This is a genomic window from Micromonospora eburnea (assembly GCF_900090225.1).
GTDB lineage: Bacteria > Actinomycetota > Actinomycetes > Mycobacteriales > Micromonosporaceae > Micromonospora > Micromonospora eburnea.
In genome coordinates, this window is the sequence record NZ_FMHY01000002.1 from 848290 (window position 1) to 905449 (window position 57160).

General features: G+C 72.0%; 51 protein-coding genes (2 of these 51 running past the window's edge). 36 read left to right on the forward strand and 15 right to left on the reverse strand.

Annotated elements, in window-relative coordinates:
• Window positions 1-373, reverse strand: the start of a protein-coding gene (locus GA0070604_RS04265) for a UDP-glucose dehydrogenase family protein (protein ID WP_091114502.1). 1055 nt of this gene lie to the left of the window's left edge; 373 of the gene's 1428 nt are visible here — the first part of the coding sequence; its start codon is at window positions 371-373; the stop codon falls past the left edge of the window.
• A gap of 247 nt (window positions 374-620) precedes the next feature.
• On the opposite strand from GA0070604_RS04265, the gene GA0070604_RS04270 reads away from it, so the two are divergent.
• Window positions 621-1784: an acyl-CoA dehydrogenase family protein gene (locus GA0070604_RS04270; RefSeq protein ID WP_091114505.1), complete on the forward strand. Its 1164-nt coding sequence runs from the start codon at window positions 621-623 to the stop codon at window positions 1782-1784.
• A gap of 58 nt (window positions 1785-1842) precedes the next feature.
• Here the strand turns inward: GA0070604_RS04270 and GA0070604_RS04275 are convergent, their stop codons facing one another.
• Window positions 1843-2502 carry a phospholipase D-like domain-containing protein gene (locus GA0070604_RS04275; RefSeq protein ID WP_091114508.1) on the reverse strand — a complete coding sequence of 220 codons (660 nt, stop codon included), beginning with the start codon at window positions 2500-2502 and terminating at the stop codon, window positions 1843-1845.
• Window positions 2503-2525: 23 nt separating this feature from the next.
• Between GA0070604_RS04275 and GA0070604_RS04280 the strand changes: the two genes are divergently transcribed.
• Together GA0070604_RS04280 and GA0070604_RS04285 are read left to right on the forward strand one after the other, a co-directional pair.
• Window positions 2526-3044 carry an acyl-CoA thioesterase gene (locus GA0070604_RS04280; RefSeq protein ID WP_091114512.1) on the forward strand — a complete coding sequence of 173 codons (519 nt, stop codon included), beginning with the start codon at window positions 2526-2528 and terminating at the stop codon, window positions 3042-3044.
• A gap of 296 nt (window positions 3045-3340) precedes the next feature.
• The gene (locus GA0070604_RS04285) at window positions 3341-5329 is read left to right on the forward strand and encodes an acetoacetate--CoA ligase (RefSeq protein ID WP_091114517.1); all 1989 of its coding nucleotides are present in this window, start codon (window positions 3341-3343) and stop codon (window positions 5327-5329) included.
• Between the two features lie 18 nt (window positions 5330-5347).
• Here GA0070604_RS04285 and GA0070604_RS04290 read toward each other — a convergent pair whose 3' ends face one another.
• Window positions 5348-6037 (reverse strand): TIGR03089 family protein, encoded by a 690-nt coding sequence (locus GA0070604_RS04290; protein ID WP_091114520.1) that lies wholly within the window; start codon window positions 6035-6037, stop codon window positions 5348-5350.
• A gap of 148 nt (window positions 6038-6185) precedes the next feature.
• Here GA0070604_RS04290 and GA0070604_RS04295 point away from each other — a divergent pair, with 148 nt between their 5' ends.
• Both GA0070604_RS04295 and GA0070604_RS04300 read left to right on the forward strand, forming a co-directional pair.
• The gene (locus tag GA0070604_RS04295; RefSeq protein WP_091114523.1) at window positions 6186-7331 is read left to right on the forward strand and encodes a glycosyltransferase family 4 protein; all 1146 of its coding nucleotides are present in this window, start codon (window positions 6186-6188) and stop codon (window positions 7329-7331) included.
• A 64-nt stretch (window positions 7332-7395) separates the two neighbouring features.
• Window positions 7396-8487 (forward strand): mannose-1-phosphate guanylyltransferase, encoded by a 1092-nt coding sequence (locus GA0070604_RS04300; protein ID WP_091114526.1) that lies wholly within the window; start codon window positions 7396-7398, stop codon window positions 8485-8487.
• A gap of 23 nt (window positions 8488-8510) precedes the next feature.
• On the opposite strand, the gene GA0070604_RS04305 is transcribed toward GA0070604_RS04300, so the two are convergent.
• Complete coding sequence (locus tag GA0070604_RS04305) at window positions 8511-9095, reverse strand: NUDIX hydrolase (RefSeq protein WP_091114529.1); 585 nt, start codon at window positions 9093-9095, stop codon at window positions 8511-8513.
• Between the two features lie 279 nt (window positions 9096-9374).
• Between GA0070604_RS04305 and GA0070604_RS04310 the strand changes: the two genes are divergently transcribed.
• Window positions 9375-10376 (forward strand): ArsR/SmtB family transcription factor, encoded by a 1002-nt coding sequence (locus tag GA0070604_RS04310; protein WP_091114532.1) that lies wholly within the window; start codon window positions 9375-9377, stop codon window positions 10374-10376.
• Window positions 10377-10402: 26 nt separating this feature from the next.
• On the opposite strand, the gene GA0070604_RS04315 is transcribed toward GA0070604_RS04310, so the two are convergent.
• Together GA0070604_RS04315 and cofD are read right to left on the reverse strand one after the other, a co-directional pair.
• The gene (locus GA0070604_RS04315; RefSeq protein ID WP_091114534.1) at window positions 10403-11491 is read right to left on the reverse strand and encodes a coenzyme F420-0:L-glutamate ligase; all 1089 of its coding nucleotides are present in this window, start codon (window positions 11489-11491) and stop codon (window positions 10403-10405) included.
• Window positions 11488-12435 (reverse strand): 2-phospho-L-lactate transferase, encoded by a 948-nt coding sequence (cofD, locus tag GA0070604_RS04320; protein WP_091126893.1) that lies wholly within the window; start codon window positions 12433-12435, stop codon window positions 11488-11490. Before cofD ends, GA0070604_RS04315 begins: the two co-directional genes overlap by 4 nt.
• 100 nt (window positions 12436-12535) lie before the next feature.
• On the opposite strand from cofD, the gene GA0070604_RS04325 reads away from it, so the two are divergent.
• From GA0070604_RS04325 to GA0070604_RS04335, 3 genes are all read left to right on the forward strand, one after another.
• Window positions 12536-13507 (forward strand): hypothetical protein, encoded by a 972-nt coding sequence (locus GA0070604_RS04325; RefSeq protein ID WP_091114538.1) that lies wholly within the window; start codon window positions 12536-12538, stop codon window positions 13505-13507.
• Between the two features lie 223 nt (window positions 13508-13730).
• Window positions 13731-16238 (forward strand): bifunctional FO biosynthesis protein CofGH, encoded by a 2508-nt coding sequence (locus GA0070604_RS04330; protein ID WP_091114541.1) that lies wholly within the window; start codon window positions 13731-13733, stop codon window positions 16236-16238.
• 769 nt (window positions 16239-17007) lie between these two features.
• Window positions 17008-17268, forward strand: a complete 261-nt coding sequence (locus tag GA0070604_RS04335) for a WhiB family transcriptional regulator (RefSeq protein WP_013284161.1) — start codon at window positions 17008-17010, stop codon at window positions 17266-17268.
• 89 nt (window positions 17269-17357) lie between these two features.
• Here GA0070604_RS04335 and GA0070604_RS04340 read toward each other — a convergent pair whose 3' ends face one another.
• The gene (locus tag GA0070604_RS04340) at window positions 17358-17807 is read right to left on the reverse strand and encodes a metallopeptidase family protein (RefSeq protein ID WP_088963879.1); all 450 of its coding nucleotides are present in this window, start codon (window positions 17805-17807) and stop codon (window positions 17358-17360) included.
• Between the two features lie 154 nt (window positions 17808-17961).
• Here GA0070604_RS04340 and GA0070604_RS04345 point away from each other — a divergent pair, with 154 nt between their 5' ends.
• Window positions 17962-18336, forward strand: a complete 375-nt coding sequence (locus GA0070604_RS04345; protein ID WP_091114544.1) for a DUF3499 domain-containing protein — start codon at window positions 17962-17964, stop codon at window positions 18334-18336.
• A gap of 99 nt (window positions 18337-18435) precedes the next feature.
• Here the strand turns inward: GA0070604_RS04345 and GA0070604_RS04350 are convergent, their stop codons facing one another.
• Both GA0070604_RS04350 and GA0070604_RS04355 read right to left on the reverse strand, forming a co-directional pair.
• Window positions 18436-19812 carry an NAD(P)/FAD-dependent oxidoreductase gene (locus tag GA0070604_RS04350; protein WP_091114547.1) on the reverse strand — a complete coding sequence of 459 codons (1377 nt, stop codon included), beginning with the start codon at window positions 19810-19812 and terminating at the stop codon, window positions 18436-18438.
• 20 nt (window positions 19813-19832) lie between these two features.
• Window positions 19833-21179 carry an aspartate aminotransferase family protein gene (locus GA0070604_RS04355; RefSeq protein ID WP_091114551.1) on the reverse strand — a complete coding sequence of 449 codons (1347 nt, stop codon included), beginning with the start codon at window positions 21177-21179 and terminating at the stop codon, window positions 19833-19835.
• 431 nt (window positions 21180-21610) lie between these two features.
• Here GA0070604_RS04355 and GA0070604_RS04360 point away from each other — a divergent pair, with 431 nt between their 5' ends.
• Both GA0070604_RS04360 and GA0070604_RS04365 read left to right on the forward strand, forming a co-directional pair.
• Window positions 21611-22381: a helix-turn-helix domain-containing protein gene (locus GA0070604_RS04360; protein WP_091114555.1), complete on the forward strand. Its 771-nt coding sequence runs from the start codon at window positions 21611-21613 to the stop codon at window positions 22379-22381.
• Window positions 22372-22563 carry a DUF397 domain-containing protein gene (locus GA0070604_RS04365; RefSeq protein ID WP_091114560.1) on the forward strand — a complete coding sequence of 64 codons (192 nt, stop codon included), beginning with the start codon at window positions 22372-22374 and terminating at the stop codon, window positions 22561-22563. The genes GA0070604_RS04360 and GA0070604_RS04365 overlap by 10 nt, the downstream gene beginning before the upstream one ends.
• A gap of 102 nt (window positions 22564-22665) precedes the next feature.
• Here GA0070604_RS04365 and GA0070604_RS04370 read toward each other — a convergent pair whose 3' ends face one another.
• Window positions 22666-23178, reverse strand: a complete 513-nt coding sequence (locus GA0070604_RS04370; RefSeq protein WP_091114563.1) for an Lrp/AsnC family transcriptional regulator — start codon at window positions 23176-23178, stop codon at window positions 22666-22668.
• A 464-nt stretch (window positions 23179-23642) separates the two neighbouring features.
• Here GA0070604_RS04370 and GA0070604_RS04375 point away from each other — a divergent pair, with 464 nt between their 5' ends.
• The 8 genes from GA0070604_RS04375 to GA0070604_RS04410 all read left to right on the forward strand — a co-directional run bounded on the left by GA0070604_RS04375 (window position 23643) and on the right by GA0070604_RS04410 (window position 32250).
• The gene (locus GA0070604_RS04375; RefSeq protein WP_244162154.1) at window positions 23643-24566 is read left to right on the forward strand and encodes a polyamine ABC transporter substrate-binding protein; all 924 of its coding nucleotides are present in this window, start codon (window positions 23643-23645) and stop codon (window positions 24564-24566) included.
• 5 nt (window positions 24567-24571) lie between these two features.
• Complete coding sequence (locus tag GA0070604_RS04380) at window positions 24572-25726, forward strand: ABC transporter ATP-binding protein (protein WP_091114566.1); 1155 nt, start codon at window positions 24572-24574, stop codon at window positions 25724-25726.
• Window positions 25727-25787: 61 nt separating this feature from the next.
• Window positions 25788-26699, forward strand: a complete 912-nt coding sequence (locus GA0070604_RS04385) for an ABC transporter permease (protein ID WP_091114567.1) — start codon at window positions 25788-25790, stop codon at window positions 26697-26699.
• Window positions 26696-27532, forward strand: a complete 837-nt coding sequence (locus GA0070604_RS04390; RefSeq protein ID WP_244161737.1) for an ABC transporter permease — start codon at window positions 26696-26698, stop codon at window positions 27530-27532. Before GA0070604_RS04385 ends, GA0070604_RS04390 begins: the two co-directional genes overlap by 4 nt.
• Window positions 27529-28950: an NAD(P)/FAD-dependent oxidoreductase gene (locus tag GA0070604_RS04395; RefSeq protein ID WP_091114570.1), complete on the forward strand. Its 1422-nt coding sequence runs from the start codon at window positions 27529-27531 to the stop codon at window positions 28948-28950. Before GA0070604_RS04390 ends, GA0070604_RS04395 begins: the two co-directional genes overlap by 4 nt.
• Window positions 28950-30152, forward strand: coding sequence for a saccharopine dehydrogenase family protein (locus GA0070604_RS04400; protein WP_091114574.1), 1203 nt, complete (start codon window positions 28950-28952; stop codon window positions 30150-30152). The genes GA0070604_RS04395 and GA0070604_RS04400 overlap by 1 nt, the downstream gene beginning before the upstream one ends.
• Window positions 30149-31162: an agmatinase gene (gene speB / locus GA0070604_RS04405; RefSeq protein WP_091114577.1), complete on the forward strand. Its 1014-nt coding sequence runs from the start codon at window positions 30149-30151 to the stop codon at window positions 31160-31162. Before GA0070604_RS04400 ends, speB begins: the two co-directional genes overlap by 4 nt.
• A 242-nt stretch (window positions 31163-31404) precedes the next feature.
• Window positions 31405-32250 carry a hypothetical protein gene (locus GA0070604_RS04410; RefSeq protein WP_244161738.1) on the forward strand — a complete coding sequence of 282 codons (846 nt, stop codon included), beginning with the start codon at window positions 31405-31407 and terminating at the stop codon, window positions 32248-32250.
• A 109-nt stretch (window positions 32251-32359) separates the two neighbouring features.
• Here GA0070604_RS04410 and gabT read toward each other — a convergent pair whose 3' ends face one another.
• Window positions 32360-33631, reverse strand: a complete 1272-nt coding sequence (gene gabT, locus GA0070604_RS04415) for a 4-aminobutyrate--2-oxoglutarate transaminase (RefSeq protein WP_091114580.1) — start codon at window positions 33629-33631, stop codon at window positions 32360-32362.
• Between the two features lie 5 nt (window positions 33632-33636).
• Window positions 33637-35073 (reverse strand): gamma-aminobutyraldehyde dehydrogenase, encoded by a 1437-nt coding sequence (locus tag GA0070604_RS04420; RefSeq protein WP_091114584.1) that lies wholly within the window; start codon window positions 35071-35073, stop codon window positions 33637-33639.
• 139 nt (window positions 35074-35212) lie between these two features.
• Between GA0070604_RS04420 and GA0070604_RS04425 the strand changes: the two genes are divergently transcribed.
• A complete protein-coding gene (locus GA0070604_RS04425) occupies window positions 35213-36652 on the forward strand; it encodes an aldehyde dehydrogenase family protein (RefSeq protein ID WP_091114588.1) in 1440 nt (479 codons plus the stop codon).
• 121 nt (window positions 36653-36773) lie between these two features.
• Here GA0070604_RS04425 and GA0070604_RS04430 read toward each other — a convergent pair whose 3' ends face one another.
• Complete coding sequence (locus GA0070604_RS04430) at window positions 36774-38006, reverse strand: SUKH-3 domain-containing protein (RefSeq protein ID WP_091114592.1); 1233 nt, start codon at window positions 38004-38006, stop codon at window positions 36774-36776.
• Between the two features lie 79 nt (window positions 38007-38085).
• Here GA0070604_RS04430 and GA0070604_RS04435 point away from each other — a divergent pair, with 79 nt between their 5' ends.
• The 14 genes from GA0070604_RS04435 (at window position 38086) to efeB (ending at window position 54778) form a co-directional block, all read left to right on the forward strand.
• A complete protein-coding gene (locus GA0070604_RS04435) occupies window positions 38086-38499 on the forward strand; it encodes a YbaB/EbfC family nucleoid-associated protein (RefSeq protein ID WP_091126896.1) in 414 nt (137 codons plus the stop codon).
• A gap of 5 nt (window positions 38500-38504) precedes the next feature.
• Window positions 38505-38861: a hypothetical protein gene (locus tag GA0070604_RS04440; RefSeq protein WP_091126897.1), complete on the forward strand. Its 357-nt coding sequence runs from the start codon at window positions 38505-38507 to the stop codon at window positions 38859-38861.
• 24 nt (window positions 38862-38885) lie between these two features.
• Entirely contained in the window at window positions 38886-43220 is a 4335-nt protein-coding gene (locus GA0070604_RS04445) for a toxin glutamine deamidase domain-containing protein (protein WP_244162155.1), read from the forward strand.
• On the forward strand, window positions 43217-43657 hold the full coding sequence (locus GA0070604_RS04450; RefSeq protein WP_244161739.1) for a hypothetical protein: 441 nt from the start codon (window positions 43217-43219) through the stop codon (window positions 43655-43657). Before GA0070604_RS04445 ends, GA0070604_RS04450 begins: the two co-directional genes overlap by 4 nt.
• Window positions 43658-43672: 15 nt before the next feature.
• A complete protein-coding gene (gene nfi, locus GA0070604_RS04455) occupies window positions 43673-44344 on the forward strand; it encodes a deoxyribonuclease V (RefSeq protein ID WP_091114598.1) in 672 nt (223 codons plus the stop codon).
• Window positions 44345-44474: 130 nt separating this feature from the next.
• A complete protein-coding gene (locus tag GA0070604_RS04460; protein WP_091126899.1) occupies window positions 44475-45461 on the forward strand; it encodes a hypothetical protein in 987 nt (328 codons plus the stop codon).
• Window positions 45462-45670: 209 nt separating this feature from the next.
• Entirely contained in the window at window positions 45671-45883 is a 213-nt protein-coding gene (locus GA0070604_RS04465) for a Trm112 family protein (protein WP_091114600.1), read from the forward strand.
• Entirely contained in the window at window positions 45880-47076 is a 1197-nt protein-coding gene (locus GA0070604_RS04470; protein WP_091114603.1) for an SIS domain-containing protein, read from the forward strand. Before GA0070604_RS04465 ends, GA0070604_RS04470 begins: the two co-directional genes overlap by 4 nt.
• Before the next feature lie 28 nt (window positions 47077-47104).
• Complete coding sequence (locus tag GA0070604_RS04475) at window positions 47105-48097, forward strand: cation diffusion facilitator family transporter (RefSeq protein ID WP_091114606.1); 993 nt, start codon at window positions 47105-47107, stop codon at window positions 48095-48097.
• 2 nt (window positions 48098-48099) lie between these two features.
• Complete coding sequence (manA, locus tag GA0070604_RS04480; protein ID WP_091114609.1) at window positions 48100-49251, forward strand: mannose-6-phosphate isomerase, class I; 1152 nt, start codon at window positions 48100-48102, stop codon at window positions 49249-49251.
• Window positions 49252-49556: 305 nt separating this feature from the next.
• Window positions 49557-51056: an adenosylhomocysteinase gene (ahcY, locus tag GA0070604_RS04485; RefSeq protein ID WP_091114613.1), complete on the forward strand. Its 1500-nt coding sequence runs from the start codon at window positions 49557-49559 to the stop codon at window positions 51054-51056.
• A gap of 267 nt (window positions 51057-51323) precedes the next feature.
• On the forward strand, window positions 51324-52196 hold the full coding sequence (efeU, locus tag GA0070604_RS04490; protein ID WP_091114617.1) for an iron uptake transporter permease EfeU: 873 nt from the start codon (window positions 51324-51326) through the stop codon (window positions 52194-52196).
• Between the two features lie 37 nt (window positions 52197-52233).
• On the forward strand, window positions 52234-53361 hold the full coding sequence (gene efeO / locus GA0070604_RS04495) for an iron uptake system protein EfeO (protein WP_091114620.1): 1128 nt from the start codon (window positions 52234-52236) through the stop codon (window positions 53359-53361).
• Window positions 53362-53455: 94 nt separating this feature from the next.
• Complete coding sequence (gene efeB, locus GA0070604_RS04500) at window positions 53456-54778, forward strand: iron uptake transporter deferrochelatase/peroxidase subunit (protein WP_091114624.1); 1323 nt, start codon at window positions 53456-53458, stop codon at window positions 54776-54778.
• Window positions 54779-54863: 85 nt separating this feature from the next.
• Here the strand turns inward: efeB and GA0070604_RS04505 are convergent, their stop codons facing one another.
• Window positions 54864-55874, reverse strand: a complete 1011-nt coding sequence (locus tag GA0070604_RS04505) for an RDD family protein (RefSeq protein WP_244161740.1) — start codon at window positions 55872-55874, stop codon at window positions 54864-54866.
• Window positions 55875-55915: 41 nt separating this feature from the next.
• Here GA0070604_RS04505 and GA0070604_RS04510 point away from each other — a divergent pair, with 41 nt between their 5' ends.
• Complete coding sequence (locus GA0070604_RS04510; protein ID WP_091114634.1) at window positions 55916-56917, forward strand: stage II sporulation protein M; 1002 nt, start codon at window positions 55916-55918, stop codon at window positions 56915-56917.
• Here GA0070604_RS04510 and GA0070604_RS04515 read toward each other — a convergent pair.
• Window positions 56895-57160: the end of a DUF58 domain-containing protein gene (locus tag GA0070604_RS04515; RefSeq protein WP_091114638.1), read on the reverse strand. The gene runs 1045 nt beyond the window's last position; the window shows 266 of its 1311 coding nt (coding positions 1046-1311); its start codon lies off the right edge, out of view; it ends in the stop codon at window positions 56895-56897. The two genes, GA0070604_RS04510 and GA0070604_RS04515, sit on opposite strands and share 23 nt — an antisense overlap.

A 57160-nucleotide genomic window follows, 5' to 3' on the forward strand; every position in this document is an offset into this window, starting at 1 on the left:
CGTACGACAGGTCGGCGCCCATGCCGTCGGCCCGCTGCGGGGTGCCGACGCAGATGAAGTGCACGTCGCCGAAGTCGGCGGTTTCCTTGATGTCGGTGCTGAACCGCAGCCGGCCGGCGGCCAGGTTGCGCCGGAGCAGCTCGTCCAGGCCGGGTTCGTGGATCGGGACCTCGCCGGCGTTCAGCTTGGCGATCTTGTCCGCGTCGACGTCGAAGCCGAGTACCTCATAGCCCAGCTCGGCGTAGCAGATGGCGTACGTCGCGCCGAGGTAGCCGGTGCCGAGGAAGGTCACCCGGGGCCGGGCCGCGCCCGAGGGCGGGGTCACCGCGGCGATGGCTGGCATCGGCTGGGTGTTCGGATACGGGATGGTCACGCCTGTTTTCTCCGCTCGCACTGGCGGCGCTTCCTTGCGTCGCATTCGGCTGCGGCGCCTGGCCGGGCACCGGTGGGGGATGTTTCGCTGTGATTCTGTGGCCGCCGGTCGGCGTCGACGCCCATCGTGCACGAGCCTACGCGGCGGTAAGGAGCACCAGTTCCTAGGTCGCTATCCTTCACCTTGCGCGGTCGTGGTGGTAAGGCGCTCGGACTGCGCATTTTAGCGGTGAAGGGGAGGGGCCGACATGGCCGCAGAGCAGTCGTTCGACGTCTACCGGTTGCCGGAGGAGCACGAGGCGGTCCGGGAAGCGGTTCGTGAGGTCTGTACGGCGAAGGTGGCCCCACACGCCGCCGAGGCGGACGAGACCGGTGAGTTCCCCAAGTCGTCGTACGACGCGCTGCGCGCGGCCGACTTCCACGCCCCGCACATCCCCGTCGAGTACGGCGGCGCCGGCGCGGACGCCCTGGCGACGGCCATCGTGATCGAGGAGGTCGCTCGCGCCTGCGCCGCGTCCTCGCTGATCCCGGCGGTGAACAAGCTGGGCACCATGCCGCTGATCCTGGCCGGCTCGGAGGAGCTGAAGCGGAAGTACCTCCCCGCGGTCGCCACCGGTGACGCGATGTTCTCGTACTGCCTCTCGGAGCCGGAGGCGGGCAGTGACGCCGCCTCGATGACCACGAAGGCGGTCCGGGACGGCGACCACTGGGTGCTCAACGGCGTGAAGCGGTGGATCACCAACGCGGGCGTCTCCGAGTACTACACCGTCTTCGCTGTGACCGATCCCACTGCCCGATCGAAGGGCATCTCGGCCTTCGTGGTGGAGAAGTCCGACCCCGGGGTCAGCTTCGGCGCGCCGGAGAAGAAGCTCGGCATCAAGGGCTCGCCCACCCGCGAGGTTTACTTCGACAATGTCCGGATCCCGGCGGACCGCATGATCGGCGCCGAGGGCACCGGCTTCGCCACCGCGATGCGCACCCTGGACCACACCCGGGTCACCATCGCCGCCCAGGCGCTCGGCATCGCGCAGGGCGCGCTGGACTACGCCAAGGGGTACGTCCAGGAGCGCAAGCAGTTCGGCAAGCCCGTGGCCGACTTCCAGGGTGTCCAGTTCATGCTCGCCGACATGGGCATGAAGCTGGAGGCGGCCCGGCAGCTCACGTACGCCGCCGCGGCCAAGTCCGAGCGGGGCGACGCCGACCTGACCTACTTCGGCGCCGCCGCCAAGTGCTTCGCCTCGGACGCCGCCATGGAGATCACCACCGACGCCGTCCAGTTGCTCGGCGGTTACGGCTACACCCGCGACTACCCGGTCGAGCGGATGATGCGGGATGCCAAGATCACCCAGATCTACGAGGGCACCAACCAGGTGCAGCGCATCGTCATGGCGCGCCAGCTCCTCAAGGGCTGACCGGCCGAGCTGCCACGATCAGGCGGGCGGGCCGGGATCTCCGGCCCGCCCGCGGTCGTCATCGGGTTTCGGCGGTGCTGTCCGGCCGAGACGCCGTACGCGGGGGCGCGGACCACGGCGACTCGCCGCCGACGCGGCGGGGCAGGGGTTCGGTGGGGGTGCTGTCGGGGTAGCCCAGCGTGAGCGGGGCGGTGTCCGTGTCCTTCAGGTCGGCCGGCGGCCAGTCGCCGAGCGACCGGGTGTCCTCGGCCGGCTTGTCGGCCGGGGGCAACTCCGTACCGGCCACCGGCCGCCCGGGCTGCTTCCGCCACCGCTGTCCGCTGAACACGGCCATCAGCAGCAGCATGCCGATCAGGAACAGCGTGCCGTTCTCCAGCGGCTCGCGCAGCGGCAGCGGGTCCCCGAGCAGCTTCCAGCCGGCAGGGATCTGGTCACGGACGGTGAATGGCGCGACGAACAGGCCGAGGTAGGGCACGACCAGCAGCAGCCCGGCCACGAGCGGACCGAGCGGCGAGAAGCGCAGCGTGCCGAGCAGGCCGAGCAGGATTCCGGCGACGCCGAGGTAAACGGCCGGCTCGATCAGGTTCGGCGTGCTGTACGTACCGATCTCCACCCAGCGGTGCACGGTGCGTCCAGACCCGTCCTGACCGAGGGTGACGAGCACCCAGGTGACGGGCGCCACCACCAACCCGGCGAGGAAGCTCCAGAGATGTCGCATCCGCGCACCGTACCGTTTTCGGCATGACAGATCACCCCTCCACCGGGTCGGCCGGCAAGCCGACCTCGTACTCCCGGGTCACGTTGAGTCGGATCATGACCGCGGTCGATGTCAATCTGTACGGGACCGTGCACGGTGGGGTACTGATGAAGTTCGTCGACGACGTCGCCGGGGCGGCCGCGGCCCGGCACAGCGGCGGCACCGCGGTCACCGCCTCGATCGATGAGATCGTCTTCTCCGAGCCGGTCCGGGTGGGCGACCTGGTGCACGCCCACGCCCAGGTCAACTGGACCGGGCACACCTCGATGGAGGTGGGCGTGCGGGTGGTCGCCGAGCGCTGGGACTCGGCCGAGGACGAGCCGGTCCGGGTCGTCACGGCGTACCTGGTCTTCGTGGGTGTGGACGTCGGCGGCACGCCGCGCCCGGTCCGTCCGGTGCTGCCGGAGACCGCGGAGGACGAGCGGCGCTACCGGGAGGCGGAGATCCGCCGCGCCCACCGGCTGGCCCGCCGCCGTGCCATCCAGGCCCACCGCGCCGGCTGAGATGCAAGGAGGGGCCCCCTGTTAACGCCTCCGGTGGAGGAGGGGCCCCCTGTTAACACCACGAGCCAGGCGGCCGGTCACCGCGTGGAGTTGTTAAGAAGGGGCCCTTCACCCGCACCAGGCGTTAACAGGGGGCCCCTCCTTCCACCGCACCCACATTGTTGGGGGGTGCGGGGTGTGGGGTGGGCACGCCCCGTCGGCGGCACCCGGTGCGGACAATGGCCTGGCGAGGTAGGGCAAGATGGCGCCACGGCCCATGCACAGTGTCGTGACCGGGGCCTGAGGAGGGTGGAGCAGTGGGTGACGTGCTGTGGACGCCGCCGGCCGACGTGCGCGAGCGGTCCCGGATCGGCGACTACCTGCGCTGGCTGGCCGAGCACCGGGGATTGGAGTTCGCCGACTACGACGCGCTGTGGCGCTGGTCGGTGACCGACCTCGACGCCTTCTGGCGCTCGATCTGGGACTACTTCGAGGTGGTCGCGCACACCCCACCGGCCGGCACACTGGGTGAGCGGACCATGCCCGGCACCAGCTGGTTCCCCGGCGCGACGCTCAACTACGCGGAGAACGTGCTGCGGATGCCCGGCCGGGCCGACGACGACCCGGTGGTGATCGCGCACGGGCAGACCCGGGCGCCGGAGACGCTCACCGCGGCGGAGCTGCGCGAGCGGGTACGCCGGGTGGCGGCCGGGCTGCGCCGGCTCGGCGTCGGCCCGGGCGACCGGGTGGCGGCGTACGCGCCGAACATCCCGGAGACGTTCGTGCTGCTGCTCGCCACCGCCAGCCTCGGCGCGATCTTCTCCTCCTGCGCGCCCGAGTTCGGCACCCGCAGCGTCACCGACCGGTGGCAGCAGATCGAGCCCAAGGTCCTGGTGGCCGTCGACGGCTACCGGTACGGCGACAAGCCGATCGACCGGAGCGGCGAGGTGGCCGCCATCCGGGCCGCCCTGCCGTCGGTGCGGCACACGGTCAGCATCGCCTACCTCGACCCGGCGGGGCCGGCCCCCACGGGCGCGATCTCCTGGGGAGAGCTGGCGGCGGAGACCGGCGAGCCGTTGACCTTCGCCCCGGTGCCGTTCGACCATCCGCTCTACGTGCTCTACTCCTCGGGCACCACCGGCCTGCCCAAGCCGATCGTGCACGGCCACGGCGGCATCCTGCTGGAGCACCTCAAGATGCTGGCCCTGCACCACGACCTGGGCCCGGCGGACCGGTTCTTCTGGTTCACCACCACCGGCTGGATGATGTGGAACTTCCTGGTCTCCGGGCCGGCGGTGGGCGCGACCATCGTGCTCTTCGATGGCAACCCGGGCCACCCGGACCTGGGCGCGCTCTGGCGGCTGGCGGAGGAGACCGGCACCACGTACTTCGGCACCTCCGCGCCGTTCCTGCTGGCCTGCCGCAAGGCCGGCCTGGTCCCGAAGGAGATCGCCGACCTGTCCGCGCTGCGCGGCCTCGGCTCGACCGGCGCGCCGCTGCCCACCGAGGGCTTCGCCTGGGTGTACGAGAACGTCAGCGACCGCCTCCAGCTTCAGTCGCTCTCCGGCGGCACGGATGTCTGCACCGGCTTCGTCGGCGGGGTGGCGCTGTTGCCGGTGCACGCCGGGGAGATCGCCTGCCGGGCGCTCGGCGCGAAGGTGGAGGCCCGTTCCGCCGACGGCACCCCGGTCATCGGGCAGCTCGGCGAGCTGGTCATCACCGAGCCGATGCCGAGCATGCCGGTGGGCTTCTGGAACGACCCGGACGGCGCGCGCTACCGCGAGGCGTACTTCGAGGTCTATCCCGGCGTGTGGCGGCACGGCGACTGGATCACGATCAACGAGCGGGGCGGCTGCGTGATCACCGGGCGGTCGGACGCCACCCTGAACCGCGGCGGCGTACGCCTCGGCACCGCCGAGTTCTACTCGGTGGTTGAGGGGCTGGACGAGGTGGTCGACTCGGTGGTGGTGCATCTGGAGGACGACCAGGGCGGCGCGGGTGAACTGCTGCTCTTCGTGGTCCTCGCCGAGGGGCTGGAGCTGGACGACGAGCTGCGGAAGAAGATCTGCCGCGAGCTGCGCAACGCCCTGTCGCCCCGGCACATCCCCGACGAGATCCATCAGGTCCGCGCGGTCCCGCGTACCCTTTCGGCGAAGAAGCTGGAGGTGCCGGTCAAGAAGATCCTGACCGGCACCCCCGTCGACACCGCCGCCGCCAAGGGCGCCCTGGCCAACCCCGAATCCCTGTCGGCCTTCGCCGCCCTGGCCCAACGCCGCGCCAACACCGACCAGTCCACCCCCGCCTGACCGATCCACCCCCACCGCTCAGGTGAGGGCGCGGGTGGCCTTTTCTGTTGCGGTGCGGGAGTCGAGGCGCGACTGGTCCAGGTTGGCGCAGAGGATCAGGGTGGTGCGGGCGGCCAGGGGGGCCAGGAGCCAGTCGATCGGGTCGGGGTGCCGGCCGGTGTCGACCAGCAGCCGGTCGCCGGGGGTGAGGCAGAGCTCCGCGGCCCGGGCCTCCGCGCGGGCCAGCAGCTCCACGTCCGCCTCGCCCGCCTCCGGGTACGGCGTGAAGTGGTCGCCGTGGCCGCGTACCTCGACCACGTAGTCGGCGAAGCCGGGCGGCACCTGTCGCATCGGCAGGGCGAACGGGTCGAGCGCGAGCGCGTACCGTTCCCCTGCCGACCAGGCCGCTGCCGCGTCGGTCCGGTCGGCGGCGGCGAAGAGCACGTCCACCGGGCCCGGGGCGTCGACCACGGTCAGCTTCGCCGACCAGCAGCCGAGCAGCACGGCGGCGGTCTGCCAGTGCGGCGGCAGCAGCGCGGCGGCGGTGTCGCCGGGGCCGAGGGCGGCCTCGTCGACGAGCAGGTTGGCCGTTTTGGCCACCCAGTTCGCGAGCGTCGCGCCGGACAGTTCGGTGCGCTCGCCGGTCGCGTCGTCGTACCAGGTCAGCAGGGGGCGGGTGGGGTCGGTCGCGATTGCGTCGGCGAAGACCCGGGCAATGTTGTCGGCCATCGGTGCGAACGATACGCGTCCCGGTAGGGACTCGATGACAACGACAAGTCGGCGTACCGTCGGGTCGCAGTCAACGCCGGGACCCGCGTCCGGCGTAGGCTTGCCGACAGTGTCGTTCGCCACATCCGTCTGACTGAGGAGTCGCCCCGTGACCGCCGGTCGCCCGCCCCGCGTGCTCATCGACGCCACGAGTGTCCCCGCCGACCGTGGCGGCGTCGGTAGATACGTCGACGGCCTGCTCGGCGCCCTGGGCCGGGTCTGTGGCTCCGGCGTGGACCTGGTCGTGGTGAGCCTCCGCACCGACCTGGAGCGTTACACCCGGATGCTGCCCGAGGCCGAGGTGATCCCCGCCCCGGCGGCGGTCGCGCACCGCCCGGCCCGGCTCGCCTGGGAGCAGACCGGCCTGCCGCTGCTGGCGCAGCAGGTGAGCGCGGAGGTGCTGCACTCGCCCTTCTACACCTGCCCGCTGCGGGCCGGCTGCCCGGTCACGGTCACCGTGCACGACGCGACCTTCTTCACCGAGCCGGAGCACTACGACAAGTCCCGCCGGACGTTCTTCCGCAGCGCGATCAAGACGTCGCTGCGCCGCGCCGACCGGGTGATCGTGCCGAGCAAGGCCACCCGGGACGAGCTGATCCGCCTCCTGGACGCCGACCCGACCCGGATCGACGTGGCGTACCACGGGGTCGACCAGGCCGCCTTCCACGCTCCCAGCGAGGAGGAGAAGGCCCGGGTCCGCGCCCGCCTCGGGCTGGGCAGCAGCAGCTACATCGCGTTCCTCGGGGCCAAGGAGCCGCGCAAGAACGTACCCAATCTGATCCGCGGCTGGGCCCGGGCGGTGGCCGATCGGGAGAACCCGCCCGCGCTGGTCATCGCCGGCGGCCAGGGGCACGACGACGACATTGACCGCGCGGTGGCCGAGGTCCCGGCGCACCTGCGGCTGCTCCGCCCGGGTTACCTGCGCTACGCCGACCTGCCCGGCTTCCTCGGTGGCGCGCTGGTCGCCGCCTACCCGTCGTACGGCGAGGGGTTCGGGCTGCCGATCCTGGAGGCGATGGCGTGCGCGGCGCCGGTGCTGACCACGCCACGGCTCTCGCTGCCCGAGGTCGGCGGCGACGCGGTGGCGTACACCAGCGAGGCCCCGGAAGAGATCGCCACCGACCTGGCCGCGTTGCTGGACGACGAGCAGCGCCGGCTCTCGCTGGCCAAGGCCGGTTTCGACCGGGCCAAGGAGTTCACCTGGGAGTCCAGCGCGGAGGTGCACCTCGCCGCGTGGGGCCGGGCCCGTTCCTGAGTGGGCCGCCGCGGGTACCGCCGACCGTCGGTCCGAAGGGGTGCGGCTCGGGCATGATGTGCTGATGTTCTACGCCGTCATTCCGGCAGGGGGCAGTGGCACAAGGTTGTGGCCGCTGTCCCGGGCCAACCATCCCAAGTTCCTCCACCCGTTGACCGGCACCCCTGCCTCGCTGCTCCAGGCGACGGTGGACCGGCTCGCGCCGCTGACCACTCCCGAGCGAACGCTGGTGGTCACCGGTGCCGCGCACGTCGCGGCGGTGGCTCGGCAACTGGCTGGCCTGCCGGAGGAGAACATCCTGGTCGAGCCGTCGCCGCGCGACTCGTGCGCGGCGATCGCGCTGGCCGCGGCGGTGATCGCGGAACGCGACCCGGCGGCGGTGATGGGCTCGTTCGCCGCCGACCATCTGATCGGTGATCCGGCGCGCTGGGCCGAGACCGTACGCCAGGCGGTCCGCGGCGCGGAGCAGGGGTCGCTGATGACGGTGGGCATCACCCCGACCCGGCCGGAGACCGGCTACGGCTATCTGGAGACCGGCGAGCCGGTGGGCGACGGCCCGCTGCGCCCGGTGGTCGAGTTCAAGGAGAAGCCGGCCGCCGAGGTGGCCGAGGGCTACGTGCGCTCCGGGCGGCACCTCTGGAACGCCAGCATGTTCGTCTGGCGGGTGGACGTCTTCCTGGCCGAGCTGGCCCGGCAGCAGCCGGCCCTGCACGCCGGGATCACCGCGATCGCGGCGGCGTGGGGCACCCCGGAGCAGGATGACGTCCTCGGCACGGTCTGGCCGACCCTGCCGAAGATCTCGGTGGACTACGCGGTGATGGAGGGGGCGGCGACCGCCGGCCGGGTGGCGACCGTGCCGGGCGACTTCGGCTGGAACGACGTCGGCGATTTCCACACCCTGGGCGAGGTGCTTCCCGCCGACGAGGCCGGCAACGTGGTGCTGGGCCCGGACGCCAAGCCGGGTGTGCTGCTGCGGGACAGCAGCGGCCTGGTGGTGGTGCCGCACTCGGGCCGGCTGGTGGCGGCTCTCGGCGTACGCGACCTGATCGTGGTGGACACCCCGGACGCGCTGCTGGTCTGCCCGCGCGAGCGGGCCCAGGACGTCAAGAAGCTGGTCGACGAGCTCAAGGAGCGCGGCGAGGAGGGTCTGGTCTGACTGCTGCCTCTCGCGCCGTCGGCTCAGCCGGCGGCGCGGCGGGCGAAGGCGGCGAGAGCTGGTGCGACGAGTTGTTCGGTGGCGTGTGCCAGTGGCTCGGGCAGCCGGTCCGGCGGGAACCAGCCCAGCGCCTCGGACTCGGCGCTGACCCGTTCGGCGGCCCCGGCCGGGGCGAGCACGGCGAACCGTATGTCGTAGTGCAGCGAGCCGCCCTGGCAGGCGACCTGGTGGATGTCCACGTCGATCGGCACCGGGTCGACGACCAGCCCGGCGATCCCGGACTCCTCGGTGGCCTCGCGCAGCGCGGCGGCGGCCAGGGACCGGTCGCCGGGCTCGCAGTGCCCGCCGAGCTGCACCCACTTGCGGAACTTGCCGTGCAGGCAGAGCAGCACCCGCTGGCCGGTCGCGTCGAGCACCAGCGCGCTCGCGGTGACGTGACCGGCGCGGTGACCGCGACCCAGCGCCACCGGCCCGGCGGTCAGCAGCTCCAGGGTCCGGTCCCGGGCCGCGGCGGCGGCCGGGCTGGTCGGCGACCAGCGGCTCAGCAGCGCGGTGGCGTCGGCGTGCAGATCGGCGTACGCCGGCAGATCGGTGCGGGTGTGGGGCACTCCGACACTCTACGAGCACGGTGGGACGACCGGCCGGCACCTCTACGGCGAGTGCCGCAGACCCTCGTTGGTGTCGCCCGGTCGTCCGCGTCCCTGCGGGACCCCGCCTGCCCCGGCCCGGGTGGATGGCACTCCGGACCCGGCAGGTAAGGAAAGTCTGCCGAACGGCCCGTCCGCCGTCGAGGCTTTTCAGCCCACGCTAAAAGATGGAGGTTATTGCCGGCGGGTACAGTGCCAACGGTGGTGGGCGTTCCTGCTGCCCGCCCCGGGAGCCGCGCCATGCTGAAGATCATTTTCACGAGCGAGGATGTCCTGCGGACCAGGGTGGCCCCGGCCGCGGATCCGATCTGGGAGCTGGTCCTCAGCCTGCACCTGCTCCAGGGGCGCCGGCGTGACCCGCTGCTGTCCGAGTGGCGGCGCGGCATGAGCCGCAACCTGCGCAACGCGCGTGCCGCCGAGCGGTTCCGCCTCCTCCTCGCCCTCAACCCGCCGCGCGGCTACTTCCCCGACTTCCTCACCCCGTACGCCAGCCGGGACGGCTTCCAGGCGGGGCTGGAGGCCGTCCGGGGCACCCCCGTCGACCTGATGCGCCGGGACCTGATCCGGCTCGCCGAGGAGAATCCGCTGCCCGCCCCGGCCGCCGCGCTGGCCCGGGGTGAGCCCGAGGTGCTGCACCACCTCACCGACTCGATGGCCCGTTACCACTCGCTCGCGGTCACCCCGTACTGGCCGCGGATCCAGGCCGCGGTGGAGGCCGACCGGGCGCGGCGGGCGCGGGCGATGCTCGACGGCGGCACCGAGGGCCTGCTGGCGAGCCTCCGGCCCGGCATGCGGTACGCGGACGGGGTGCTCGAGGTCCTCGACTACCCGGACAGCCGGGAGCTGCACCTGGAGGGCCGGGGCCTGCTGCTGGTCCCGTCGTTCTTCTGCGCGCCGACCCCGGTCGCCCTGCTCGACCCGACGCTGCCGCCGGTGCTGGTCTATCCCGTCGACCGGCTTGGCGGTCTCGGCACGACGACGGGGCCGGGCGCCGGGGGGAACCCGGACGGCACCCGGGAGGCGCTCGCCGCCCTGCTCGGCCGCACCCGCGCGGCCGTTCTGGAAGCCGCCGACGACGGCTGCACCACCGGGGAGGTGGCCCGCCGGCTGAGCATCTCCGCCGCCTCGGCGAGCCAGCACACCACCGTGCTGCGTAACGCCGGTCTGCTGGTCAGCCACCGGGACCGCAACACCGTGCTGCACACCCTCACCCCCCTCGGCCGCGCGGTCCTCGACGCCTGACCCTCGACCGCTGGAAGGTGGCAGGGTCAGACGGCCAGGGCGGCGCTCGCGGTGCTGCCGGCCGGCGGTGGGAGCAGCGCCGAGGAGATGCCCTCGGCGGCCAGGGCGGTACGCAGGCGTTGCAGGTCGGCGCCGAAGCGCACCAGATCCACCGCGTCGACCGGAGCCGGCGGGGCCCCGAGGACGAGCCCGCCGGCCGGCGCGGGCCAGCCGGGCACGCTGGCGATCAGGCCGGCGCGTACCTCGTCGTCGGTGACGTGGGTGAAGACCGTGCCGGGCGCCACCACCTCGGCGACCGCGGCGATCGCCCGGTCCACGGCGGCCGGGTCGGCCGGCGCCGGACCCGGGCCGTCGGGCAGGACGGCGGCCTCCCGCAGCCCGGCCGCCCTCGCCTCGGCGGTGCCCAGCGAGAAGAGGTCGAGTTCGGCGTCGCGGATCAGCGCACTGGCCCCCGCGCCGTCGGCGGCCCGCGCCACGCCCAGGTAACCGCGGACGACCGCGACCGGCACCTGGTCGCACTTGCCCTTGATCAGCTCGGCGGCGCCGGCCAGCTCGTCCACCACCGCCATCTGGGTGAGCTGGAGCTCGTTGCCGTACGGGTCGATCTCGCCCCGGTGGTCGCGGATCGCCGGCATCCCGGCGACCCCGAGCGCCACGTCGGTGAGTCCGTTGCGCCACGGCCGGCCCATGGTGTCGCTGACGATGACCGCGACGTCGAGCTGGTAGTGGTCGCGCAGCGCCGCTCGCAGCGCCCGGGCAGACCCGTCCGGGTCCTTCGGCAGCAGCACCAGCCGGGTCTTGTCGACGTTCGACGCGTCAATGCCGGCGGAGGCCATCACGAAGCCGTGGTGGGTCTGCACGATCCGGGTCGCCCCGCGGGTGGCCACCACCCGGGCGGTCTCCGCGGCGAGCACCTCGTCCCGGGCGGCGAGCCGCTCGGGCCCGTCGGCCGGCACGTCGACCAGCCGGCCCTCCGCCTTCGACACGATCTTGCTGGTCACCACCAGCACGTCGCCGTCGCGCAGCCACGGTGCCGCGGTGGCGATCAGCGTCGCCAGGTCGTCGCCCTCGGTCACGTCGCCGATGCCCAGCACCGGCAGGATCTCCAGCTTCACACCAGCTCCAGAGCGGCCCGGACCATCGTGGCCGTCGCCGCCTCGTCGATCATCCGCAGCGGCGCCGACCGCACGGTCACCTCCGGCACCAGCGTCCCCTCGTCCTCGGGCGCGACCAGCCAGCCGTCGAGCAGGCCACCGGCCGACCGGCCACCGTAGAGGCCGCCGACCCCGGCCGCGCTGCACTCCACGCCGAGCACGGCGAGGCAGCGGTCGGCCATGCCGCGTACCGGGGCGCCGCCGATGATCGGGGACACGCCCACCACCGGGGCCGGGCCGTCGGTGACCGCGTCCCGCAGCCCCGGCACGGCCAGGATCGGCGCGATGCTCACCACCGGGTTGCTCGGCGCGACCAGCACCACGTCGGCCGAGCCGATCGCCTCCAGCACGCCCGGCGCCGGTTTCGCCGACTCCGCGCCGACGAAGACGAACCGGTGCGTCGGGAGATCCGCCCGGTACCGCACCCACCATTCCTGGAAGTGGATCGCCCGCTGGCCGCCGTCGAGGTCGACCACCACGTGGGTCTCCAGACGGTCGTCGGTGGCCGGCAGCAGGCGTACGCCGGGCTGCCACCGGGTGGCGAGCGCCTCGGTCACCTGGGACAGCGGGTAGCCGGCGTTGAGCATGGTCGTCCGGACCAGGTGGGTGGCGAGGTCCTTGTCGCCCAGCCCGAACCAGGTGGGCTCGGCGCCGTACGCGGCCAGCTCCGACCTGACCGTCCAGGTCTCGCCCACCCGTCCCCAGCCCCGCTCCGGGTCGGCGCCGCCGCCCAGCGTGTACAGCACGCTGTCCAGGTCCGGGCACACCTTGAGTCCGTGCAGCAACAGATCGTCGCCGACGTTGACCACGGCGGTCACCTCGGCCCCCACCTCCCGGGCGTAGGCCCGGACGCCGAGCAGGAACCGGGCACCCCCGATTCCGCCGGTCAGAACCACGATGCGCATGGTGTCCATCCTTCCGCACGCGCCGCCGCCGATCGGTCGGTGGCCGGGGAGACTAGGCTCACGTGGGCAACTGTCCGTTTTCGTCCCCAAGGGGGAGTCCGTGACCAGCCCCGCCGAGCCCGCGTCCGGCGACACCACGCAGGCCAGCCAGGTGACCAAGCCACTGCGCGAACTGGCCGCGCTCGTCCTGCTCGGTGCGAACGCCGTGCTGCTCTTCGTCGGCCTGCTGCGCCTGCTGGTGCCGATGGGCGCCTACAGCACCATCGGTGGCCGGGCGGGCAGCACGTTCTTCGCGTTCGTCGGCGTCGAGTCGACCGTGCTGCCGGTGCTGGCCGTCCTGCTCGCCACCCACGTACGGCCGGCGCTGCCCAAGGCCAAGCTGATCACCCAGGCGGCCCTCGGCGAGTACGCCTTCGCCGCGCTGTTCGGCGCGCTGACCTTCCTGATCTGGTTGGTCGGCCGGCTCGCCGAGGCCGAGGTGCTGGACGCCTTCCTCGGCATGCTGGCCCGGGTGGCCTGGCTGGCGATCTTCGGGGTGGCCGCGTTCGTCGTGTTCCGGATCTGGCGCGCCCTCTTCTACGTACCCAAGCCGAAGCCGCAGCCGGGCGTCTACGGGCAGCCCCAGCCGGGCTGGCCGCAGCAGGCGGGTGGCTACCCCGCGCCGGGCCAGCCGGGTGGCTACCCCGCCCAGGGCGGGTACCCGACCCCGGGCCAGTACGGCCAGCCGCCGGCCGCGCCGTTCAACGCCGCCCCGCCGCACGCCCCGCAGTCCGCGCCCCCGTTCGGTGCCCCGCAGGCCGCGCCGCAGTTCGGTGCCCCGCAGGCCGCGCCGCAGTCCGCGCCGCCGTTCGGCGCTCCGCACCAGGCGCCGCCCTTCGGTCAGCCCCCGTCGGCCGACCCGACGCAGGCCATCCCGCGGCCGCAGGCCGACCCGACTCAGGCGATCCCGCGGCCGCAGGCCGAGCCGACGCAGGCCATCCCGCGGCAGTCGGTCGAGCCCGGCCAGCCGGCCACCGACGACAGCGACCGCACCCAGCGCCTCGACCGGAACGACCCGAACCACCCGCGCTGAGCGCCCCGGGCCACCTTTGTCGACTGGATGATGTAGAGCAGCCCGCCTCGCCGATCCGGACGGCGGCCCGCTCGCCTGACGAGTGACAGTTACCGGAAGGAGTGGCTTCCCCGTCCAGGGAGGCCACTCCTTCGGTGCGTCTGCCGTCCCGGCCCGGAGGACGCTGTGCCCGCTCGGCGCGGGGTCGGGCGGTGGCGGGCCGCGCAGCGCCTAGGCTGAACGGATGGTTGATCGCAGCGATTCCGCGCCGACCGAGGCGACCGTGCGGCGGGCCCTGCGTCGGGCCGCGACCGGCCGGGCGCTGGACGTCGCCGAGGCCGGCGCCCTGTTGACCGCACGCGGGACCGCGCTCGACGAACTGCTCCGGATCGCCGGCGAGGTACGCGACGCCGGGCTGCGGGAGGCCGGCCGCCCGGGGGTGGTCACCTTCTCCAAGAAGGTCTTCATCCCGTTGACCCGGCTCTGCCGGGACCGCTGCCACTACTGCACGTTCGCCACCGTGCCGCACCGGGTCCCGGCCGCCTACCTGGAGAAGGACGAGGTCCTGGCGATCGCCCGGGAGGGCGCGGCGCAGGGCTGCAAGGAGGCGTTGTTCACCCTCGGCGACCGGCCGGAGGAGCGCTGGCCGGCGGCCCGCCGGTGGCTGGACGAGCGCGGCTACGACTCCACCCTGGACTACCTGCGGGCCTGTGCGGTGGCTGTGCTGGAGGAGACCGGCCTGCTGCCGCACCTCAACCCGGGCGTGCTGTCCTGGTCGGAGTTGCACCGGCTCAAGCCGGTCGCGCCGAGCATGGGCATGATGCTGGAGACCACGGCGACCCGGCTCTGGTCGGAGCCGGGCGGCCCGCACTACGGCTCGCCGGACAAGGAGCCGGCCGTCCGGCTGCGGGTGCTCGACGACGCCGGCCGGGTCGGGGTGCCGTTCACCACCGGTCTCCTGATCGGCATCGGGGAGACCCTGGCCGAACGGGTCGACGCGCTCTTCGCGATCCGGCGGGCCCAGCGGGAGTACGGCCACCTCCAGGAGGTGATCGTGCAGAACTTCCGCGCCAAGCCGGACACCGCGATGCGTGGCATGCCGGACGCGGAGCTGCACGATCTGGCCGCCACGGTGGCGGTGGCCCGGGTGCTGCTCGGCCCGAGGTTCCGCATCCAGGCCCCGCCGAACCTCATCGAGGGCGAGTACGACCTGTTGCTGCGCGCCGGCATCGACGACTGGGGCGGGGTGTCACCGGTCACCCCGGACCATGTCAACCCGGAACGCCCCTGGCCGCAACTCGACGAGCTGGCCCGGCACACCGCCCGGGCCGGCTTCACCCTGCGCGAGCGGCTGACCGTCTACCCCGAGTACGTCCGGGCGGGCGACCCGTGGCTGGATCCGCGCCTGCTGCCGCACGTCACCGCCCTCGCCGATCCGGAGTCGGGCCTGGCGGTCGAGGCGGCCCGCCCGGTGGGCCGGCCCTGGCAGGAGCCGGAGGAGGTGTTCGGCGGTCGTACCGACCTGCACGCCACGATCGACACCACCGGGCGGACGGGGGACCGCCGAGGCGACTTCGACAGCGTCTACGGCGACTGGTCCGAGGTCGCGGGCAAGGTGACCGCCGGGGGCGTACCGGTCGGGGCCGGTGACCTGGCGACGGGCCTGCGGCTGGCCGCGGACGACCCGGCGGCGCTGCTGGAGCCCCGGCACACCGATGCTGCGCTGGCGCTGTTCGCCGCCGACGGGCCGGCGCTGGAGGAGTTGTGCCGGATCGCCGACGACGTCCGCCGGGACACGGTCGGCGACGACGTCACGTACGTGGTCAACCGGAACATCAACTTCAGCAACGTCTGCTACGTCGGCTGCCGCTTCTGCGCCTTCGCCCAGCGGGAGAGTGACGCCGACGCGTACCGCCTCTCGGTGGGGCAGGTCGCCGACCGGGCCGAGGAGGCGTGGGCGGCCGGGGCGAGCGAGGTCTGCCTCCAGGGTGGCATCGACCCGAAGCTGCCGGTCACCGGTTACGTCGACATCGTGCGGGCGATCAAGGCACGGGTGCCGGGCATGCACGTGCACGCCTTCTCGCCGATGGAGATCGTCACCGCCGCGGCCAAGGCCGGGGTGCCGGTGAAGGAGTGGCTGCTCCAGCTCCGCGACGCCGGCCTGGACACCATCCCGGGCACCGCCGCGGAGATCCTCGACGACGAGGTGCGCTGGGTGCTCACCAAGGGCAAGCTGCCGGCCGCCGCCTGGGTCGAGGTGGTGAGCACGGCCCACGAGCTGGGCATCCGGTCCAGCTCCACGATGATGTACGGCCACGTCGACCATCCCGGCCAGTGGCTGGCCCATTTCCGGGTGCTGGCCGGCGTGCAGGACCGGACCGGCGGCTTCACCGAGTTCGTCGCCCTGCCGTTCGTGCACACCAACGCGCCGATCTACCTGGCCGGGATCGCCCGCCCCGGGCCGACCTGGCGGGAGAACCAGGCGGTCCACGCGATGGCCCGGCTGCTGCTGCACGGCCGGATCAACAACATCCAGTGCTCCTGGGTGAAGCTCGGTGACGAGGGCGCCGCGGCGGTGCTCCGGGGCGGCTGCAACGACCTGGGCGGCACGCTGATGGAGGAGACCATCTCCCGGATGGCCGGCTCGGGCAACGGCTCGGCCCGGACCGAGGAACAGCTCAGGGCGATCGCGGCGGCGGCGGGCCGGCCGGCCCGCAGGCGGACGACCGCGTACGGCCATGCCGGGGCGTAGCGCCGAACCTTCGCGATTCACGGCGACGGCCATCGGCTTGTCACCAATCGTTTCGAATTCACCAACTGCGGTCAAGAATCCGAACAGTTTCCTGCGTAACCACCGGTCGGCTCCAAACTGGCCGGGCGGCGGAAACTGGAACCGGCGGAGCGTCCGATCTGGAGGCCGGCCGATATACCGTCTGGTGGGACGGGCGGACGTTGCCGCAGCGGTTTCGGTCGCCGGCGAGCGGGTCGCGGAACTCGTCTGGCCGACCAGGCTGACGCCGGGCGCGAGCTGATCGTCCGGGCGATGCTCCGCCGTCGCGACCGTCCATCATGTGGACGGGACGCGGTCGCCGTTCCCGGCTCGACGGGCGGCGTCGCGCCGGGCGGGTTAACCTTTCCTCCACCACAGTGCTGATCTTGGAGGGGGTCGCGACGGTCGCCGGGTACGGCCCACCGGAGCCTCCGCCGGGGGTGCCGGGGGTGCCCGCGCCGGGTGCGCCACGGCAGAAAACTCGGGCAACTCGCCGAGAGGGCGTTACCCGTCCGGGGTCTGAATCGATAGGGCAGGTTGCGAGGCTCGGGCGGTGGAGACGGCCGTCCGGAACGTGTCGGGAGGGCGACTCCATTAGCAGGATTGGCTTGACGCCGCACGCATTACACGCGTGTAATTTGAATGGGGTTGTTCGCTCGGAACGCAACAAATTGTGACCGGACGGACAAGCACGCCTTTCGCGTGGGGGGTTGCAGCGGCGATGACGCCGGTGCGCGACAAGGAGGCAATGATGGACGGCCAGCTCGAGGTGGCCGACCTGCTCGGAAACGCGCCGGAGTGGCAGGAGCGGGCGCTCTGCTCGCAGACCGACCCGGAGGCGTTCTTTCCCGAGAAGGGCGGCTCGACCCGCGAGGCGAAGCGGATCTGCTCGCGGTGTGAGGTCAAGACGGAGTGCCTGGAATATGCCCTCGGGCACGACGAGCGCTTCGGAATCTGGGGCGGGCTCTCCGAGCGGGAGCGGCGGAAGCTCAAGCGGCGGGTCGCCGCCTGAAGCGGGACCGGGCCGGGGCGGTGGGGGCCGCCCGGCTCGGGCCGACCGCCCGGCCGGTGGGGGCCGACGGGCGGCGACGGGCCGCCGGCTCAGGCCAGCTCGTCGGGATCGACCCCGAGCAGGTTCGCCACCTGCTCGATGATCACGTCGTGTACGAGATCCGCGAGGTCCTCGCGGTCCATGGCGCGAAACTCCAACGGACGCCGGTAGAGCACGATCCGCGGTGGCACCTCCTGCCGGCCCGGGCGCCCCGGCAGCAGCCGGGCGAGCGGCACCTCGCCGTCCTCCAGCACGTCCGAGTCATAGACGTTCAGATCCGGCGGGACGTCCTCGACGGCGAACTCCACGCCCGCCAGCTCCTTGGCGAAGCGGCGTTCCAGCGTCTCGACCGTGTCCAGCACCAGGTCGTCGAAGACCTCGGCCTTGGTCCGAGCCAGCGGTACGGTGGCCGGCACCAGCCGCCCCCGCAGCCCCCGCCCGTGCCGGTCGCGGTGGGTGCGCCGGCCGGAGCCGGGGCGGCGGTGTTCCGGGCTCGTCATGACGCACAGGGTAGCCCCCGCCAGCGGACCGCCCGCCGTTGCGCCGCGGATACGGCGTGCCGATGATCCGATCGGACGAATTGTGATCACCATGACGGGCGTGTCGTAACGCGAAGCGGTGCGCCGGACCCGGTAATGGAGATACCCTGCCGCCGTGAGGTCACCACGGCGCTGCTCCCGTAACGGCTGCCCCCGGCAAGCGGTCGCCACATTGACCTATGTCTACAACGAGTCGACAGCGGTGGTGGGACCGCTGGCAGCCTTCGCCGAGCCCCACACGTACGACCTCTGCGAGCCGCACGCCCGCAGCCTGACCGCGCCGCGCGGCTGGGACGTGGTCCGGCACGAGGGCGAGTTCGAGCCCCCGCCGCCCACCGCCGACGACCTGGTCGCCCTGGCCGAGGCGGTCCGCGAGGCCGCCCGCCCGGCGCCGCCGCGCCCCCCTGAGGACGACAAGGCGACCCCCCAGCACCACCCCCACCAGACCGGCCGCCGCGGCCACCTCCGCGTCATCCCCCCCAACCACTGACCGCCCGCCACCCACCCTGGGGTTGATCGCGAGGTTGTCGCCCTCCGCATCGGCGTGTCGGTGACAACAACCTCCGGATCAACGGCACGGCACCGGGGGTCAGTGGCCGAGGAGGCGGGAGAAGGCGGCGGCGCGGCGGGAGGGGCGGGCGGTGCGTAGCTCGGCCCGGTCGGCGGAGAACATGATCCGCAGGCCGGCGTTGACGGCCAGCCAGCGCAGCGGCTCCGGTTCCCACCTCGGGGAGCGGTGGTTGACCCAGGGCAGCGCGGTCAGGTCGCTCTCCTTCCCCCGGATCAGGTCGGCCAGGGTACGGCCGGCCAGGTTGCTGGTGCCGACGCCGTCGCCGACGTAGCCGCCGGCCCAGGCCAGGCCGGTGCTCCGGTCCAGCCCGACGGAGGCGGCCCAGTCCCGGGCCACGCCGAGCGGCCCGCCCCAGGTGTGGCTCACCGGCACCTCGGGTCCGAGCGCCGGGAAGAGTTCACCGAGCGCCCGGCGCAGCGCGGCGAACACCCGGGGTTCCCGGTCGTAGTCGGGGTGGACCCGGGAGCCGAAGTGGTAGGGCGCGCCCCGGCCACCGAAGGCGAGCCGGCCGTCGGCGGTGCGCTGGCCGTAGATGATGACGTGCCGGTAGTCGGAGAAGGTCTCCCGGTCGGCCAGCCCGATCTCCGCCCAGGTCGCCTCGGGCAGCGGCTCGGTGGCGACCATGAGCGAGTACACCGGTGCGACGGTGCGGCGCTGCCCCGGCAGCGTGGGCGTGAAGCCCTCGGTCGCCCGGACCACCACCGGGGCGCGGACCACCCCGGCCGGAGTCACCGCGGCGCCGCCGCGTACGGCCGTGACCGGGGTCCGCTCGAAGATCCGTACGCCCCGGCGTTCCGCCGCCCCGGCCAGGCCGCGGACCAGCTTCGCCGGGTGTACGGCGGCGCAGTGCGGGGTGTACGTGCCCCCGCGTACCCCGTCGGCCTGGCAGCGGACGGCGGCCTCGGCGGCGTCCAGCAGCACCAGGTCCTCGTCGGCCAGGCCGTACTCCCGGGCCTCGGCCACGGCGGCCCGGGCCCGGCCGAGCTGGACGTCGCTGCGGGCCAGCACCACCGTCCCGCCGGCCCGCCAGTCGCAGTCGATCCCCTCGGCGGCGACCACACGTCCGACCTCGCGGACGGTCTCGTGCATGGCCCGCTGCATGTCCAGCGCCCGGTCCCGGCCGTGCCGGCGGGCCAGCGCGGGCAGCGAGGTGGGCAGCAGTGCGGAGCACCAGCCGCCGTTCCGGCCGGATGCGCCGTACCCGGCGATCTGCTTCTCCAGTACGACGATCCGCAGCGACGGATCCGCCACCGCCAGGTAGTACGCCGTCCACAGGCCGGTGTAGCCGGCGCCCACGATCGCCACGTCCGCGTCGGTGTCGCCGGGCAGCCCGGGGCGCGGAGCCAGCGGCTCGTCCACGCTGGACAGCCAGTACGACAGGTCCCGATAGCGCATCGCCGGTCCTGAGTCGCCGCTCAGAGCAGCGCCCACGCCTCGGTCAGCACGGCACGCAGGATCTGCTCGATCTCGTCGAACTGCTGCTGCTCGGCGATCAGCGGCGGGGCGAGCTGCACCACCGGGTCGCCCCGGTCGTCGGCGCGGCAGTAGAGCCCGGCCTGGAAGAGCGCGGTGGAGAGGAAGCCGCGTAGCAGCCGCTCCGACTCGGCCTCGTCGAAGGTCTCCCGGGTCGTCTTGTCCTTGACCAGCTCGATGCCGTAGAAGTAGCCGTCGCCCCGGACGTCGCCGACGATCGGCAGGTCGTTGAGCTTCTCCAGGGTGGATCGGAACGCGCCCTCGTTGGCTCGTACGTGGCCGACCAGGTCCTCGCGGGCGAAGACCTCCAGGTTGGCCAGGGCCACCGCACAGGAGACCGGGTGGCCGCCGAAGGTCACGCCGTGGGCGAACATGCCGGTCTCGGTGAGGAACGGCTCCATCAGCCGGTCGCTGGCGATCATCGCGCCGAGCGGCGCATAGCCGGAGGTGATGCCCTTGGCGGTGGTGATGATGTCGGGCTGGTAGCCGTACCGGACGGCGCCGAAGTATTCACCCAGCCGGCCCCACGAGCAGATCACCTCGTCGGAGACGAGCAGCACGTCGTACGCGTCGCAGATCTCCCGGACCCGCTGGAAGTAACCGGGCGGCGGCGGGAAGCAGCCGCCGGAGTTCTGCACCGGCTCCAGGAAGACCGCGGCCACCGTGTCCGGCCCTTCCCGCTCGATGGCGCGGCCGATCTCCTCGGCGGCCCAGCGGCCGAACGCCTCGGCGTCGTCGCCGTGCTCGGGAGCCCGGTAGAAGTTGGTGTTCGGCACCTTGATGCCGCCCGGCACCAGCGGCTCGAAGTCGCTCTTGATGCCGGGTAGGCCGGTGATCGACAGCGCGCCCATCGAGGTGCCGTGGTAGGCGATGTAGCGGCTGACCACCTTGTACTTGTTCGGCTTGCCGGTGCGCTTGAAGTAGGCCCGGGCCAGCTTCCACGCCGCCTCGACGGCCTCCGAGCCGCCAGTGGTGAAGAAGACCCGGTTGAGGTCGCCGGGGGTCAGCGAGGCGACCTTCTCGGCGAGCTCGACGGCCTTCGGGTGGGCGTACGACCACAGCGGGAAGTAGGCCAGCTCGCCGGCCTGCTTGGCGGCCGCCTCGGCGAGTTCGGTCCGGCCGTGGCCGGCGTTGACGACGAAGAGCCCGGCGAGCCCGTCCAGGTAGCGGCGGCCCTGCGAGTCCCAGATGTACGCGCCTTCGCCGCGCACGATCGTCGGGACCTCGCCGGCGGAGTAGCTGGCCATCCGGGTGAAGTGCATCCAGAGGTGGTCGGTGGCGTTGGCCATGTCAGCCCCATCGGGTCAAGGGCCGGTCAGGAGGGGTGACACCGGCCGCTCTGCCCACCGTTATGCCACATTCGGTGCCGATAACGCAAGCGTCAGCGGGCAAACGCAACGGATTCAGCGAGTGACGTTTGCAACCGCAACGGATTCCGCAGGCCCCGGGGCTTGGGGTGGCTGGGCGGTTGCCGTGCGCGGGTTGCGGCAAGTTGTGGTCTTCGGCGCGATGGAGACCGCAGGTTGCCGTACATGGAGTTGATCAAGGTCTGCCACAGGGGTGCGGTGGCCTGGCCGGACGGGTCCAGGGCCTTTGCCGGGCACTCTGCGCCCGCGCGAGATGTTGCCGAGAGGTCCGGCGCGACACGCCGATTCGGTGAGGACATCGACACGGAGCGTCGTTAGCGTGCCGCGCAGACGTGACCGGATGGGAGGCTCGGATGGCGAACGAGGTGCTGCGGGTGGCGATGGCGGAGAAGGGGGAGACGGCCGAGTCGCTCGCCGAGAAGGTCGGGGTCGACCCGAAGACGGCGGCGCGCTGGGTGGTGGCCGGGCGCATCCCGCATCCGCGTACCCGGGCTGCCGTCGCCAAGGTGCTTGAGCGAGAGGCCGCGGAACTCTGGCCGGAGCCGTACCGCCGCCGCGACCTGCCCTGGTTCCGGCCGTGGACCGAGGTGGAGCAGGATACCGTCTCGCTGCGCTCGTGTGAGCCGCTGCTGGTGCCGGGGCTGCTCCAGACCGAGGCGTACGCCCGCGCGGTGCTGGCGACCGGCGGCCTGGTGCCGCCGGCCGAGGTGGAGCGGATCGTGGCCAGCCGGCTCCAGCGGCAGTCGATCCTGACCGCCGAGGCCCCGCCGCAGTTCATCGCGGTCATCGACGAGATGGTGCTGCGCCGGCTGGTCGGCGACCGGGCCGTGATGGCGGGCCAGCTCACCCACCTGGCGGCGATGGCCGAGCTGGAGCACGTCCAGGTCCGGGTGATCCCGGCCGACGGCCCGTGGCACACCGGGCTGGCCGGCACATTCATGCTCGCCCGGCTGCCCGACGGCACCGAGGTGGCCTACCTGGACAACCAGCTTCGCGGTGAGATCGTGAGCGATCCATTGGATGTTGCTAGCCTGGGTCGCAGGTGGGAGAGCGTCACCGGTGAGGCTTTTCCCCACCGCCGGTCGATCGAGCTGATCAGGGAAGTGGCGAAGACATGGAGCTGACCAACGCCCGCTGGCGCACCGCCACCCGCAGCAGCAACAACGGCGGCGCGTGCGTCGAGGTGGCCGACAATCTGCCCGGCCGGGTGCTGGTGCGGGACAGCAAGGACCGTGACGGCGGCACCCTCACCTTCGCCCCGGCCGCCTGGCGCGCCTTCGTCGCCCAGACCAAGCACCCCGCCTGACCGGGCCGCACCCCGCCTGACCGGGCCGCGCACTGCCTGACCGGGCCGCGCACTGCCTGACCCGGCCGCGCCCCGCTGGCCAGGGTCAAAGCGCTGCTCCGGTCAGGCCGTGCCCCAGCTGTAGGTCTGCTTGCGCAGCTTGAGGTAGACGAACGCCTCGGTGGAGACCACGCCGGGCACGGTGCGCAGCTTCTGGAGGATCTCCAGCAGGTGCTCGTCGTTGCGGCAGACCACCTCGGCCAGCAGATCGAACGAGCCGGCCGTGATCACCACGTAGTCGATCTCCTCGAACTCGGCGAGCCGGTCGGCCACGGATTCCAGGTCCCCGTCGGTACGCAGGCCGATCATGGCCTGGCGGGGGAAGCCGAGCTGGAGCGGATCGGTCACCGCGACGATCTGCATGACTCCGGCGTCGAGCAGTCGCTGCACCCGTTGCCGGACGGCCGCCTCGGAGAGGCCGACCGCCTTGCCGATGGTCGCGTACGGGCGCCGGCCGTCCTCCTGGAGCTGCTCGATGATCTGCTTGGCCACGTCATCGAGCAGCGCGTGGCTGGCGCCATCACGCACGGTTACGCGTCGTGCCCCGTTGCCGTTCTCCAGTTGCCGGTTGGCCATCGTCCGCTCCCCATGTCCGAATTCCCCGCGCTGAGCGTAGTGCCCGCCGCAGTCTGGCGTATTTCGTGGCCCATTGCTATTCCTGCAACGGAATCCCTTGTAAGGGAGGTCACACCATGTCAGGATCAGTCGTCCATCGCCTTTGACCCTCCCGTTGGCGAGCGCCCCCTCCGCCGCCGACGTCGCCCCCATAGGAGTCGTCACATGCGTAGTCCCCTCCGGCCCTCACCCGGCGTGGTCTGCTCACCGGCACCCTCGGCTCGGCCGCGCTGCTCGCGACGGCGGGCACCCTGGCCGGCTGCGGCACCAAGGGCGCTCAGCAGACCGAGGCCGGCTGCAAGAGCGAGGACCTCTCCGCGACGGAGAAGAAGCTGGCGTTCTCGAACTGGCCGCAATATATCGACGTCGACGAAAAGGATGCGGCCAAACGGCCCACCCTGGACGCGTTCGTCGCCAGGTCCGGCATCCAGGTCACCTACACCGAGGACGTCAACGACAACAACGAGTTCTTCGGCAAGGTGCAGAACCAGCTCGCCGGCTGCCAGTCGACCGGGCGCGACCTCATGGTCCTCACCGACTGGATGGCCTCCCGGATGATCCGGCTCGGCTGGCTCCAGAAGCTGGACCGGTCGAAGCTGCCGAACGTCGAGGCCAACCTGCTGCCGTCGCTGCGTAACGTGTCGTTCGACCCGGACCGCGAGTTTTCCGTCCCGTGGCAGTCCGGCCTCGCGGGGCTCGCGTACAACGCCAAGGTGACCAAGGAGATCCGTACCGTCGACGAGCTGCTCACCCGCCCGGACCTCAAGGGGAAGGTGACCGCGCTGTCGGAGATGCGGGACACCATGGGCCTGTTGCTCCAGTCCAACGGCCACGATCCGGCGAACTTCACCGCCGCGCAGTTCGACGACGCGCTGGCCAAGCTGAAGCGGGCCGTCGACTCCGGGCAGATCCGCAAGTTCACCGGCAACGACTACTCCCAGGATCTCAACAAGGGTGACATCGCCGCCTGCATCTGCTGGTCCGGGGACGTGATCCAGCTCGGCTTCGAAAACGACAAGATCAAGTTCGTGGCGCCGGAATCCGGCGTGATGCTCTGGTCGGACAACATGCTGGTGCCGAACAAGGCCAGCCACAAAGCGAACGCCGAACAGCTGATCAACTACTACTACGAGCCGGCGGTGGCCGCGAAGATGGCCGCCTACGTCAACTACATCTGCCCGGTCAAGGGTGCGCAGGCCGAGATGGAGAAGATCGATCCGGAGCTGGCCAGCAACCCGCTCATCTTCCCCGACGAGCCGATGCTGGCCAGGGCCAGGAGCTTCATGGCCCTGGACGAGAAACAGGAGCGGGACTTCGAGGCCAAGTACCAGAAGGTCATCGGGGCGTGAGAACGATGGGACACGACACACCGGCCGGCGACCTGCGCCTGGCCAGCCTGACCAAGCGGTTCGGCGTGTTCACCGCGGTGGACGACCTCAGCCTGACCATCCCGCAGGGCTCGTTCTTCGCCCTGCTCGGGGCGTCCGGCTGCGGCAAGACCACCACCCTGCGGATGATCGCCGGGCTGGAGGAGCCGACCAGCGGGCAGGTGCTGCTCGGCGACCGGGACATCGCCGGGCTGCGACCGTACAAGCGGCCGGTGAACACCGTGTTCCAGAGCTACGCGCTCTTCCCGCACCTCGACATCCACGAGAACGTGGCCTTCGGGCTGCGTCGGCGTGGCATCCGCAAGGTGACCGAGCAGGTCGAGCAGATGCTCGCGCTGGTGCAACTCGAAGGGTACGGCCGCCGCAAGCCCGCCCAGCTCTCCGGCGGCCAGCAGCAGCGGGTCGCGCTGGCCCGCGCGCTGATCAACCACCCGCAGGTGCTGCTGCTGGACGAGCCGCTCGGCGCGCTCGACCTGAAGCTGCGCCGGCAGATGCAGATCGAGCTGAAACGGATCCAGACCGAGGTCGGGATCACCTTCGTGCACGTCACCCACGACCAGGAGGAGGCCATGACCATGGCCGACACCGTCGCGGTGATGAACGCGGGCCGGATCGAGCAGCTCGGCGCCCCCGCCGACATCTACGAGTACCCGGCCACCGCGTTCGTGGCGAACTTCCTCGGCCAGTCCAACCTGCTCGCCGGCGAGGCTGCCGGGCAGGGCGGTGACGACGTCCTGGTCACCGCGCACGGCACACGCTTCTCGGTGCCCGCCGACCGGTCCCGCGTCACGCACGGGCCGGCCTTCCTCGGCGTACGTCCCGAGAAACTGCACCTGGTCGAGCACTCCAGTGCGGTGCCGGTCAACCACCAGCACGTCGCCGGCGTCATCACCGACGCCTCCTACGTCGGCGTGAGCACCCAGTACCTGGTGAAGACGGCGTGGGGCAGCGAGCTGTCCGCGTTCGCCGCGAACAGCGGGGTCGGCGGGCGGCTGCCGGTCGGCGTACCGGTGGTCGCGCACTGGGACCCGCGGCACGCCTTCCTGCTGCCCCGGGAGTCCGGCGAGGACGACCAGACCACCCCGCTGCTCGACGAGCCGCCGGTGGGGGCGACGCCATGAGCGAGCGCGGCCGAGGTGACGCCATGAGCGAGCGGGTCATCGGGCGCGGCGAGGTGGCGGCATGAGCGCCCTGGCTCACGTGCCGACCGGGTCGGGGCAGCCGGTGACGCCGCCGGCGACCCGGCGGGGCCGCTCGCGGCTGCTGCCGTACCTGCTGCTGCTGCCGGGTGCCGCCTGGCTGTTCGTCTTCTTCGCCCTGCCGCTGCTGCAACTCGCCGCGGCCAGCCTGTACGACCCGAGCGGATCACTGTCCACCGGGTACGCGATGACCTGGGCCTTCGGCAACTATCCGGAGGCGTTGCAGGCGTACTGGCCGCAGTTCGTCCGGTCGTTCGTCTACTCGGGGATCGCGCTGGTGCTCGCCCTGCTGATGGGCTACCCGCTGGCGTACGCGATCGCGCAGAAAGCCGGCCGCTGGAAGAACCTGCTGCTGGTGGCGGTGGTCGCGCCGATGTTCACCAGTTTCCTGGTCCGTACGCTGGCCTGGAAGACCATCCTGTCGGACAACGGCTGGGTGGTCGGGCTGCTGCGCGACGTACACCTGCTCGGGCCGGACGGCCGGCTGCTGGCCACCCCGATCGCGGTGGTGCTCGGCCTGACGTACAACTTCCTGCCCTTCCTGGTGCTGCCGCTGTACGCGAACCTGGAGCGGCTGGATCCCCGGCTGCTGGAGGCGGCGAGCGACCTGTACGCGAGCCCGCTGCGGGCGTTCCAGAAGGTCACGTTGCCGCTGTCCATGCCCGGGCTGATCGCCGGCACGCTGCTCTTCTTCATCCCGGCCACCGGCGACTACATCAACGCCGAACTGCTCGGCACGCCGAACGAATACATGATCGGCAACGTCATCGACTCGGCGTTCCTGGTCCGGTTGGACTACCCGCAGGGCGCGGCCCTGTCGTTCCTGCTGATGGCGGCGATCCTCGCGATCGTCTTCGCCTATCTGCGCAGGTCCGGCACGGAGGAGGTGCTGTGAAACGTTGGCTGGCCGACCGCTGGGTGATGGGCGTCGCCCTGCTGGTCCTCGGCTACCTGTCGCTGCCGATCCTGGTGGTCGCCGGGCTCTCCTTCAACCGGCCGGCGAGCCGGCTGTCCTACGACTTCAACGAGTTCACCCTGGACAACTGGAAGCAGCCCTGCGCCACCGCCGACATGTGCGACGCGGTGGGCCGGAGCATGCTCATCGGCCTGATCGCCACGGCGGTCGCCACCATCCTCGGCACGCTGATGGCGTTCGCCCTGGTCCGGCACGGCTTCAAGGGCCGCGCCGGGATCAACGGACTGATCTTCCTGCCGATGGCGACCCCGGAGTTGGTGATGGGCACCTCGCTGCTCGCCCTCTTCGTCGCCGCCGGGGTGCCGCAGGGCTTCTGGACCATCGTCATCGCGCACGTGATGTTCTGCGTGTCGTTCGTGGTGGTCACCGTGAAGGCCCGGCTCGCCGGTATGGACCGGCGGCTGGAGGAGGCCGCCATGGACCTGTACGCCAGCGAGTGGCAGACCTTCCGCCGGATCACCCTGCCTCTGGTGCTGCCCGGCATCCTGGCCGCCGCGCTGCTCTCCTTCTCGCTCAGCTTCGACGACTTCATCATCACGAACTTCAACGCCGGCACGACCGTCACCTTCCCGATGTACGTCTGGGGTGCCGCCCAGCGGGGCATCCCGCCGCAGGTCAACGTCGTCGGCACGGCGATGTTCGCGATCGCGTTGCTGCTGGTGGGGGCCAGCTCGCTGCAGGGTCGACGGGCCCGACGCGCCGCCCTGGCGGCCACCGTCGCAGCCAATCAGACGGCGAAGAGCCGATCATGAAACTCCCAGACGCCGGCCGGGCGCTGGCCGCCGCCGCGCCCGTCCCGTACTGGCTGGACCGGCCGGAACGGCCCGACCCGCTGCCGCCGCTGACCGGTACGCACGAAGCCGACCTGCTGGTGGTCGGCGGCGGCTATTCCGGGCTGTGGACCGCGCTGCTGGCCAAGGAGGCCGAGCCCGACCGGGACGTGCTGCTGGTCGAGGCGGGCACCTGCGGCTGGGCGGCGTCCGGGCGTAACGGCGGGTTCTGCGCCGCCTCGCTCACGCACGGCCTGGCCAACGGCGTCGACCGGTTTCCCGGCGAGATCGACGAACTGGAACGGCTCGGCCGGGAGAACCTGGCCGCCATCGCCGCCACGATCGACCGGTACGGCATCGACTGCGACTTCGAGCGCACCGGCGAACTGGCGGTGGCCGTCGAGCCGTACCAGCTCACCGGGCTCGCGTCCGACGCCGAACTGGCCCACCGGTACGGCCACGACGTGCGGCTGCTCGACCGGGACGAGGTACGCGCCGAGGTCGACTCGCCGACGTACCTCGGCGGGATGTGGGACCGGGACCGGGTGGCCATGCTCGACCCGGCGCGGCTCGCCTGGGGACTGCGTCGCGCCGCCCTCGACCGGGGCGTACGCCTGCACGAGCACACCCGCGTCACCGGCCTGCACCGCGACGGCCCGGCGCTGCGCGCGGTGACCGCCGGCGGTCCGGGCGCGGCACCCGGCGTGGTCCGGGCCCGGCAGGTGGTGCTCGGCACCAACGCCTTCCCGCCGCTGCTGCGGCGGCTGCGCGCCTGGCTGGTGCCCGTCTACGACTACGCGCTGATGACCGAGCCGCTGTCGGAGGCGCAGCGGAAGGCGGTCGGCTGGGCGAACCGGCAGGGGCTGGCCGATGTTGGCAACCAGTTCCACTACTACCGGGTCACCGCCGACAACCGGATTCTCTTCGGCGGCTACGACGCGGTCTACCACTACGGCAACCGGATGGCTCCCGACCTGGCGCAGCGGCAGGCCACCTTCACCGCGCTGGCGTCCCACTTCTTCACCACGTTCCCCCAGCTCTCGGAGGTCCGGTTCAGCCATCGCTGGGGCGGGGTGATCGACACCTGCACCCGGTTCTGCCCGTTCTTCGGCACCGCCTACGAGGGACGGTTGGCGTACGCGGCCGGGTTCACCGGGCTCGGCGTCGGGGCGACCCGGTTCGGTGCCCGGGTCATGCTCGACCTGCTCGCCGGTGAGCAGACCCCGCTGACCCGGCTCGACCTGGTGCGCAGCAAACCGCTGCCGTTCCCGCCGGAGCCGTTCCGGGCCGCCGGCATCAATCTCACCCGCTGGTCGCTGGCCCGCGCCGACGCGCGGCAGGGGCGGCGCAATCTGTGGCTGCGTACGCTCGATCGTCTTGGTCTGGGGTTTGATTCCTGATGCGTATCCTGCTCGTCGGCGCCGGCGGAGTGGGCTCCGCCGCCGTCGCCATCGCCGCCCGCCGTTCCTTCTTCGAGACCATGGTGGTCGCCGACCGCGACCTGGGCCGGGCCAGTCGGGCCATCGCGGAACACGACGCCCGGTTCGTCGCCGCACCGCTCGACGCCTCCTCGGCGGAGGCGGTCGCCGCGCTCTGCCGGGACCACCGGATCACCCACGTGCTCAACGCGGTCGACCCGCGCTTCGTCATGCCGATCTTCGACGGCGCCTTCGCCGCCGGGGCCGACTACCTGGACATGGCGATGTCGCTGTCCCACCCGCACCCGACCGCGCCCTACGCGGAGACCGGCGTGAAGCTCGGCGACGACCAGTTCGCTCTCGCTGAGCGCTGGTCCGCGGCCGGCCGTCTCGCACTCTGCGGCATCGGCGTCGAACCGGGCCTCTCCGACGTTTTCGCCCGCTACGCCGCCGACGAGCTCTTCGCCGAGATCGACGAGATCGGGGTACGCGACGGAGCCAACCTGACCGTCGACGGCTACGACTTCGCCCCGTCGTTCTCCATCTGGACCACCATCGAGGAGTGCCTGAACCCGCCGGTGATCTGGGAGGCGGACCGGGGCTGGTACACCACCCCGCCCTTCTCCGAACCGGAGGTCTTCGAGTTCCCGGCGGGGATCGGCCCGGTCGAGTGCGTCAACGTGGAGCACGAGGAGGTGCTGCTGATCCCGCGCTGGGTGAAGGCGAAGCGGGTCACCTTCAAGTACGGCCTCGGCGACGAGTTCATCGAGGTGCTCAAGACCCTGCACAAGCTGGGCCTCGACGCCGCATCTCCGGTGCGGGTACGCGACGTCGCGGTCGCCCCACGCGACGTGGTGGCCGCCTGTCTGCCCGACCCGGCCACCCTCGGCGGCCGGATGCGCGGCAAGACCTGCGCCGGCACGTACGTCACCGGCACCGGCGTCGACGGCCGGCCGCGCCGGGTCTACCTCTACCACGTGGTCGACAACGAGTGGTCGATGCGGGAGTACGGCCACCAGGCGGTGGTCTGGCAGACCGCGGTCAACCCGGTCGTCGCGCTGGAACTGCTGGCCACCGGTGTCTGGTCCGGCACCGGGGTGCTCGGCCCGGAGGCGCTGCCGCCGCGGCCCTTCCTCGACCTGCTGACCGGCTACGGCTCGCCGTGGGGAATGGAGGAGCGGTGACCCGCTACGGCCCGATGTTCGGCCCCGACGTGACGTTCCTCGGGGTGCCACCGTGCACCCTCCAGGAGCCGGAAACCTACGCGGACGCGGACGTGGTGATCGTCGGGGCACCCTTCGACGGCGGCACCTCGCACCGGCCGGGCACCCGGTTCGGCCCGTCCGCCATCCGCCAGGCGTGCTACCTGCCGCACGACGGCTCCCGCCCGTCCCTGGCCCTGCGCGTGGACGCCCTGCGGGACCTGCGCGTCTACGACGCGGGCGACGTGGAGATGTTCTCCGGCGACATCGACCGGTCGCTGGCCGCCCTGGAGACCGCCGTGTACGCGGTCGCCGCGGCCGGGGCGATCCCGGTCGTGCTCGGCGGGGACCACTCCATCGCCCTGCCCGACGCCACCGGGGTGGCCCGCCACCACGGCCTCGGCCGGGTGTCGCTGGTGCACTTCGACGCGCACGCCGACACCGGGGACATCGAGTTCGGCTCGCTGCACGGGCACGGCCAGCCGATGCGCCGGCTCATCGAGTCCGGCGCGGTACGCGGCGACCGCTTCCTCCAGATCGGCCTGCGCGGCTACTGGCCCGGCCCGGAGACGCTGGCGTGGATGGCCGAGCAGCGGATGCGCTCGTACGAGATGACCGAGGTGGTGGCGCGCGGACTGGATTCCTGTCTCTCGGAGGCGTTCGGGATCGCGACGGACGGGTGTGAGGGCGTCTTCCTCTCCGTCGACGTGGACGTGGTCGACCCGGGCATGGCCCCCGGCACCGGCACTCCCGAGCCGGGCGGGCTCACCTCGCGGCAGCTCCTCGACGCCGTCCGCCGCTGCTGCTACGAGCTGCCTGTCGTCGGGGTGGACGTGCTCGAGGTCGCCCCGCCGTACGACCACGCCGACATCACCGCCTACCTCGGCAACCGCGTGGTCCTGGAGGCCCTGTCGGCAATCGCCCGCCGCCGCCACGACGCCACCACCGGCACCCCCTGGAACCCCCGCCAACCCCTCCTCGACGCCCGCTGACCTACTACCCCCACTCCCCGGCGATCTTGCAGTTTCTGCCCCGGCATTTCGGCTGAAAGGCGCAAATTACAGTCCCCAAGTGCAAGATCGCGGGGGCGGGGGCGGGGCGGGGGCGGGGGCGGGGGTGGGGGTGGGGTAGCACGGGGGTGGGGTGGGGTGGGGTTGTGCACAGGGGAGGGTGTTGTCCACAGGGTGCGAGGGGGGTGTGGCGGGGGGTGGTGGGGGCGGCGGATGCTGCGAGCATGTCGACCCAGATGTGGCGTACCAGGCAGCTGCTGCGGACCCTGACCATCAGGCGGATCAGGACTCAGGTCGGTAGGCAGGAACTGCTGCGCGTGCGCCGGGGCATCTACGCCCGCCAGGTGTTCGACGACGAGGACGAACTGCGAGCCCTCATGCTCTGCCTGCCCGAGGGAGCCATGCTTGCCATGCAGAGCGCTGCTCGACGTCATGGCTTCGGCGTGCTTCGCGAGGACGCCGTACACGTTCAGCTGCCGCCAGAGGTGGCCAGGCCGCGGCTTCCCGGCTTGGTCGTCCACCATTCGGTTCTTCCACCGCGGCCGGTGATGGTCGACGGGCTCCCCTGTGTCCCGGCCGCGCAGTGCGCGGTAGATCTCGCGCGCACCGTGCGACGGATGGACGCGTTGCCGGTGCTCGACGCCGCTCTTCGTTCCGGAACGGTCGGTCCGGAGGCGCTCGCGAGCGAGTTGGTCGCGCATCGGGCGCTGCGCGGGGTCCGCCAGGCGCGTGAACTGGTCGCGGTGGCGGATGGCCGGGCGGAGTGCCGGCAGGAGAGCCAGCTCAGGCTGCTCCTCGTTGACGGCGGGTTGCCGGTTCCTGAGCCGCAGCTCTGGGTGCACGACGAGGACGGCCTGCCACGCTTCAGGATCGATCTCGGATATCGCGACCGCCGGGTGGGTGTCGAGTACGACGGACTTTCCCATATGGATCGAGACCGGCTGCGGTACGACCGCGACAGAGTCAACTGGCTGGACGCCAGCGGCTGGAGAATGCGCTACTTCACCGACCGCGACCTCTACCGCCGCCCCTCCTACATCATCGCCACCGTCCGCACAGCCCTCACGTGACCCCGTTACCTCCCCCCGGCCGCGCGATCTTGCACCTACTGCCTCAACAAAAGGGGCGAAGCGGGCAGGTCTGCGACACTAAGTGCAAGATCGCGCGGGCGGGAGGGGGTTAGGCGAAGGCTGCCGCCAGGATGTCGAGGCCGCGGGTCAGCTCGTCGTCGGAGATGACGAGCGGGGGCAGGAAACGCAGCACGTTGCCGTAGGTGCCACAGGTCAGGGTGAGCAGGCCGGCGGCGTGGCAGGCCGCCGAGATCGCCGCCGCGGCGGCCGGGTCCGGGGTGAGGGTGCCCGGCTGCACTAGCTCCACGGCGAGCATCGCGCCCCGGCCGCGTACCTCGGCGACGCGCGGGTCGCCGGCGGCGATGGCGCGCAGCCGGTCGCCCATGGTCGCCCCGATCCGTCGGGCGGCGGCGGCCAGGTCCAGCTCGTGCATCGTCTCGATGGCCGCCAGCGCGGCGGCGCAGGCGATCGGGTTGCCACCGTACGTGCCGCCGAGGCCACCCACGTGCACCGCGTCCATCAGCTCCGCCCGGCCGGTCACCGCGGCCAGCGGCAGCCCACCGGCGATGCCCTTGGCCAGGGTGATCAGGTCCGGCTCGACGCCCTCGTGCTGGCAGGCGAACCAGTCCCCGGTCCGGCAGAAACCGGTCTGGATCTCGTCGGCGACGAAGACCACCCCGGCCGCCGTCGCCCACTCGCGCAGCGCCGGCAGAAACCCCTCCGCGGGTACGACGAAACCGCCCTCGCCCTGGATCGGCTCGATCAGCAGCGCGGCCACGTTCTCCGCGCCGACCTGCTTCTCCACCATCTCGATCGCCCGGGCCGCGGCGGTCGCCCCGTCCAGCCCACCGTCGCGCAGCGGGTACGACATCGGCACCCGGTAGACCTCACCCGCGAACGGCCCGAAGCGGTGCTTGTACGGCATGTTCTTCGCGGTCAGCGCCATGGTCAGGTTGGTCCGGCCGTGGTACGCGTGGTCGAAGACCACCACCGCCGGCCGCCCGGTGGCGTGCCGGGCGATCTTGACGGCGTTCTCCACCGCCTCGGCACCCGAGTTGAGCAGCGCCGAGCGCTTCTCGAAGCTGCCCGGGGTCAGCGCGTTGAGCTGCTCACAGACCGCCACGTACGACTCGTACGGGGCGACCATGAAGCAGGTGTGGGTGAAGCGTTCGACCTGCGCCCGGACCGCCTCGACCACCTTCGGGGCGGAGTTGCCCACGTTGGTGACCGCGATGCCGGCCGCGAAGTCGATCCACTCCCGACCGTCGACGTCGGTGATGGTGCCGCCACCCGCGCGGTCCACGTACGAGGTGATCGTGCTGCCGACGCCGCGAGCGACCGCCGCGCCCCGCCGCTTGTGCAGCTCGTCGGAGGAAGTCATTGGTGTCAGCCCTCGATGTTGTGCATGACGTGCTTGATCCGGGTGTAGTCCTCCAGGCTGTAGACCGAGAGGTCCTTGCCGTGGCCGGAGTGCTTGAAGCCACCGTGCGGCATCTCCGAGATGAACGGGATGTGGGTGTTCACCCAGACACAGCCGAAGTCGAGTCGGCGGGTCATCCGCATCGCCCGGCCGTGATCGCGGGTCCAGACCGAGGCGGACAGGCCGTACTCCACACCGTTGGCCCAGCGCACCGCCTCGTCCTCGTCCGCGAAGCGCTGCACGGTGATGACCGGCCCGAACACCTCCTGCTGGATGACCTCGTCGGCCTGCCGCACCCCGGAGACCACGGTCGGGGCGTAGAAGTAGCCGCGCTCACCGACCTGCGATCCGCCGGTCTCGACGTTCGCGTGATCCGGCAGCCGGTCCACGAAGCCGCGTACCCGGGAGAGCTGGTTGGCGTTGTTCAGCGGGCCGTAGAGCACGTCCTCGTCGTCCGGTGCGCCGGTCTTCGTGTTGCGGGCCTGCTCGGTGAGGGCGGCGACGAAGTCGTCGTAGACGCCGGGACCGGCGAGCACCCGGGTGGCGGCGGTGCAGTCCTGGCCGGCGTTGAAGTAGCCGCCCACCGCGATCGCCTCGGCCGCCGCCGCGATGTCCGCGTCGTCGAAGATCACCACCGGGGCCTTGCCGCCCAGCTCCAGGTGGGTCCGCTTCAGGTCCGGTGCCGCCGCCGCGGCGACCTCCATACCGGCCCGGGTCGAGCCGGTGATCGACACGAGCTGCGGAGTGGGGTGGGAGACGAGGGCGCGCCCGGTGTCCCGGTCGCCGCAGAGCACGTTGAACACGCCCGGCGGGAAGAACTCGGCCGCGATCTCGGCCAGCAGCAGCGTCGACACCGGGGTGGTGTCGGACGGCTTGAGCACCACCGTGTTGCCGGCCGCCAGCGCCGGGGCGATCTTCCAGACCGCCATCATCAGCGGGTAGTTCCACGGGGTGACCTGGGCGCAGACGCCGATCGGTTCCCGTCGCACGTACGAGGTGTGACCCGCCAGGTACTCGCCCGCCGAGCGGCCCTCCAGCAGGCGGGCGGCACCGGCGAAGAAGCGGAACTCGTCGACGGCCGGTGGCAGCTCCTCGTCGGCGGTGAGCTGGCGGGGCTTGCCGGTGTTGCGTACCTCGGCGTCGACCAACTCGGCGGCCCGGGACTCCACCGCGTCCGCGAGCTTGAGCAGGGCCTTCTGCCGTTCGGCGGGGGTGGTGTCGCGCCACGTCTCGAACGCCGTGGCGGCGGCCCGCATCGCCGCGTCCACGTCCGCCGCGCCGGAGACCGGCGCCTGGGCGAAGACCTCCCCGGTGCACGGGTCGACCAGGTCGGCGTAGCCGCCGTCCACCGGGGCGACGTACTCGCCGTTGACGAAGTTGCGCAGCTGCTGCTGATCGCTCATCACAAGTCTCCGAGGGTGGCCGAGGGAAGGTCAGCGGAGGTTATCGCAATCTGACTGCCATCTTGGCCACTGAATTCGCGGCAGACAAGGGTAAAGGCAACTGTTTCCGCGCGGTCCTGGGTCGACTACGCTGCCGAACGTGGAGCCGAGAGCCTTCTTTGTCGCCGGCCGCCCCGTCCACGGCGAGGGCGAGCTGACCGTCATCCACCCGTACGACGGCCGCACGGTGGGGCGTACCACGATCGCCACGCCCGACCAGGTCGAAGCCGCCGTCGCGGCAGCCGCCGGCGTGGCCGCGACGGCCGCGGCCCTGCCCGCGCACGCCCGCGCGGCGGCCCTGGACCACGTCTCCCGGCGGCTCGCCGAACGCGCCGACGAGGTGGCGGCCCTGATCACCGCCGAGAACGGCAAGCCGGTCAAGTGGGCGAAGGCCGAGGTGGGCCGAGCGGTCTCCACGTTCCGGTGGGCGGCCGAGGAGGCCCGGCGCTTCTCCGGCGAACTGCAACGCCTGGACACCGACCCGGCGGCCACCGGACGGATCGCGCTGGTCCGGCGGGTGCCTCGCGGCCCCGTCCTCGGCATCACGCCGTTCAACTTCCCGCTCAACCTGGTCGCGCACAAGGTCGCCCCGGCCATCGCGGCCGGTGCGCCCATCATCGTCAAGCCGGCCCCCGCCACCCCGCTGTCCGCGCTGCTGCTCGGCGAGATCCTCGCCGAGACCGAGCTGCCCGAGGGGATGTTCTCGGTGCTGCCGCTGCCCAACGAGCGCGCCGCCGAGCTGGTCGCCGACCCCCGGCTGCCGGTGGTGTCGTTCACCGGCTCCGGACCGGTCGGCGCGGCCATCCGGCGGGCCGCCCCGGAAAAACACGTCACCCTGGAACTGGGCGGCAACGCGGCGGCCGTGATCTGCGAAGACTGGGCGTCGGACGAGGACCTCACCTTCGCGGCGCACCGGATCGCCACCTTCTCCAACTACCAGGCCGGCCAGTCGTGCATCGCCGTGCAGCGGGTGTACGTGCACGAATGGCTCTACGACGGCTTCCTGCCCCGGCTCGTCGCCGCCGTTCAGGAGCTGCGGACCGGGGATCCGACCTCGGAGCTGACCGACGTCGGGCCGCTGGTCTCCGTCGAGGCGGCCGAGCGGGTCGAGGCGTGGGTCGACGAGGCGGTCGCCGCCGGGGCCACCATCGAGGTCGGCGGACGCCGGGAGGGCGCCACCTACCCGCCGACGGTGCTGTCCGGCGTACCGCCCACCGCCAAGGTCTGCCGGGAGGAGGTGTTCGGGCCGGTGCTCGTGGTCAGCCCGGTCACGGACGACCAGGCCGCGTTCGCCACGGTCAACGACTCGGCGTACGGACTGCAGGCGGGCGTGTTCACGCATCGCCTGGACGTCGCGTTCGCCGCCGCGCGGACGCTGGAGGTCGGCGGGGTGATCGTCGGGGACGTGCCGTCGTACCGGGCCGACCAGATGCCGTACGGCGGGGTGAAGGGGTCCGGCGTCGGCCGGGAAGGGCTGCGCAGCGCGATGGACGACTACACCGAACCACGCGTCATGGTGCTGACCGGCCTGCCCCTGTAGGGCACACCTGCGCTGCGCGCCCCGCGCCCTGGGGGCACTTTCGGGGATGTTGCTGTCTCCTCGTATCGGGAGGCAGCAACATCCCCGAAGTTGCGGGGGGCCTTCTACGCCGGATGCCCGGTCACCAGGTGCCGTCGTCGTGGACTCGGGCGGGGGCGCGGCCGAGCAGGAGGGTGGTCAGGGCGGCGTCGATGTCCGGGCCGAGGAACCACTCGCCGGCCTGGTCGAGCGCGAAGATCCGCCCGTGCTCGTCCACCGCGATGATGCTCTCGCCACGTTCCGTGCCCAGCGGAAAAAGCCGTACGCCGAGCACCGCCCCGAAGTCAGCGAGCGTGTCGGCAGTGTGAGCCACACGGTGCGGACGCAAACTGAACCGCGATATCCAGACATTCTCACCGGGTCCTTTGCGCCCCGTTACAAGCCCTGGAAACGCGGTGAGGGCCGACATTGCGGCCGGAAACGCCGCATGTGACCGGGTCCTGCTGGCTACGGCGGTCACCTCGCGAATGGAGGCGGCGGCCAACGCGTCGTCCCCGAAGTGGGGGCGCCAACCAGCAATCACCAACGCGTCGGCGACCTCGCGGGGAAAGCGTCCTGGGTCCGGGTCGGTCTGTGGCGCTGAAAGCCGAGGGTGCGTGTAGCCGAGGTCGGACCACGGAAGCGCGTTGAAGTGCACCAGGAAGTTGATGCAGGAATCGCAGGGTAGCTCCGCCGGCCCGCCCGCGGGATCGCCGGATTCGCGGATCCGGAAGAACTCGGTCCGACTGTTGCCCACGATCTGCCTTGCCTCCGCCATGGTCAATGGCGGAAGGCCGTCGCTCGCTCGGCGATGGTCGTGTTCGTGCAGGACGTCGGAGACGACGATCATCTCGGCGTGCCGCTCGCCGCCCCGGACCAGATGGCCCCGCGGTAGCTCGTCCAGATAAGACTGAACCAGCGGATGATGGTGCAGTTCGACGTCGCCCTTCGCCCCGTGGGCCACGTGGACGCGGCCGTCGAGGGTGAGATGCGCCACGCCTCCAGGCGTGGGCAGCCGGGTGATCTCGCGAAGCAACTGACCGGCCGGGTCTACCGTGCGCGGTGCGCGCGGCTCCGGCGGGCGGCGCTGCCGGAACATCTGCGCGACGGCGGCGAGCGGCAGCCGTGGCCAGGTCGACACCTCGCCGGTCTCCTTGTCGACCACTGTGGTCGGCAAATCGCCGGGGAGGGCGCGGGCCTCGGGCGACACCGTGGATGTGATCAGGTAGCCCAGGTCGAACTCTTCGATCAGCGGCGTGCACGGGAATCCCAAGCGCTCGGAATCTCGCTGCGCCCAGACGGCGGCGAGTTGCTCAGCCTGCTGTCGCTCGATCACAGCCCGAAACTACCGGACCCCACGGATTCCGTGGCGCCCGGTATGGTCGGCCCTACTGACCGTGACGGGGAGGGTGACGGTGGGCGAAAGTGCGGATCGGGACGCCAACCGTGCGCTGCGCGCGCGCTTCGACGAGGTGTATGGCCAGTACCAGCGATTTCGGTCCGGATTGGACGAACTTCAGGGCAAGCTCGCCGAGCTGCGGGTGACCGAGCGCTCTGATGACGGCCAGGTCACCGTCGTGGCCGGGGCCCGGGGCGAGCTGGTCAGCGTGGAGGTCACGCCCTCGGTCTTCCACGACCGGGACGCCAAGGCGTTGAGCAAGAAGATCACCACAACCGTGCTGCGGGCGTCCGCTGCCGCGGTCGCCGCGACCCAGGAACTGGTCGCCGGATATCTGCCGCCCGGCTCTGCGTCGGTGGAGTTCCTGCGTACGAATGACTTCGGCGCGCTGCTCGGCCGGGCGGACGCCGTCCTCTCCCGCGGCGAATGACCGCGATGGACGACGGGCAGATCTGGCTCGCCCCGGACCGGGCCCGCCGTGGCGGTGCGGACCTGACCCTGGCAGGGGAGGCGGTCGGTGCCTCCCGGCGCGGGGTCGGCGGTGAGATCGCAGCGGCGAGCGCGCAGCGGCCGTGGGGCCGGGACGACATCGGTGCCGCGTTCGACAAGCAGTATCGCGGCTACGAAGAGACGCTGCTGCGGGTCTGGGAAGCCCTGGGTCGTTCACTCGAAGGGCTGGGCTCCGATGTGGTTCGGTCCGTGGCCGCGACCGTCGAGACCGACGAGATCAACGGCCGCCAGCTCGGCGAGATTCCGCACCAGCATCACACCTCACACCGGTACTTGCGCTGACCTCCGGAGGATCCGCGCGTGACCATGCTGCCCAGCCCGATCCCGCACCCGCTCGACTACTGCCCCTGGGATGTGCCCGCCTGGATCTACGAGGCGCTTGACTGGGTTGTCGGCGTCGAATGGCCGGACGGGAACGAGCGGGCCGTCTGGGATCTCGCCGACCTCTGGTACGGCGTCGCCGACGTCATCGCCGGTTCGGCTACCGACGCGGCTGAGGCAGCCGGCGAGGTACGCAGCGGCTACGGCGGGGTCGGACTGGTGGCCGAGGCGTTCGACGCCGCCTGGCACAAGGTGGCCGAGGGTCCGGACGCCCCGCTGCCCGTCCTGCTCGCGGTCACCGGCGAGCTGGGCAAACTGGTCGACTCCTGTGGCTGCGACATCGAGGGTGCCAAGCTGGAGGCCTGGATCGAGCTGGGCCTACTGGTCGTCGAGCTGCTCTCGTTGGCGGTGGCGACCGTGCTCACCGCCGGTGCCGCCTCACCGGCCGCCGGGGCGGCAATCGCCACCACCCGGATGGCCGTGCAGCAGATCTTCAAGCGGCTTGTGGCGCAGTTGGCCCGCAAGGCCCTCAAGGAAGGGCTGAAGGAGGCCGGGGAACGGGCCGCGAAGGAGCTCGGCAAGAGCGGCATTCGGAAGCTCGGTCGCCGGGCCGTGCTCGGCGGTCTCGTCGAGGCCGGGCAGGAGTCGGGAACCAGCCTGGCGACCCAGGCATACCAGAACTCCACCGGCCGCCGGGACGGCCTGGACCTGACCGATGTGGGCATGTCAGGGCTGGCCGGCTTCGCCGGCGGTGCCGTGGTCCCGCTCGCCGGGCTGGGGCGGCACGCCGACGGGCGTTTCGCGCAGATCGGAGAGCACCTCGGGCGGAACATGGTCGGCGAGACCCTGGCCGAGAGTGCCGCAGGGCTGGCCACCGGACAGAACCTCTCCCTGGAGGACGTGGCCCGGGCGGCGGTCTCCGGTGTCAGCGGCTCCACCACCAGTCAGGCCGACGCGGCCCTGCACCACCGGCTCGACGGGAAGCTGGCCGGCCTGTCATCGGCACCGATGGACCTGACCCTTCCGCTGCCCGGGACAGTCGACGGGGGCGGTTCCATCCCGGCCCAGCGTGCCCCCGACCCGGTTGGGTCGATGCCCGCCCCACACCCCGAGACCGTCGCGCCCGTAGCTGGCGCGGGCGCTGTCCACCACGCTGGCTCGACGGACCCGGGTGCCGCGGAAGTGGCTGGAACCCGACGGCTGGATGCTGAGGTTTCAGCAGCTCACCTCTCCCCAGCCGCGCATTTGGAGCAGTCGACGGATTCCGTCGTGCGATCGGTGCAGCCGGTTGACGAGTCCGGCCCTCACCGGCCCCACCCTGAGGTGGTGGCCAGCCCCACGCTCTCCTCGGTGGCCGTTGAGTCGCCGGTCGCGGGCACCCATCCGGTCGCGGGCACCCATCCGGTCGCCGCCGACCCGGGGCCCCGGCCGATCACGGGAGGCGATGCCGGCACGTCGAGCCAGGTGACGCCAGCGCAGACGGGCGCGGCACCTACGATGGCGAGCGGGTCGCCCTCCGTCGGGCCGAACACCCCGTCACCGCTTCCCGCCGACCGTGTCTCGGCCGGCACCGTGGCCCCACACCCCGGGCCATCGAACACGCCACCGCCCCACCGGCCCGGCGCAGACTCGATGGCTGGGCCAACCGTCCACGCTCCGGACTCCCGGCCGACGCCGAACCCCCGTTTCCCGCTGCTCGAGGCGTTGGCTCCAGCACCGCGCCAGCCCGCCGACGGACCGCCGCCGGTCCTGCCAGGTCCCTCCGGCCCGCTTCCACCCCGCCGGAGCACGCCCGAGGAGTGGGCAGCATGGTGGGCCGCAGATCGGGAAGCGCTCGACCGACGCCGCTACCAGAGGTATCTCCGGGACCAGCGAGAATGGTATGAGGACAGGCGGCGCACTGAGGAAGCCAGCTGGCTCCACGAGCGGGCTGAGATCCATGAACAGCGGGCAAACGAGTGGAATGCTCAAGCCGACGAAGCCGAGCGCGCTGGCCGTGAGCTGTTGGCTCAGCGATGGCGCCACGAGGCATACGACGCCGCCGTCGAGGCCCACACGTTGCGCGAAGAGGCCCGTGAGGTCCGAGCCGGATCGCTGGTGCCGGCCGAGGTGATGATCGAGTACGACGCCGACTTCTACCGGATCAACGATGATGTCGCCGATCTCGCACCCGGTGCCGTGGAGACGCCGGATCGCTCCGCCCTCACTGGTGACGGTCATCCGCCGCCGATCGACCGCTCCCGCTGCTACGGCGTACGGGGTGGGCTGCGTCCGCCGCTCGCGCTGCACCAGACCGACCTGGAGCGGCAGATGCCCCGCAACCCGGACGGCACCGTGGTGCGTACCGCCGATCCCCGGTACGGCGGCTGGTTCCGGCTCGCCAACGACGGCGGCCCGGAGGCGGATGCCACCCGAGGAATCAACTGTCTCGACTGCACCCTGTCGCTCTACGAGACCTGGATGCACGGCCGACCGCGGGTCTCCGCGCCGCGTACCTTCGACGGCTATCTCAAGGGGGACGTCCGCAGGCCCGTAGACGGTGAGGCGGACGGGCCACGCCGGGTCGAGGAGGTCACCGGAGGGCGGTTCCAGAAGCTGTGTGCCGACGTCGCACCGACGACCGAACTCGGCGTACGGCAGATGGTGGAACGCGGCTACCAGGACCTGCACGGGCAACTGCTGGCCGGTGGCCACGGCAGCTACGCCTTTCTCATCACCAGTTGGCAGGGTGGAGGGTCGCACGCCTGGGTGGCGCTGAACCAGAACGGCACCGTGCTGTACCTCGACCCGCAGTCGGGCTTCGTCTGGGACCGTCCGCTCTACACCCACAGCGGCGTGTGGCACGAGAGCAATGCGGTCGCGATCGATGCCCTGGTGCTCGGACCGGACGGCCGGCCGATGCCGCTCGCCGGGCGGCCGCCTGGCGACTTCAACGTTCTGCCCGACCAGTCGGAACGACCCGCCCCGCCACGGCCGCCCGATCCGCCAACACCGCCTGATCCGCCAACACCGCATTACGGCGTCGACGACGACCCGCCGGACTTCAACCGTGTCTACCTGCTCGGGGAGTCGACCACGTTCCACCGAGCGGCGGACACCTCGTTTCCCGGCAGCATGTCGGGGCCGGATCTGGACGCCGTGCGGCGGGCCCACCTCGACGCCCACGCCGAGCGGATCTCGGCCGGCCTGTTCGTCCGGGACGCGATCGCCGCGAGTACGAGCCTTGACGAGGTCTTCGCCGCCGGGGTCACCCCGGTCGAACTGGCGCAGCACCTAGACGGGCCGACGCTGCGGCGGCTGACGCCGGGGCTGGACGAGGCAGCGGCCGGCGATGTGGCGCGGCTGCTCGATGATGCACGGGTCCGGCAGATGCTCGACCAGACCTGGGAGGCACCGCCACGCGGTGAACCGCTGCTGGGCGAGCGGCTGCTACAGCAGTTGACTCAGCGGCCCGACCTGGTCCGGGTGATCCTGGCGACGCCGGAACTGGCCAACTCGCTGACCGCGAGGCCGCTCACGCTGCACCACCTCGCCAGCCACCAGCAGGCGATCGATGTGCTCGGCGACGTCCTGAACGACATCGCCGAGCGCGGTGCTGCTGCTGTCGCTGCGGCACCGGACCCGCCCGTACTCCCCACCCCACTGACCGTTGAACAGTTGGAGGTGAGTTCTTACTTCGACGTAGGCCGCCCGCCGGCGCTTCAACCCGGCTTTGACCCGGGACGGCAGGGAGACGTTTCCTACCAGCGGCAGTACCTGGACCAGTTGTACTCTGCTGCGGCCGCTGCTCAGGTCGAGGTCGATGCTCTGGGGCGGAGACTGGCAGAGGCGTCACACGGGGCGGAGTACTGGCCGCGGCCGGGACCCAAGGACAGGAAACGGGCCGAGGACAAGGTGGCGAAGTACGGCGGACAGGCGTCGCGGCTGCTGGACCTGGCGGCCGGTCGGGTCTCCTATCGGCGGCTCGGCGATCTCTACGCCGGTCTGGCGACGTTGCAGGGTGACGAGCAGGTGCGAATTGTTCGGTTCGAGGACAGATTCCGTACTCCCCAGAAGAGCGGCTACCGGGATGTGCAGATGATTCTGCGCACTTCATCCGGACACGTCGCCGAGTTTCGACTGCAGCTCGCTGCGCTCGATGAGGTTGCCGAGTGGGAGCATTCTCTGTTCGAGGTGGGGCGCGACCTGGAGGCAGTTGCCAAGGAGCAGGGCCGTAAAATGTCCCAGACGGAACTGGCCATTTGCAGGGGCGTTGTCCAGCGCCAGCGTGAGCACTTCTGGGCTGCTCTTCAATCGACGCTGGACGGGGGGCTGGAGTGACGGGCGAGGTGCACGGATCGGATCTGTTCGGGTACTACGACTACTATGAGACGCCAGTAAAGATCGTGCCTACGCCTGAAGGTGGACTCATCGCCTGGCGGCTGGATCGAGGGACGGGTGGTTGGCGGCCAGCCAACGACATCGTGGACGAAATCCTCTTTGCCATGGGCGGTGACATTTTTGTGCGAACGCCGGAGCAGTTCGTGCAGCGGACCGAGGCCGAGCGGGGCCGCTACCTCAAGGGCGAGGGTCCGATCTTCGCGCTCTATGAGACGGTCAACGCCATCGAGGACATCGCGAGGGCCGAGGATCGTGCCTTCACGCCAGAGGAGGCGGCGCTGATCGCGGGTATCCGGCAGCGGACGTTCGTGATGTTCGAGGAGCAGTTGCAGCAGTCCGGCGACCCGGGCGCCGACCCGACCATCGCGACCTCCTGACGGCGGGACGGTGTGATGCGGTACGAGCCGCCGGCTGACGTGGCGGAGGCGCTGCGCGTACAGGAGGAACTGCGGTCGCGGGTGGACCTGGTCGGGCCGGGCCCGGCCGCGCCGGCGACGGTGGCCGGCCTCGATGTCGCGTACGCGGAGAGCGGTGACCGGCTCGCGGCGGCCGTCACGGTGCTGGACGCCGCCACCCTGGCGGTGGTCGACGAGGCGGTCAGCGTGGGCCGGCCCGCCTTCGAGTACGTGCCGGGGTTGTTCGCGTTCCGCGAACTGCCGGCGCTGCTGGCGGCCCTGGATCGGCTGACCGTGCGTCCCGAACTGCTGGTCTGCGACGGGCACGGGTTGGCGCACCCGCGCCGGTTCGGGCTGGCCTGCCATCTCGGCCTGGTCACCGGTGTGCCCGCGATCGGGGTGGGGAAGACGCCGCTGGTCGGCGAGTGGGTGGAGCCGGGGCCGGAGCGGGGTGCCTGGACGCCGCTGTGCGACGGCGGTGAGGTGGTCGGCCGGGTGCTGCGTACCCGGGACGGGGTGAAGCCGGTGTTCGTCAGCGTCGGCCACCGGATGAGTCTGGCCAACGCCGCCGACCGGGTGCTGGCGTTGACACCCCGGTACCGGCTGCCGGAGACCACGCGGACGGCCGACCGGCTGTGCCGGCGGGCACTGGCCGCCGCGCTCGCCTGACCGTGAGGGCCCGCCGGCCCGGCGTGTCGCGGCGCACATACCGGGCGCTCGATCGGCAGGTGGCACCCCGGGCCGGTAGTAGCCTGACCCGCGGCGTACCCCGGGGCGGGGTGGAGACGGTGAGGTGGAGATGTCGGTGGGGCGGCACGCGGCGCGGCTGGCCGCGGTCGGCGTGGTGCTCGGCGGCCTGGTGGCCGTCGGGGCGTCCCCGGCGCTGGCCGACGACGACCGGGTGAAGGTTCGCTCTGCCGGCAGCTTCACGGTCGCCGGATCACCGGGAACGGTCACGGTCGAGGTGCGCAAGCGCACCGACGGGTGCGTGATGCTGCGTACCGCCGTGGGGCTGCGGCTCGCCGGTGTCCGGCCCGATCAGGTCCGGGTGGAGGACAACACCGGTGAACGGTGGCAGCCCGTCGGGGTGTCCGGCGGGGACGGCGGCGTGGCGACGGCCCCCGTCGCGCCGGAGAAGCCGGAGCTCTGCAAGGGGAAGGGAAAGACGGTCCGGTATCGGGTCGCCTTCCTGGCCGGCGCGCCCGGCGGCCAGTTGACCGTGGTCGGCGTGGCGAGCACCGCCGCCGGTCGGCTGCTCGGCCAGGCCGACACCTCGGCCCGGGTGGTGGGTGCGCCGAAGGCGGCGAGCCTGTCGCCGACGCGAAAGCCGTCGCCGACTCCGAGCGCCGACACCCCGTCGCCGAGTGACACCGAGCCGTCGTCCGTGGCCGCCGCGGTCGACCCGACCGTCGGGTCTCGCGCCGCAGCCGACTCGTCCTCAGGAGGTTCTCCCATCATGTGGTTCGGTATCGGCCTGGTGGCCGTCGGCGCCGCCCTGATCGCGCTGCTGGTCCGGCGTAACCGCGCCGACAAGGTCGAGGAGTCCGGCGCCTACCCGCAGGTTCCGCTGCCGCGCCCCGCGGGTGGCACCACGTACCGCTCCGGGGCCGTGGCGGGACAGGTGTACGGGCAGCAGCCGGCCACCCCGACCGTCTACGGCGGGTTCTCGTCGCCCCGTCCGACCGGCAACGTGTACGGCGCTGCCGTGGCCAACCGGCCGGGCGGTGAGCCGCCGGTGGCCCCGGGCGGTGACGCGACCAGCGTGCTGCCGGGCGGGCCCCGCTGAGCCGGAGCCCGGCCGCCCGTCGAGGGTTACGGTGACGGTGTGTGGTGGCGACCTGACCGAGGTCGGCGCCGCGGCGGCCGGTGGGCATCGACAGGCCGAGATGATCTTACTCGGTGGCGCGGTGTCCGTACCGGTTCGCCGATAAGATCGCGCGTGCGCCGGACGGCACCGCCGACCGGTGAGACCGCATACGTGGAAGGAGCCGCGCCGTGGCCCTGGACCCGCAGTTGCTCGAGATCCTCGCCTGCCCGGACACACACCACGCCCCGCTCGACTACGATCCGCAGGCCCAGACGCTGACCTGCACCGAATGCGGTCGGATCTTCGAGGTCCGGGACGACGTGCCGGTGCTGCTGCTGGACGAGGCGCGCGGTGGACCCGCGGCGGAGGACGCGCGCGGCGACTCGGCGGTGCAGCGGTGATCGAAGGTACGGCCGGGGTCAGCGGGCACCGGCACGCCGACGAGTCGCTGCTCGACGACGCCGATCTGCTGGCCGAGCGGGATCCGGGCGGGATGCTCCGGTTCACCGCCTCCGCCGGCGCCCAGGTACGCGAGTCGGCGGCGTTGGCGGCCGAGGCGAACCTGAGCGTGCTCGCCGACGAGGGTCGACCGCGCGCGGTGGTCATCGCCGGCATCGGCACCGCCGGGCGTACCGGGGACGTGTTGGCCACGGTCGCTGGGCCGCGCTGCCCGGTGCCGGTGATCCCGCACCGCAGCGCCGGCGTGCCGGGCTGGGTGGGCGCGGCCGACGTGGTGATCGCGGTCAGCGCCTCCGGCCGCAGCCCCGAGGCGCTGGGCGCCGCCGAGGCCGCGCATCGCCGGGGTGCCCGCCTGGTCGCCGTCGGTGCGCCGGACTCGCAGCTCCAGTCGGTGGCCGAGCGGGCCCGGGCGCCGTTCATCCCGGTGCCCCGGCGGGCTCCGGCCCGGGCGAGTCTCTGGGCGGTCACCGTGCCGGTGCTGCTCGCCGCCCGTACGCTCGGGCTGGTGAAGGTCAACGAGGCGGACCTGGCCGAGACCGCGGCCCGGCTGGACGCGGACGCCGACCGCTGCCGCCCCACCGCCGAGTCTTTCGTCAACCCGGCCAAGTCGCTGGCCCTGGGGCTGGCCGGGTCGATCCCGATCGTCTGGGGTTCGTCGCCGCTGGCCACCGTGGCCGCCCGTCGGTTCGGTGACACGCTCTCGGCCAACGCCCGCTACCCGGTGGTGACCGGGGCGCTGGGCGAGGCGGGGCGGGGCCGGGTCGGGCTGCTCGACGGGGTGTTCGGCGGGCTGGCCGAGGGGGAGCGGGACATCTTCGCCGATCCGGACGAGACGGCTGTGGACGCCACCCGGCTGCGGCTGGTGCTGCTGCGCGACGGTGGGCTCAACGCCGAGGACGACACCGACGAGCCGCTCGCGGTGGAGGAGCGGCGGGCCGACGCGGTGCAGACCCTGGCCGAGCGGCGTGGGGTGCGCTGTGACGTGGTGACCGCCGAGGGTGGTTCCGCGCTGGAACGACTCGCCTCGCTGATGGCGGTCCCGGACTTCGCCTCGGTCTATCTCGCCCTGGCGCACGGGTTGGACCCGATGGCCGTTCCGGCCATCACGGAGATGAAGGAGCTGGCGAACCAGTGAGCACCTGCCGCATCGAGCGAGTAGAAGCGTGAGCGCGGGCGGTGGGACGAGGGCGATCGTCGCCGCCCTCGCGGCCAACATCGGCATCGCCGTCACCAAGTTCGTCGCGTACCTGCTGACCGGCTCCTCGTCGATGCTGGCCGAGGCGATCCACTCAGTCGCCGACTCGGGCAACCAGGGTTTGCTGCTGCTCGGCGGCCGGCGGGCCAAGCGGGAGGCGACCGCGCAGCACCCGTTCGGCTACGGCCGGGAGCGCTACATCTACGCGTTCATCGTGTCGATCGTGCTGTTCAGCCTGGGCGGCCTGTTCGCGCTCTACGAGGCGTACCACAAGTGGTCGCACCCGGTGCCGATCACGAGCTGGCGGGTGGTGCCGGTGGCCGTGCTGGTGATCGCGATCGTGATGGAGGGCTTCTCGTTCCGTACCGCGATCAAGGAAGCCAACGTGACCCGGGGCAGCCAGTCGTGGGTGCGGTACGTCCGGCGGGCGAAGGCGCCCGAGCTGCCGGTGGTGCTGCTGGAGGACTTCGGCGCGCTGATCGGTCTGGTGTTCGCGCTGTTCGGCGTGGGGATGACGCTGGCCACCGGCAACGGCAGGTGGGACGCGCTCGGCACCGCGATGATCGGCGTGCTGCTGGTGATCATCGCGATCATTCTCGCCATCGAGACCAAGAGTCTGCTGCTCGGGGAGGGCGCCGAGCCGACGGACCTGGCCGCGATCGAGCGGGCGGTCGTCGGTGGCCCGGAGGTCGAGCGGATCATCCACATGAAGACCCTCTACCTGGGCCCGGAGGAGCTCATGGTGGCCGCGAAGATCGCGGTGTCGCCGTGCGAGACGGCCGATGATCTGGCCCGGGACATCAACGCGGTCGAGGCGCGGATCCGCGATGCCGTGCCGATCGCCCGGGTGATCTACCTGGAGCCGGACATCTATCACGCGTCGGGCGCGGGCACCGCGTCGGGCGCGGCGGTGCAGTCGGAGGGCGGACCCGACGAGGTGGCCGGGCGGCCCGGGAGCTGACCGTGGAGCTGTTGCAGGGCCGGATCCGCGACTACGCCTGGGGCTCCCGTACCGCGATCGCGCGGTTGCAGGGGCGCCCGGTGCCGAGTGACGGGCCGGAGGCGGAGCTGTGGCTGGGTGCCCATCCGGGCGCCCCGGCCACGGTGGACCGGGACGGATCCCCGGTCAGCCTCACCGAGCTGCTGATCGCCGAGCCGGACCACTGGTTGGGCGAGCGGTTGGTGGGTCGGTTCGGTATCCGGTTGCCGTTCCTGCTGAAGGTGCTGGCCGCGGACGCCCCGTTGAGTCTGCAGGCCCACCCGGACGCCGAGCAGGCGCGGGCGGGGCACGCGGCCGACGCCGAGCGGGTCAACTACGTGGACCCGTACCACAAGCCGGAGCTGCTGGTCGCGCTGTCGGACTTCGACGCGCTCTGCGGATTCCGTGACCCGGCCGAGTCGGCGGCGGCGATCGCCGCGTTCGGCGTACCGGCGCTGGAGCCGGTGGTGGCGGCGCTGCGTGGCGGGCCGGCGGGGCTGCGGGAGGCCGTACGCCTGCTGTTGAGCTGGCCGGCGGCGGAGCGGTCCGGGCTGGTGGCGGACGTGCTGGCGGCGGAGGTCGCCGGGCCGGACGCGGCGCTGGCCCGTGGCCTGGCGGTGGACTACCCGGCCGACCCGGGGGTGCTGGTGGCGTTGCTGCTGCATCACGTGCGGCTGACGCCGGGCGAGGCGATCTGGATGCCGGCCGGCAACCTGCACGCCTACCTGCGGGGCACCGGCGTGGAGATCATGGCGGCCAGTGACAACGTGCTGCGCGGTGGCCTCACGCCCAAGCGGGTCGACGTGGACGAGCTGCTGCGGGTACTGCGGTTCGAGGTGCTCGACGAGCCGGTGGTCACGCCGGTGCCGGTGGGGCCCGGGGTGGTGACCTGGCCGGTGCCGGTCGAGGACTTCGCGCTGCACCGGGTGGAGTTGGCGGCCGGCGATCCGGCGGTGCGGCTGGCGCTGCCGGGGCCGCGGGTGGTGCTCTGCCCGACCGGCGGGCTCACCGTCGACGACGGGGTGGGCACGGTCGTGCTCGCGCCGGGGCAGGCGGCGGTGGGCAGCGCGTCCGCCGGCCCGCTGGTCATCCTCGGCGAGGGCCAGGCCTACGTCGCCAGCTGCGCCCTCTCCTGACCCCACCCCACCTCGCCAGAAGGTGTGAGTCCGACTTTTCCGGAATCGGTTGACGCCTGGGCTGCCCGGTGTGAGTCTGTGGATGCGCAGCGTTGTCGCGACGAAGGTCTCGGTAACGCGCGGGGAACCAAACCGGGGGGATGCACGGGGCGGCCGGGCCGTGGGCGGAGAGTCCGTTCACGACCGACCGCCCCGTGCGCTTTCCGGCGATCGGTTCGGACATCCTCGGACAACCGGGCACGGGTGAAGGCGGCCACGCGCGTAAGGTGAAAGGCTGCGCAGTACTTCGTTCGACAGGAGCTTCCATGACCAGCACCCTCCCGGCGGCCCCCAGCGGCGCGTCATCCGGAGCCCGGCCGAGCACCCTCGCCGAGGGCGACTACAAGGTGGCGGATCTGTCGCTCGCCGAGTTCGGGCGCAAGGAGATCCGGCTCGCCGAGCACGAGATGCCCGGACTGATGGCGATCCGACGCGAGTTCGCCGACGCCCAGCCGCTCGCCGGCGCCCGCATCACCGGCTCGCTGCACATGACCATCCAGACCGCGGTCCTCATCGAGACCCTGGTGGCGCTCGGCGCGCAGGTCCGTTGGGCGTCCTGCAACATCTTCTCCACCCAGGACCACGCCGCCGCCGCGATCGTCGTCGGCCCGGACGGCACCCCCGAGGCCCCGGCCGGCGTCCCGGTCTACGCCTGGAAGGGCGAAAGCCTCCCGGAGTACTGGTGGTGCACCGAGCAGGTGCTCACCTGGCCGGACGGGCAGGGCCCGAACATGATCCTCGACGACGGCGGTGACGCCACCCTGCTGGTCCACAAGGGCGCCGAGTTCGAGAAGGCCGGCGTCGTGCCGCCGGTCGAGTCCGCCGACTCCGAGGAATACGCCGTCATCCTCGAGCTGCTGCACCGCTCGCTCGCCGAGGACGGCCAGCGCTGGACCCGGATCGCCGCCGGCATCAAGGGCGTCACCGAGGAGACCACCACCGGCGTGCACCGGCTCTACGAGATGCACCGCAACGGCACCCTGCTCTTCCCGGCCATCAACGTCAACGACTCGGTGACCAAGAGCAAGTTCGACAACAAGTACGGCTGCCGCCACTCGCTCATCGACGGCATCAACCGGGCCACGGACGTGCTGATCGGCGGCAAGATGGCCGTCGTGCTCGGCTACGGCGACGTGGGCAAGGGCTGCGCCGAGTCGCTGCGCGGCCAGGGTGCCCGGGTCGTGGTGACCGAGGTCGACCCGATCTGCGCGCTCCAGGCGGCGATGGACGGCTACCAGGTCGCCACCCTGGACGACGTGGTCGAGCAGGCGGACATCTTCGTCACCGCCACCGGCTGCTTCAACGTCATCACCAACGAGCACATGGCCCGGATGAAGCACCAGGCCATCGTCGGCAACATCGGCCACTTCGACAACGAGATCGACATGGCCGGCCTGGCGAAGCGCTCGGACGTCACCCGGGAGAACATCAAGCCGCAGGTCGACCTCTGGAAGTTCGACGACGGGCACGCCATCATCGTGCTCTCCGAGGGCCGCCTGCTGAACCTGGGCAACGCCACCGGCCACCCGAGCTTCGTGATGTCCAACTCGTTCGCCAACCAGACCATCGCCCAGATCGAGCTCTACACCAAGACCGACGAGTACCCGGTCGGCGTGTACGTGCTCCCCAAGCACCTGGACGAGAAGGTCGCCCGGCTGCACCTGGACGCCCTCGGCGCCAAGCTGAGCACCCTCAGCAAGGAGCAGGCCGCCTACCTCGGCGTGCCGCAGGAGGGCCCGTTCAAGCCGGAGCACTACCGGTACTGAGCCACGCCCGGAGGGGACCGGGGTTGGCCGCCGCGCGGCCGTCCCGGTCCCCTTCGCGTACGCGGACACCCGCCTCCTCCGGCGCTGCGCGCCGGCTCCCGTGATCGGGTCGGGCCGAACGGCCCTGGTGCCCCCGCCACCTGCGGGAGAGGCTGACGCGCGGACCGGGTGACGTTGTCGTGAACGACTTGACGCGATCCCCGATCAGGAGGAAGGTATGGCTGCCCTAAGTTAACTGAGGCGTGCCTAACCGACGACGGAGTACCGATGTTCGCCACGTACCTGATCGGCCTGCGGGAGGGCCTGGAAGCGACCCTGGTGGTCAGCATCCTGGTCGCGTTCCTGGTCAAGTCGGATCGCCGCAACCGGCTGCCGCACGTGTGGCTCGGGGTCGGTCTGGCCGTGGCGCTGTCGGTGTTCTTCGGCTGGCTGATCGAGTACACCTCGACCACGCTGCTCAACACCTCGAAGCAGCGTGAACTCTTCGACGCCGTCACCTCCGTCGCCGCCGTGGTGTTCGTCACCTTCATGATTTTCTGGATGCGCAAGGCCGCCCGGAGCATCGCCGGTGAGCTGCGGGGCAAGCTCAGCGAGGCGCTCGCCGTCGGCGCGTTCGCGGTGACCGGGATGGCCTTCCTCGCGGTCATCCGGGAAGGCCTTGAGACCGCGCTGATCTTCTACTCCGCCGCCGAGAGCGCGGCCGGTGGCACGGGCCGTGGACCGCTGCTCGCGCTGATCGGCGGCATCGCCACCTCCGTGGTGATCGGCTTCCTGCTCTACCGCAGCGCCCTCCGGCTCAACCTGGGCAAGTTCTTCACCTGGACCGGCGCGCTGCTGATCCTGGTCGCCGCCGGCATCTTCAAGTACGGCGTGCACGACTTCCAGGAGGCCGATGTGGTGCCCGGCCTGAACACCCACGCCTTCGACATCTCCTCGGTGCTCGACCCGAACACCTGGTACGCGACCCTGCTGAGCGGCATGTTCAACATCACCCCCACGCCGAGCGTGCTCGAGATGGTCGCCTGGGTGGCGTACGCGGTGCCGGTGATGGTGCTCTTCCTGCGCAAGCCGGGCCGGCCGGCTGCCCCGGCCAAGCCGGCCGCGACCGACGTTCCCGCACCCACCCCCCAGCGCGCCTGACCGCCCCGCTCACCTGCCCAGAGGAGACACAGCACCGATGCGTACCAGTCGACTCGTCGCGCCCGCCGCAGCCGGGGTGCTCGCCGTCGCCGGCCTGGCCGGCTGCAGCGGCGACAAGAAGGACGCGAAGGCCGGCGGGCCGATCGTGGTCAAGGCCACCGACACCGCCTGCGAGGTCGGCACGACCGAGGTGGAGGCCGGTCAGGTGACCTTCTCGATCACCAACTCCGGGTCCAAGGTCAACGAGTTCTACGTCTACGCCGCCGGTGACCGGGTGATGGGCGAGGTGGAGAACATCGCCCCCGGGCTGAGCCGCGAGCTGCGCGTCGAACTGGCCGCCGGCACGTACGAGACGGCCTGCAAGCCCGGGATGAGTGGCCGGGGCATCCGGGGTGCGCTGAAGGTCAGCGGCACCGCCGCCTCCGTCGCGCCCGACGCCGCGTTGAGCCAGGCCACCGCCGACTACCAGCGGTACGTGCAGAGCCAGACCACCGCGCTGCTGGCCAAGACCGAGGAGTTCGCGGCCGCGGTCAAGGCCGGCGACGTGGCGAAGGCCAAGGCGCTGTACCCGGTGGCCCGCACCTACTTCGAGCGGATCGAGCCGGTGGCGGAGAGCTTCGGCGACCTCGACCCGAAGATCGACGGCCGGGAAGAGGTCATCGAGGAGGGCATGGAGTGGACCGGCTACCACCGGCTTGAGAAGGACCTCTGGACGACCGGCGACATCAGCAAGGACGGCCCGATCGCCGATCAGCTGGTCACCGACGTCAAGGCCCTGGTGGAGAAGGCCAACGCGGAGAAGCTCACCCCGCTCCAGCTCGCCAACGGCGCCAAGGGGCTCCTCGACGAGGTCGCCAGCGGCAAGATCACCGGCGAGGAGGAGCGTTACTCGCACACCGACCTCTGGGATTTCAGCGCCAACCTGGAGGGCGCCAAGGCGGCCATCGCCGCGCTGCGCCCGGCGCTGGAGCAGCGCTCGCCCGAGCTGATCTCCCAGCTCGACACCGAGTTCGCCAACGTCGAGAAGGCCCTCGGCAAGCACCGGGTCGGCGACGGCTGGAAGCTGCACACCCAGCTCAGCGCGGCCGAGCTGAAGGAACTCTCGGACAGCATCAACGCGCTGGCCGAACCGGTCAGCAAGGTGGCCGCGGTCGTCGCCCGGTGACGGCCGGTGGAGGTGGCGGCGTGAGCGAGCGCAGCGAGCGAACCATCAGAGCCGTTGTGGCTCGTGGCGACGCCGACCGTAGGGAGGAGGCGGCATGAGCGAGCGCAGCGAGCAGCACACCCAGGCGGCACCCGCCGAGGCGCCGCGAGGGGCCACCCTGTCCCGGCGGCGGGCGATCACCCTGGCCGGGGTCGGAGTGGCCGGTGTGGCCGGGGTGGCGGGTGGCGCGGGCGCGCTGGCCCGTGGCGGTGACCACGCGGCGGCCAGCGACACGGCCGCCGGGGCGGTGCCGTTCCACGGTGAGCACCAGGCCGGCATCACCACTGCGGCCCAGGACCGGCTGCACTTCGTCGCGTTCGACGTGATCACCAAGGACCGGGCGAAGCTGGTCGCGCTGTTGCAGGAGTGGACCGCCGCGGCGGCCCGGATGACCGCCGGCAAGGACGCCGGGCTGATCGGCGCGGTCGGCGGCATGCCGGAGGCCCCGCCGGACGACACCGGCGAGGCGCTCGGGCTGCCCCCGTCGCAGCTCACCATCACCGTCGGCTTCGGCCCGACGCTGTTCCGCGACGCCCAGGGCGCGGACCGGTTCGGCATCGCCGACCGGCGTCCCGCCGCGCTGGCCGACCTGCCGCACTTCGCCGGCGACGCGCTCAAGCCGGAGATCTCCGGCGGCGACATCTGCATCCAGGCCTGCGCCAACGACCCGCAGGTGGCGGTGCACGCCATCCGTAACCTGGCCCGCATCGGCATGGGCGTGGTCAGCGTCCGCTGGTCGCAGCTCGGCTTCGGGCGTACGTCGTCGACGTCGCGGGACCAGGCCACGCCGCGTAACCTGTTCGGCTTCAAGGACGGCACCGCCAACCTGAAGGCCGAGGACGCCAGCCTGCTCCGGGAACAGCTCTGGGCCCAGCCCGGGGACGGGCCGGACTGGATGACCGGCGGGTCGTACCTGGTCACCCGCAAGATCCGGATGCAGATCGAGACCTGGGACCGCAGTTCCCTCGCCGAGCAGGAGCAGATCGTCGGCCGGACCAAGGGCAGCGGCGCACCGCTCGGCAAGACCCGCGAGTTCGACGAGCCGGACTTCGCCGCCAAGGGCGACGACGGCCAGCCGGTCATCGCCGAGGCCGCGCACGTTCGGCTCGCCCACCCCAACCAGAACGGCGGCGCGCACCTGCTACGTCGCGGCTACAACTTCGTCGACGGCTCGGACGGGCTGGGGCGGCTCGACGCCGGGCTCTTCTTCATCGCCTACCAGCGTGACCCGCGTAAGCAGTTCGTGCCGATCCAGACCCGGCTCGCCCGGCACGACGCGATGAACGAGTACCTGCGGCACGTCTCCAGCGGGCTGTTCGCCTGCCCGCCGGGCGTCCGCGACGCTGCCGACTGGTGGGGCCGCGCGCTCTTCTCCTGATCAGCTCAGCCCTGGTTCGGCCACCACTCGCAAGATCACATTCGATCCTGGATCGAGTGGTCTCGCGGTCGCTGTGAACGCGCCCCTACTTGCCGGAGCGAGCAGGGTCCTGGCGGGCTTCCGGTCCGCGTACCGGCTCGGGCTGGGTGGGCACGGCGGGCCGCAACGCGGCCGCGGCCGGTGCGGCGAGCGGTGCCGGCCGAGCGAGCGGCACCGGGGCGAGCGGCGGCGGGACCACGACGGGCGGTGGGACCAGCTCCGGCCAGAGCGTCGCGGTGGCCGCCCGGCTGCGTCCCAGCCGGTACGCCGCCCGCCGGCCCCGCTCGGCCAGTACGGCGGCCAGGTACGCCGACTCCGGCGCGGCCCAGGGCGGTGGCGGCGAGGTGACCGCCGCGACCTCGGCCCACAGCTCCCGGGCCAGCCGGGTCCGGTCCGGCTCGGCGAGCTGGTGCACCCGGCCGAGGTACTGCCGGACGGCCAGCGCCAACCCGTCGTCCAGTCGGGTCAGGTCGAGCGTCCCCGCCCAGCCGAACAGCGGTGGTACGGGCGACGGGGCGGGTCGCCAGGTCCCCGCGCCCCGGGTGTGCACCACAAGGGTGCCCGCCACCAGGTCGCCCAGTCGCCGCCCGCGCGGGTCGGTCAGCATCACCGTCACGCTCGCCGCCCAGCTCAGCAGCGGCAGCACCAGCCCCGGCCACTCCACCGCGACGCCCACCAGGGCCCGGGTGAGCGACTGGCCGACCCCGACCGGCCCGCCGTCGGCTCGGACCACCCGCAGCCCCACGGCCAGCTTGCCCAGCGTCCGGCCCCCGGCGAACCGTTCCATCAGCACCGGGTAGCCGATCAGCACGACGATCACCAGCACGGTCTGCGACGCGCCGAACAGGGCGCCGTCCACGACATCGCCGAGGCTGAGCAGCGCCAGCGACAACCCGATCCCGAGCAGCACCGCCGCCACCAGCTGGGCCACCAGGTCGATCAGCAGGGCGAGCACCCGGGAGCCCAGGCGGGCGGCGCGGACGTCCAGCTCGACCGCCTCGCCGCTGACCAGACCGGCGTCGGCCCATCCGGAGGGTGGGGGAGGTTGCGCGCGCACTCGGACAGTGAACACTATTGGCGCCGGACGGGGGAGGCGGAGTGGATCTCGACGCGTACGTGGCGGCGCACGGCGCCGAGTGGCGGCGGCTGGAGCAGTTGACCGGCCGACGCCGGCTCGACGCGGCCGAGGTCGACGAGCTGGTGGCCCTCTATCAGCGGGCCGCCACCCACCTCAGCGCGCTGCGTAGCCGCTCACCCGATCCGGTGCTGGTCAACCGCCTGTCCCAACTGGTGCTCGCGGCTCGGGCCCGGATCACCGGACGGCCCCGGCCGTCCTGGGCCGCGGTGGGTCGCTTCCTCCTCGCCGACCTGCCGGCCGCGCTCTACCGGGCGTGGCCCTGGTGGTGCGCGGTGGCCACCGGATTCACCGCGCTGAGCTTCTTTCTCATGTGGTTCGTCGCCGGCCACCCGGACACCGCCGCCGCGTTCGTCGGCGAGGACACCGCCAAGGAACTCGTGGACTCGGGCTTCGCCGGCTACTACACTGAGTTCTCCGCGCCGACCTTCGCCTTCCACCTGTGGACGCACAACGCCTGGCTCGCCGCGCAGTGCCTGGCGTCCGGGGTGCTGGTGGTGCCGGTGTTCTGGCTGCTGTGGCAGAACGCGCTGAACGTCGGCGTGGTCGGCGGCGTGATGATCTCGTACGGCCGGGGCGATGTCTTCTTCGGCCTGATCACTCCGCACGGGCTGCTCGAACTGACCGGGATCTTCGTGGCGGCCGGGGTCGGGCTGCGTACCGCGTGGGCGTGGATCGCGCCGCCGGCCCAGCTCAGCCGGGGGCGGGCGGTCGCCGAGGCGGGCCGGTCGGCGATCGTGGTCGCCGCCGGACTGGTCGGGCTGTTCGCGGTCTCCGCGCTGCTGGAGGCGTTCGTTACCCCGGCGCCGGTGCCGGTCGCCGTCCGCGTCGCCGTCGGCGCCACGGTCTGGCTGGCTTTCCTGTCGTACGCCCTGCTCCTCGGCCGCCGCGCCGCCCGTCCCGCCCCCGCGCCGCCCGCCGCGGACTCCCCTCCAGGCCGGGTCAGAGTTGGCCGAGGGACTTGAGGCGCAGGTAGGTGTCGGCGATCGCCGGGGCGAGGCGGTCGGCGGGAGCGTCCACCACGGTCACGCCGTGCCGGGACAGGGCGGCCCGGACCCGGTCCCGCTCGGCCAGCGCCCGCCAGGCCGACGCGGCGGCGTACGCGTCGTCCGGTCCGGCCGGTTTGGCGGCGGTGAGCCCGGTGAGCACCGGGTCGTGGGTCGCCGCGATCACCACCCGGTGCCGGGCGGCCAGTCGGGGCAGCACCG

Excerpts from the sequence above, each read along its gene's own strand:
- GA0070604_RS04270 (WP_091114505.1), top strand. The coding sequence starts at position 621 with ATGGCCGCAGAGCAGTCGTTCGACGTCTACCGGTTGCCGGAGGAGCAC.
- GA0070604_RS04275 (WP_091114508.1), bottom strand. The coding sequence starts at position 2,502 with ATGCGACATCTCTGGAGCTTCCTCGCCGGGTTGGTGGTGGCGCCCGTC.
- GA0070604_RS04280 (WP_091114512.1), top strand. The coding sequence starts at position 2,526 with ATGACAGATCACCCCTCCACCGGGTCGGCCGGCAAGCCGACCTCGTAC.
- GA0070604_RS04290 (WP_091114520.1), bottom strand. The coding sequence starts at position 6,037 with ATGGCCGACAACATTGCCCGGGTCTTCGCCGACGCAATCGCGACCGAC.
- GA0070604_RS04300 (WP_091114526.1), top strand. The coding sequence starts at position 7,396 with ATGTTCTACGCCGTCATTCCGGCAGGGGGCAGTGGCACAAGGTTGTGG.
- GA0070604_RS04310 (WP_091114532.1), top strand. The coding sequence starts at position 9,375 with ATGCTGAAGATCATTTTCACGAGCGAGGATGTCCTGCGGACCAGGGTG.
- cofD (WP_091126893.1), bottom strand. The coding sequence starts at position 12,435 with ATGCGCATCGTGGTTCTGACCGGCGGAATCGGGGGTGCCCGGTTCCTG.
- GA0070604_RS04330 (WP_091114541.1), top strand. The coding sequence starts at position 13,731 with ATGGTTGATCGCAGCGATTCCGCGCCGACCGAGGCGACCGTGCGGCGG.
- GA0070604_RS04335 (WP_013284161.1), top strand. The coding sequence starts at position 17,008 with ATGGACGGCCAGCTCGAGGTGGCCGACCTGCTCGGAAACGCGCCGGAG.
- GA0070604_RS04340 (WP_088963879.1), bottom strand. The coding sequence starts at position 17,807 with ATGACGAGCCCGGAACACCGCCGCCCCGGCTCCGGCCGGCGCACCCAC.
- GA0070604_RS04350 (WP_091114547.1), bottom strand. The coding sequence starts at position 19,812 with ATGCGCTATCGGGACCTGTCGTACTGGCTGTCCAGCGTGGACGAGCCG.
- GA0070604_RS04355 (WP_091114551.1), bottom strand. The coding sequence starts at position 21,179 with ATGGCCAACGCCACCGACCACCTCTGGATGCACTTCACCCGGATGGCC.
- GA0070604_RS04360 (WP_091114555.1), top strand. The coding sequence starts at position 21,611 with ATGGCGAACGAGGTGCTGCGGGTGGCGATGGCGGAGAAGGGGGAGACG.
- GA0070604_RS04365 (WP_091114560.1), top strand. The coding sequence starts at position 22,372 with ATGGAGCTGACCAACGCCCGCTGGCGCACCGCCACCCGCAGCAGCAAC.
- GA0070604_RS04370 (WP_091114563.1), bottom strand. The coding sequence starts at position 23,178 with ATGGCCAACCGGCAACTGGAGAACGGCAACGGGGCACGACGCGTAACC.
- GA0070604_RS04380 (WP_091114566.1), top strand. The coding sequence starts at position 24,572 with ATGGGACACGACACACCGGCCGGCGACCTGCGCCTGGCCAGCCTGACC.
- GA0070604_RS04385 (WP_091114567.1), top strand. The coding sequence starts at position 25,788 with ATGAGCGCCCTGGCTCACGTGCCGACCGGGTCGGGGCAGCCGGTGACG.
- GA0070604_RS04395 (WP_091114570.1), top strand. The coding sequence starts at position 27,529 with ATGAAACTCCCAGACGCCGGCCGGGCGCTGGCCGCCGCCGCGCCCGTC.
- GA0070604_RS04400 (WP_091114574.1), top strand. The coding sequence starts at position 28,950 with ATGCGTATCCTGCTCGTCGGCGCCGGCGGAGTGGGCTCCGCCGCCGTC.
- GA0070604_RS04410 (WP_244161738.1), top strand. The coding sequence starts at position 31,405 with ATGTCGACCCAGATGTGGCGTACCAGGCAGCTGCTGCGGACCCTGACC.
- gabT (WP_091114580.1), bottom strand. The coding sequence starts at position 33,631 with ATGACTTCCTCCGACGAGCTGCACAAGCGGCGGGGCGCGGCGGTCGCT.
- GA0070604_RS04420 (WP_091114584.1), bottom strand. The coding sequence starts at position 35,073 with ATGAGCGATCAGCAGCAGCTGCGCAACTTCGTCAACGGCGAGTACGTC.
- GA0070604_RS04440 (WP_091126897.1), top strand. The coding sequence starts at position 38,505 with ATGGACGACGGGCAGATCTGGCTCGCCCCGGACCGGGCCCGCCGTGGC.
- GA0070604_RS04445 (WP_244162155.1), top strand. The coding sequence starts at position 38,886 with ATGCTGCCCAGCCCGATCCCGCACCCGCTCGACTACTGCCCCTGGGAT.
- nfi (WP_091114598.1), top strand. The coding sequence starts at position 43,673 with ATGCGGTACGAGCCGCCGGCTGACGTGGCGGAGGCGCTGCGCGTACAG.
- GA0070604_RS04460 (WP_091126899.1), top strand. The coding sequence starts at position 44,475 with ATGTCGGTGGGGCGGCACGCGGCGCGGCTGGCCGCGGTCGGCGTGGTG.
- ahcY (WP_091114613.1), top strand. The coding sequence starts at position 49,557 with ATGACCAGCACCCTCCCGGCGGCCCCCAGCGGCGCGTCATCCGGAGCC.
- efeU (WP_091114617.1), top strand. The coding sequence starts at position 51,324 with ATGTTCGCCACGTACCTGATCGGCCTGCGGGAGGGCCTGGAAGCGACC.
- efeO (WP_091114620.1), top strand. The coding sequence starts at position 52,234 with ATGCGTACCAGTCGACTCGTCGCGCCCGCCGCAGCCGGGGTGCTCGCC.
- efeB (WP_091114624.1), top strand. The coding sequence starts at position 53,456 with ATGAGCGAGCGCAGCGAGCAGCACACCCAGGCGGCACCCGCCGAGGCG.